This is a genomic window from Cupriavidus sp. SZY C1 (assembly GCF_032190535.1).
GTDB lineage: Bacteria > Pseudomonadota > Gammaproteobacteria > Burkholderiales > Burkholderiaceae > Cupriavidus > Cupriavidus pauculus_C.
Genome location: NZ_JAUANU010000017.1, coordinates 1 through 57,671, shown reverse-complemented (window position 1 = coordinate 57,671; position 57,671 = coordinate 1). Strand labels below are relative to the sequence as shown.

General features: G+C 64.7%; 47 protein-coding genes and 2 tRNA genes (1 of these 49 running past the window's edge). 28 read left to right on the top strand and 21 right to left on the bottom strand.

The window, feature by feature from the left end; genetic code table 11:
* From QTN24_RS22225 to QTN24_RS22215, 3 genes are all read left to right on the top strand, one after another.
* Nucleotides 1-142: the end of a glutathione S-transferase family protein gene (locus QTN24_RS22225; RefSeq protein ID WP_313839873.1), read on the top strand. Its footprint begins 626 nt before the window's first position; 142 of the gene's 768 nt are visible here — the last part of the coding sequence; its start codon lies off the left edge, out of view; it ends in the stop codon at nt 140-142.
* A gap of 46 nt (nt 143-188) precedes the next feature.
* The gene (aroC, locus tag QTN24_RS22220) at nt 189-1,292 is read left to right on the top strand and encodes a chorismate synthase (RefSeq protein WP_124684545.1); all 1,104 of its coding nucleotides are present in this window, start codon (nt 189-191) and stop codon (nt 1,290-1,292) included.
* A gap of 89 nt (nt 1,293-1,381) precedes the next feature.
* The gene (locus QTN24_RS22215; protein WP_313839870.1) at nt 1,382-2,482 is read left to right on the top strand and encodes an MFS transporter; all 1,101 of its coding nucleotides are present in this window, start codon (nt 1,382-1,384) and stop codon (nt 2,480-2,482) included.
* 49 nt (nt 2,483-2,531) lie between these two features.
* Here the strand turns inward: QTN24_RS22215 and QTN24_RS22210 are convergent, their stop codons facing one another.
* Together QTN24_RS22210 and QTN24_RS22205 are read right to left on the bottom strand one after the other, a co-directional pair.
* The gene (locus tag QTN24_RS22210; RefSeq protein ID WP_313839868.1) at nt 2,532-3,638 is read right to left on the bottom strand and encodes an NAD(P)/FAD-dependent oxidoreductase; all 1,107 of its coding nucleotides are present in this window, start codon (nt 3,636-3,638) and stop codon (nt 2,532-2,534) included.
* 53 nt (nt 3,639-3,691) lie between these two features.
* Nucleotides 3,692-4,393 carry a FadR/GntR family transcriptional regulator gene (locus QTN24_RS22205; RefSeq protein WP_313839866.1) on the bottom strand — a complete coding sequence of 234 codons (702 nt, stop codon included), beginning with the start codon at nt 4,391-4,393 and terminating at the stop codon, nt 3,692-3,694.
* A gap of 271 nt (nt 4,394-4,664) precedes the next feature.
* Here QTN24_RS22205 and QTN24_RS22200 point away from each other — a divergent pair, with 271 nt between their 5' ends.
* On the top strand, nt 4,665-5,606 hold the full coding sequence (locus QTN24_RS22200; protein ID WP_313839864.1) for a flagellar brake protein: 942 nt from the start codon (nt 4,665-4,667) through the stop codon (nt 5,604-5,606).
* 126 nt (nt 5,607-5,732) lie between these two features.
* Here QTN24_RS22200 and QTN24_RS22195 read toward each other — a convergent pair whose 3' ends face one another.
* Nucleotides 5,733-7,412 (bottom strand): electron transfer flavoprotein-ubiquinone oxidoreductase, encoded by a 1,680-nt coding sequence (locus QTN24_RS22195; protein WP_124684540.1) that lies wholly within the window; start codon nt 7,410-7,412, stop codon nt 5,733-5,735.
* A 437-nt stretch (nt 7,413-7,849) separates the two neighbouring features.
* Here QTN24_RS22195 and QTN24_RS22190 point away from each other — a divergent pair, with 437 nt between their 5' ends.
* The 5 genes from QTN24_RS22190 (at nt 7,850) to QTN24_RS22170 (ending at nt 12,118) form a co-directional block, all read left to right on the top strand.
* A complete protein-coding gene (locus tag QTN24_RS22190) occupies nt 7,850-8,635 on the top strand; it encodes an SDR family oxidoreductase (RefSeq protein WP_124684539.1) in 786 nt (261 codons plus the stop codon).
* Nucleotides 8,636-8,745: 110 nt separating this feature from the next.
* On the top strand, nt 8,746-9,345 hold the full coding sequence (locus tag QTN24_RS22185) for a TRAP transporter small permease (RefSeq protein WP_313839861.1): 600 nt from the start codon (nt 8,746-8,748) through the stop codon (nt 9,343-9,345).
* Complete coding sequence (locus QTN24_RS22180) at nt 9,342-10,646, top strand: TRAP transporter large permease (RefSeq protein ID WP_172966065.1); 1,305 nt, start codon at nt 9,342-9,344, stop codon at nt 10,644-10,646. Before QTN24_RS22185 ends, QTN24_RS22180 begins: the two co-directional genes overlap by 4 nt.
* Nucleotides 10,647-10,680: 34 nt before the next feature.
* Nucleotides 10,681-11,709 (top strand): DctP family TRAP transporter solute-binding subunit, encoded by a 1,029-nt coding sequence (locus QTN24_RS22175; protein ID WP_313839858.1) that lies wholly within the window; start codon nt 10,681-10,683, stop codon nt 11,707-11,709.
* Nucleotides 11,710-11,716: 7 nt separating this feature from the next.
* Nucleotides 11,717-12,118 (top strand): acyl-CoA thioesterase, encoded by a 402-nt coding sequence (locus QTN24_RS22170; RefSeq protein WP_313839856.1) that lies wholly within the window; start codon nt 11,717-11,719, stop codon nt 12,116-12,118.
* A gap of 14 nt (nt 12,119-12,132) precedes the next feature.
* On the opposite strand, the gene QTN24_RS22165 is transcribed toward QTN24_RS22170, so the two are convergent.
* From QTN24_RS22165 to QTN24_RS22135, 7 genes are all read right to left on the bottom strand, one after another.
* The gene (locus QTN24_RS22165; protein WP_313839854.1) at nt 12,133-15,615 is read right to left on the bottom strand and encodes an ImcF-related family protein; all 3,483 of its coding nucleotides are present in this window, start codon (nt 15,613-15,615) and stop codon (nt 12,133-12,135) included.
* An 8-nt stretch (nt 15,616-15,623) separates the two neighbouring features.
* Nucleotides 15,624-16,817 (bottom strand): hypothetical protein, encoded by a 1,194-nt coding sequence (locus QTN24_RS22160; protein WP_313839852.1) that lies wholly within the window; start codon nt 16,815-16,817, stop codon nt 15,624-15,626.
* 82 nt (nt 16,818-16,899) lie between these two features.
* On the bottom strand, nt 16,900-17,073 hold the full coding sequence (locus tag QTN24_RS22155) for a hypothetical protein (RefSeq protein ID WP_313839851.1): 174 nt from the start codon (nt 17,071-17,073) through the stop codon (nt 16,900-16,902).
* 194 nt (nt 17,074-17,267) lie between these two features.
* A complete protein-coding gene (locus QTN24_RS22150) occupies nt 17,268-18,167 on the bottom strand; it encodes a T6SS immunity protein Tli4 family protein (protein ID WP_313839850.1) in 900 nt (299 codons plus the stop codon).
* A complete protein-coding gene (locus QTN24_RS22145; protein ID WP_313839849.1) occupies nt 18,164-19,951 on the bottom strand; it encodes a hypothetical protein in 1,788 nt (595 codons plus the stop codon). The genes QTN24_RS22150 and QTN24_RS22145 overlap by 4 nt, the downstream gene beginning before the upstream one ends.
* Nucleotides 19,952-19,980: 29 nt before the next feature.
* Nucleotides 19,981-22,458, bottom strand: coding sequence for a type VI secretion system tip protein VgrG (locus tag QTN24_RS22140; RefSeq protein WP_313839848.1), 2,478 nt, complete (start codon nt 22,456-22,458; stop codon nt 19,981-19,983).
* Nucleotides 22,459-22,707: 249 nt separating this feature from the next.
* Nucleotides 22,708-23,253, bottom strand: a complete 546-nt coding sequence (locus tag QTN24_RS22135) for a PAS and helix-turn-helix domain-containing protein (protein WP_124684533.1) — start codon at nt 23,251-23,253, stop codon at nt 22,708-22,710.
* A 157-nt stretch (nt 23,254-23,410) separates the two neighbouring features.
* Here QTN24_RS22135 and QTN24_RS22130 point away from each other — a divergent pair, with 157 nt between their 5' ends.
* Nucleotides 23,411-24,109: a CoA transferase subunit A gene (locus QTN24_RS22130; protein ID WP_124684532.1), complete on the top strand. Its 699-nt coding sequence runs from the start codon at nt 23,411-23,413 to the stop codon at nt 24,107-24,109.
* An 11-nt stretch (nt 24,110-24,120) separates the two neighbouring features.
* Nucleotides 24,121-24,759, top strand: coding sequence for a CoA transferase subunit B (locus tag QTN24_RS22125; RefSeq protein ID WP_313839842.1), 639 nt, complete (start codon nt 24,121-24,123; stop codon nt 24,757-24,759).
* 124 nt (nt 24,760-24,883) lie between these two features.
* Here QTN24_RS22125 and QTN24_RS22120 read toward each other — a convergent pair whose 3' ends face one another.
* Nucleotides 24,884-25,381: a DUF411 domain-containing protein gene (locus QTN24_RS22120; RefSeq protein WP_313839840.1), complete on the bottom strand. Its 498-nt coding sequence runs from the start codon at nt 25,379-25,381 to the stop codon at nt 24,884-24,886.
* A gap of 12 nt (nt 25,382-25,393) precedes the next feature.
* Nucleotides 25,394-26,170, bottom strand: a complete 777-nt coding sequence (locus QTN24_RS22115) for a 3-hydroxybutyrate dehydrogenase (RefSeq protein ID WP_313839838.1) — start codon at nt 26,168-26,170, stop codon at nt 25,394-25,396.
* Between the two features lie 188 nt (nt 26,171-26,358).
* Between QTN24_RS22115 and QTN24_RS22110 the strand changes: the two genes are divergently transcribed.
* The 13 genes from QTN24_RS22110 (at nt 26,359) to QTN24_RS22050 (ending at nt 38,563) form a co-directional block, all read left to right on the top strand.
* The gene (locus tag QTN24_RS22110) at nt 26,359-27,240 is read left to right on the top strand and encodes an alpha/beta hydrolase (protein ID WP_313839836.1); all 882 of its coding nucleotides are present in this window, start codon (nt 26,359-26,361) and stop codon (nt 27,238-27,240) included.
* Between the two features lie 29 nt (nt 27,241-27,269).
* Nucleotides 27,270-27,632 (top strand): RidA family protein, encoded by a 363-nt coding sequence (locus QTN24_RS22105; RefSeq protein ID WP_313839834.1) that lies wholly within the window; start codon nt 27,270-27,272, stop codon nt 27,630-27,632.
* 16 nt (nt 27,633-27,648) lie between these two features.
* Nucleotides 27,649-29,880, top strand: a complete 2,232-nt coding sequence (locus tag QTN24_RS22100; protein ID WP_124684526.1) for a RelA/SpoT family protein — start codon at nt 27,649-27,651, stop codon at nt 29,878-29,880.
* A 21-nt stretch (nt 29,881-29,901) separates the two neighbouring features.
* Nucleotides 29,902-29,978, top strand: a tRNA-Val gene (locus QTN24_RS22095).
* A gap of 350 nt (nt 29,979-30,328) precedes the next feature.
* Nucleotides 30,329-32,236 carry a threonine--tRNA ligase gene (gene thrS, locus QTN24_RS22090; RefSeq protein ID WP_124685136.1) on the top strand — a complete coding sequence of 636 codons (1,908 nt, stop codon included), beginning with the start codon at nt 30,329-30,331 and terminating at the stop codon, nt 32,234-32,236.
* A 47-nt stretch (nt 32,237-32,283) separates the two neighbouring features.
* Complete coding sequence (gene infC, locus QTN24_RS22085) at nt 32,284-32,805, top strand: translation initiation factor IF-3 (RefSeq protein ID WP_124684525.1); 522 nt, start codon at nt 32,284-32,286, stop codon at nt 32,803-32,805.
* Between the two features lie 170 nt (nt 32,806-32,975).
* Complete coding sequence (rpmI, locus tag QTN24_RS22080; protein ID WP_006575466.1) at nt 32,976-33,173, top strand: 50S ribosomal protein L35; 198 nt, start codon at nt 32,976-32,978, stop codon at nt 33,171-33,173.
* A gap of 28 nt (nt 33,174-33,201) precedes the next feature.
* The gene (gene rplT / locus QTN24_RS22075) at nt 33,202-33,558 is read left to right on the top strand and encodes a 50S ribosomal protein L20 (protein ID WP_008650487.1); all 357 of its coding nucleotides are present in this window, start codon (nt 33,202-33,204) and stop codon (nt 33,556-33,558) included.
* Nucleotides 33,559-33,743: 185 nt separating this feature from the next.
* Nucleotides 33,744-34,769 (top strand): phenylalanine--tRNA ligase subunit alpha, encoded by a 1,026-nt coding sequence (pheS, locus tag QTN24_RS22070; protein WP_313839940.1) that lies wholly within the window; start codon nt 33,744-33,746, stop codon nt 34,767-34,769.
* A gap of 72 nt (nt 34,770-34,841) precedes the next feature.
* On the top strand, nt 34,842-37,289 hold the full coding sequence (pheT, locus tag QTN24_RS22065; protein ID WP_313839831.1) for a phenylalanine--tRNA ligase subunit beta: 2,448 nt from the start codon (nt 34,842-34,844) through the stop codon (nt 37,287-37,289).
* Between the two features lie 74 nt (nt 37,290-37,363).
* The gene (locus tag QTN24_RS22060) at nt 37,364-37,780 is read left to right on the top strand and encodes an integration host factor subunit alpha (protein WP_124684522.1); all 417 of its coding nucleotides are present in this window, start codon (nt 37,364-37,366) and stop codon (nt 37,778-37,780) included.
* A gap of 215 nt (nt 37,781-37,995) precedes the next feature.
* Nucleotides 37,996-38,430 carry a MerR family transcriptional regulator gene (locus tag QTN24_RS22055; RefSeq protein WP_313839830.1) on the top strand — a complete coding sequence of 145 codons (435 nt, stop codon included), beginning with the start codon at nt 37,996-37,998 and terminating at the stop codon, nt 38,428-38,430.
* A 56-nt stretch (nt 38,431-38,486) separates the two neighbouring features.
* Nucleotides 38,487-38,563 (top strand) — tRNA-Pro (locus QTN24_RS22050).
* A gap of 73 nt (nt 38,564-38,636) precedes the next feature.
* Here QTN24_RS22050 and QTN24_RS22045 read toward each other — a convergent pair.
* Entirely contained in the window at nt 38,637-38,951 is a 315-nt protein-coding gene (locus QTN24_RS22045; RefSeq protein WP_313839828.1) for a tyrosine-type recombinase/integrase, read from the bottom strand.
* A gap of 385 nt (nt 38,952-39,336) precedes the next feature.
* Here QTN24_RS22045 and QTN24_RS22040 point away from each other — a divergent pair, with 385 nt between their 5' ends.
* The 3 genes from QTN24_RS22040 to QTN24_RS22030 all read left to right on the top strand — a co-directional run bounded on the left by QTN24_RS22040 (nt 39,337) and on the right by QTN24_RS22030 (nt 44,737).
* The gene (locus QTN24_RS22040) at nt 39,337-41,673 is read left to right on the top strand and encodes a type VI secretion system tip protein VgrG (RefSeq protein ID WP_313839826.1); all 2,337 of its coding nucleotides are present in this window, start codon (nt 39,337-39,339) and stop codon (nt 41,671-41,673) included.
* Nucleotides 41,674-41,676: 3 nt separating this feature from the next.
* Nucleotides 41,677-43,701: a hypothetical protein gene (locus QTN24_RS22035; protein ID WP_313839824.1), complete on the top strand. Its 2,025-nt coding sequence runs from the start codon at nt 41,677-41,679 to the stop codon at nt 43,699-43,701.
* A gap of 334 nt (nt 43,702-44,035) precedes the next feature.
* Nucleotides 44,036-44,737: a hypothetical protein gene (locus tag QTN24_RS22030; protein WP_313839823.1), complete on the top strand. Its 702-nt coding sequence runs from the start codon at nt 44,036-44,038 to the stop codon at nt 44,735-44,737.
* 563 nt (nt 44,738-45,300) lie between these two features.
* Here the strand turns inward: QTN24_RS22030 and tssE are convergent.
* From tssE to tssB, 8 genes are all read right to left on the bottom strand, one after another.
* Nucleotides 45,301-45,729, bottom strand: coding sequence for a type VI secretion system baseplate subunit TssE (gene tssE / locus QTN24_RS22025; RefSeq protein ID WP_172966063.1), 429 nt, complete (start codon nt 45,727-45,729; stop codon nt 45,301-45,303).
* A complete protein-coding gene (tssH, locus tag QTN24_RS22020) occupies nt 45,729-48,458 on the bottom strand; it encodes a type VI secretion system ATPase TssH (protein WP_313839820.1) in 2,730 nt (909 codons plus the stop codon). Before tssH ends, tssE begins: the two co-directional genes overlap by 1 nt.
* A gap of 102 nt (nt 48,459-48,560) precedes the next feature.
* Nucleotides 48,561-49,046 carry an Hcp family type VI secretion system effector gene (locus QTN24_RS22015; RefSeq protein ID WP_124684516.1) on the bottom strand — a complete coding sequence of 162 codons (486 nt, stop codon included), beginning with the start codon at nt 49,044-49,046 and terminating at the stop codon, nt 48,561-48,563.
* A 13-nt stretch (nt 49,047-49,059) separates the two neighbouring features.
* A complete protein-coding gene (locus QTN24_RS22010) occupies nt 49,060-50,775 on the bottom strand; it encodes an OmpA family protein (protein WP_313839818.1) in 1,716 nt (571 codons plus the stop codon).
* Nucleotides 50,776-50,782: 7 nt separating this feature from the next.
* Nucleotides 50,783-51,433: a DotU/TssL family secretion system protein gene (locus QTN24_RS22005; RefSeq protein WP_313839816.1), complete on the bottom strand. Its 651-nt coding sequence runs from the start codon at nt 51,431-51,433 to the stop codon at nt 50,783-50,785.
* Nucleotides 51,430-52,776: a type VI secretion system baseplate subunit TssK gene (gene tssK, locus QTN24_RS22000; protein ID WP_313839938.1), complete on the bottom strand. Its 1,347-nt coding sequence runs from the start codon at nt 52,774-52,776 to the stop codon at nt 51,430-51,432. Before tssK ends, QTN24_RS22005 begins: the two co-directional genes overlap by 4 nt.
* 104 nt (nt 52,777-52,880) lie before the next feature.
* Nucleotides 52,881-54,440, bottom strand: a complete 1,560-nt coding sequence (tssC, locus tag QTN24_RS21995; RefSeq protein WP_124684513.1) for a type VI secretion system contractile sheath large subunit — start codon at nt 54,438-54,440, stop codon at nt 52,881-52,883.
* 24 nt (nt 54,441-54,464) lie between these two features.
* Nucleotides 54,465-54,971 carry a type VI secretion system contractile sheath small subunit gene (tssB, locus tag QTN24_RS21990; RefSeq protein WP_313839813.1) on the bottom strand — a complete coding sequence of 169 codons (507 nt, stop codon included), beginning with the start codon at nt 54,969-54,971 and terminating at the stop codon, nt 54,465-54,467.
* Nucleotides 54,972-55,255: 284 nt separating this feature from the next.
* On the opposite strand from tssB, the gene QTN24_RS21985 reads away from it, so the two are divergent.
* Complete coding sequence (locus QTN24_RS21985; RefSeq protein ID WP_313839812.1) at nt 55,256-57,589, top strand: type VI secretion system tip protein VgrG; 2,334 nt, start codon at nt 55,256-55,258, stop codon at nt 57,587-57,589.
* The last annotated feature ends 82 nt before the right edge of the window (nt 57,590-57,671 follow it).

The following is a 57,671-nucleotide window of genomic DNA, read 5'->3' as shown; positions in this document are numbered from 1 at the left end:
GGCGGCGGCCGAGTCCCATGCCAACCTGCAGGCCTATCTGGCGCGGATGCGGCGGCAGTTCTATGCCGATTTTGTCGGGCAGGGGGTGTTTGCGGCGGAATCGGGCGCGCCGGGCCCGGTGGAGGCGGCCGCCGGGGCCTAATGGCCGTACAATGTAGGCCGTCCCCAATTCCTGTGCGGTTTCGATCATGTCCGGCAATACCCTCGGCCTGCTTTTCACTGTCACCACATTCGGCGAATCGCACGGACCGGCCATCGGCGCGGTCGTGGATGGCTGCCCGCCGGGCATGTCGCTGACCGAGGCCGACATCCAGATCGACCTTGACCGCCGCAAGCCCGGCACGTCGCGCCACGTGACGCAGCGGCAGGAGCCGGACCAGGTGGAAATCCTGTCCGGGGTGTTCGAGGGCAAGACCACGGGCACGCCGATCTGTCTGCTGATCCGCAACACGGACCAGCGCAGCAAGGACTACGGCAACATCGTCGAAACCTTCCGGCCGGGGCACGCCGACTACACCTACTGGCACAAGTACGGCATCCGCGACTACCGCGGCGGCGGCCGCTCGTCGGCGCGCCTGACCGCCCCCGTGGTGGCGGCGGCGGCCATTGCGAAGAAATGGCTGCGCGAGCAGTACGGCACCGAGATACGCGGCTACATGTCGCAGCTCGGCGAAATCGCGGTGCCGTTCACGGACTGGAAGCACGTACCCGAGAACCCGTTCTTCGCGGCCAACGCCGACATCGTGCCCGAGCTCGAAACGTATATGGACGCGCTGCGCAAGGATGGCGATTCCGTGGGCGCGCGGATCGAGGTGGTGGCCAGCGGCGTGCCGGTGGGCCTGGGCGAGCCGCTGTTCGACAAGCTCGACGCCGACATCGCCCACGCCATGATGGGTATCAACGCGGTCAAGGGCGTGGAAATTGGCGCCGGCTTCGACAGCGTGGCCCAGCGCGGCACGGTCCATGGCGACGAACTGACGCCCGAGGGCTTCCGGACCAATCACTCGGGCGGCGTGCTCGGTGGTATTTCGACCGGCCAGGACGTCACGGTGTCGCTGGCGATCAAGCCGACGTCGAGCATCCGCACGGCGCGCGAGTCGATCGACAAGGCCGGGCAGCCGGCCAGCGTCGAGACGTTCGGCCGCCACGACCCGTGCGTGGGCATCCGCGCCACGCCGATTGCCGAGGCAATGCTGGCGCTGGTGCTGATGGACCACGCGCTGCGCCACCGCGCCCAGTGCGGCGACGTGCAGGTCGACACCCCGCGCATCCCGGCGCAGGTCAAATCCTGAGCACCACCGCTTACCGGCCCGGGTCGATCGACCCGGCCACCTATCTCCGTTTCGGACTCTTCTATCTCGGCTACTACGGCTACGTCGGCGTGATCTCGCCTTACGTCAGCCTGTTCTTCGCCGACCGGGGCTTCTCGCCGGTGCAGATCGGCGTGCTGATGGCCTGCTTCCAGCTCAGCCGCATTGTCGGGCCTTACCTGTGGGGCTGGCTGTCTGACGTCATGCACACGCGGGTCCGGCTGCTGCGGCTGGCGGCGGTCACGTCGCTGCTGGCGTTCCTGGCCGTGCCGGGCGTGCATGGCTACGGCGCGATGATGGCGATGATGATCGGGCTTAATCTGATTACCAGCGCCATGTCGCCGCTGGGCGATGCGCTGACAATCTCCACGCTGCGGCGGCATGGCGCCTTCGACCATCGCTACGGCCGCGTGCGCATGTTCGGCTCGGTGGGCTTCATCGGCGCCGTGCTGCTGGGCGGGGCGCTGTTCGAGCACTTCGGGATGCAGGCGTTTCCGTGGCTGGCCAGCGCCATGCTGGCGCTGTTCGCGCTGGTGGTCTTCGGCCTGCGCGACGCGGAAGAGGACACTTCGCACGTCAAGCCGCCGCCAGCCCTGCCTCTGCTGCGACGGCCCGACGTGGCGTGGTTCCTGGCGTCGGCGTTCCTGATGATGTTCGCGCACGCGGCGCTGTACGTGTTCTATTCGCTGTACCTGGCGCAGCTTGGCTATAGCAAGATCGCCATCGGCGCGATGTGGACCATCGGCGTGGTTGCGGAGATCGTGTTCTTCTTCTACCAGGGCCGGCTGTTCGGCGCGCTGGCGCTGCGGACGATCCTGGCCGGCACGTTCGTGCTGGCCGCGCTGCGCTTTGGCGTGACCGGCTACCTGGCCGAGTATGTCTGGCTCATGGCCGTGGTCCAGACGCTGCACGCGGCCACCTTCGGCGCGCACCACAGCGCCAGCCTGAAGCGGCTGCAGCGCTGGTTCGCCGGGCCGCTGCAGGGCCGGGGGCAGGCGCTGTACACGGGAATTTCCTACGGGCTCGGCGGCACGCTGGGCGGGCTGGCGATGGGCTGGACGTGGAAGACGCTGGCGCCGATGCACACGTTCGGGCTCGCGGCGGCCGCCGCGCTGGTCGGGGCGGTATGTGCGGCGATGAGTTTCCGGGGCGAGGGCGCGCGGACGGATTGATGTGGTTTGCGCCCGTCTGCCGCATGGCGGGGGAGGGGCGCCAGAACAGTCAGTCCTTCAACAATCCCGCTACCCGTTCCGCGATGGCTAGCGATGACGTCAGGCCGGGCGATTCGATGCCGAACAGGTTTGCCAGCCCCGGCACGCCATGGGTCTGCGGGCCGTCGATGCGGAAGTCGGCGGCTGTCTCGCCCGGGCCGCTGATCTTGGGGCGGATGCCCGCGTAGCCCGGTTGCAGGGCGCCGTCGGCCAGGCCGGGCCAGTAGCGGCGCACTTCGGCGTAGAAGCTGTCGGCATCGTGGGGCGGGACGCTGTACTCGATCTCGTCGATCCAGCGCACGTTGGGGCCGAAACGCGCCTGGCCGCCCAGATCGAGCGTCAGGTGGACGCCCAGCCCGGCCGCTTCCGGCACCGGGTAGATCAGCCGCGAGAACGGCGCCCGGCCGGCCAGCGTGAAATAGCAGCCCTTGGCGTAGAACTGCGGCGGGATGTGGGCGGGCGGGATACCGTCGATCCGGCGCGCCAGATCGGGCGCGGTCAGGCCGGCCGAATTGATTACCGTGCGCGCCAGCAGCGTGGTCGGGCCCTCGGCGCCGCCGATGTCGAGCCGGATGCCATCGGGCGTGACCGCGCCGGACAGCACCGGCGACTGCACGGCCAGCATCGCGCCAGCCTGTTCGGCATCGCCCAGCAGCGCGGTCATCAGGCCGTGGCTGTCGATGATGCCGGTTGATGGCGACAGCAGCGCCGCGTGGCATTCGAGCTGCGGTTCCAGCGCGCGCGCTTCGTCCCGGGTGAGCAGGCGCAGGTCGTGCACGCCGTTGGCCTCGGCCTTGGCGCGGATACCGGCCAGCGTGGCCACCTGGGCCTCGCTGGTGGCGACGATCAGCTTGCCGCAGCGCTGGTGGGTCACGTGGTGGCTGGCGCAGTAGTCGTAGAGCATGGTCTTGCCGCGCACGCACAGCTCGGCTTTCAGCGAACCGGCCGGATAGTAGATGCCGGCGTGGATGACTTCGCTGTTGCGGGCGCTAGTGATCGTGCCGAAGGCGTTTTCGGCTTCGAGGATGATGACTTCGCGGCCCTGCTGCGCCATGGCGCGCGCCACGGCCAGCCCGACCACCCCGGCGCCGATCACGACGCAATCTACCTGTTCCATCTCTGTCTGCTCCTGATTGTCTTGTGGGTGTCTTGTGGATGTCCGGTCGGCTGTCAGGCCAGTCCCATGCGCGCCGCCGCCGCTTCCAGGTGCGCGGTGGCTGCCGCGCGGGCCGCCACGGGGTCGCCCCGGACGATGGCATCGACCAGCGCCGCGTGCTCGGCGTCGGCCGCGCGCGGGGTGGCACCGTCGGCCCGCAGGCGGGCGGTGTTTTCCCAGGCGTGCTGGCGGGCAACCAGCAATTGCTGGCTGACGAAATCGGTCAGGCCGGTGAAGCACGGGTTGTGGCCGGCCTGGGCAATGGCATGATGGAACGCGATGTCGGCCGCCGCCGCGCTCGGGAAGTCATCGGCATGGCGCTGCATCGCGGCCAGGGCGTCGCGCATGACGGCCACGTCGGCGTCGGTGCGGCGCAGCGCGGCCATTTCGGCGCAGGCGGTTTCCACCACGCGGCGCAGTTCGAACAACTGGGCCAGCGTGGGGCCGCCGTCCGGGGCGCTGGCCAGCCGCCAGACCTGGCCGCCCGGCGTCTCGGACACATAGGCGCCAGACCCCTTGCGCGTGACCAGCACGCCGTCGGCCTTGAGCAGCGCGATGGCTTCGCGGACGATGGGGCGGCTTACGTCGAAAGTGTCGGCCAGCGCGGCCTCGGCGGGCAGCCGCTCGCCCGTGGCGAATAGGCCGGCGGCGATGTCGTCGCGCAGGGCCTGGGCGATACGGCTGGCGAGGGTGGCGGGGCGGGACAAGCGGTCCATGCGGATCGATGGGGTTGTCAGGCTGTCTGACAGATTTCAGGGTTTGGCGATTCTGCGTTGTCATCTGACCGAGGTCAAGCGGATTTGCCGCGTCATGGCGCATAACGCACACAGTCAGCGTACGGCGGCGCCGATGCCCCCTCGGTAGGGGTCAAGGTTGACGCAGAACTGTCGATAGCTGACCCATCCGGTTGCGCACCCTGTCGATCCTGTGCAGCCCCGTTCACTATTACCGTCGCGCCGGGCGGCGCTTCATGGAGACCCATCCGCCATGATCCCTTTGACTCCGCAGGACCTGCCCGTGGGTCAGCCGTTGCCCTGGTCGTTGCTCGACGGGCAGGGCAACCTGATGCTGGGCAGCGGCAGCATCATCCCCGATGCGCGCGACCTGGCGCTGATGTTCCGCCACGGCACCGTCTGCCGGCCCGATGACATGCCGGAGGCGGGCAACGAGCCCGACGCCCATGGGGCGTCGCGGCTTGCGGCCGGCCCGCTGGGCCTGCAGGTCGGCACGCTGCTGCACGTCAAGACGCCCGGCGACACCACGCGCGCCGCGGCCAGCCGGCTGATCGGCTTCATCGAACATGGCCTGTTCGTGACGTGGCCCACGCTGGGCGGCCGCGAGCTGGCGATCAATGCAGGCGAGGACCTGCTGCTGCGCGGCTTCTCGGGGCACGCCATCCACAGTTTCACGTCGACGGTCACGGCCGTCTGCCGCAGCCCGTTCCGCTACCTGGTGCTGTCGGCGCCGGCGCAGACCGCCCAGATGCCGGTGCGGCGCGCGGCGCGGGTGCCCACGCGGCTGGCCGCCTATCTGGTCGAGAACCTGGAGGGCGCGGACGCCGACGAAGCGGTGGCGCAGGACCTGGCGCTGGACGCCGCGGCCTGCCCCGATGCGCGGATGAGCGAAGGGCTGGCGCGGCTGGGGCTGCTGTCGGACCTGAGCACGGGCGGCGCGCTGGTGCAGACATCGTCGCCGGCGCCCGCGGTGGGCCAGCGTGTGCGGCTGCGCTTCCAGTTGCGGACGGGATCGCTCGACACCGAGATCACGGTCGACGGCGCCGTGCGTAGCGCGCCCGCGCAGGACGACGACGAGTTTCCCGCCTTCGGCGTGGCATTCGACGCGCTGGGCGAGCGCGAGCTGACGCTGCTGCAGTGCTTCATCTACGAGCAACTGCTGGCGTCGACCTGCATGCCGGTCTCGGGCAACTAGCCCGGCCGGCCTGGCCCGCGCGCCAGATCGCGGGATCGCTGGATCGTTGGATCACCAAAGAAAAACGCCGGCGCAAGGGCCGGCGTCTTGTCGTCGGGCGGCACCCTTGGCGGGGCGCCGCGCGGCTTACATGCCTACGTAGTTCGGGCCGCCACCGCCTTCCGGCGTGACCCAGACGATGTTCTGGGTGGGGTCCTTGATGTCGCAAGTCTTGCAGTGCACGCAGTTCTGCGCGTTGATCTGCAGGCGTTCCTTGCCTTCGTCGTTCTGCACGAACTCGTAGACGCCCGCCGGGCAGTAGCGCGACTCGGGGCCGGCGTACTTTTCCCAGTTGATGTCGACCGGCACGCTGGCGTCCTTGAGCGTCAGGTGGGCCGGCTGGTTTTCCTCGTGGTTCGTGTTGCTGATGAACACCGACGACAGCCGGTCGAACGTCAGCTTGCCGTCCGGCTTCGGATACTCGATCTTCTGGCACTCGGCAGCCGGCTTCAGGTAGACGTGGTCCGGCTTCTCGCGGTGGATGGTCCAGGGCGGGTTGCGGATGCCCAGCTTCGGCAGCAGCCACTGCTCGATGCCGGTCATCAGCGTGGCCGTGGTGCGGCCCTTCTTGAACCATTGCTTGAAGTTCTTGGCCTGCAGCAGTTCCTTGTGCAGCCAGCTCTGCTCGAAGGCGGCCGGGTAGGCCGTCAGCTCGTCGTGCTGGCGGCCGGCCTGCAGCGCGTCGAAGGCCGCCTCGGCGGCCAGCATGCCGGTCTTGATCGCGGCGTGGCTGCCCTTGATGCGCGATGCGTTCAGGTAGCCCGCGTCGCAGCCGACCAGCGCGCCGCCCGGGAACACCGTCTTCGGCAGCGACAGCAGGCCGCCGGCCGTGATGGCGCGCGCGCCGTAGCCGATGCGCTTGCCGCCTTCGAAATACTGGCGGATTTCCGGATGGGTCTTGAAACGCTGGAATTCCTCGAACGGCGACAGCCACGGGTTGGTGTAGTCCAGGCCCACCACAAAGCCGACGGCCACCTTGTTGTCCTCCATGTGGTAGAGGAACGAGCCGCCGTAGGTGGCCGGGTCCAGCGGCCAGCCGGCCGTGTGGACCACCAGGCCGGGCTGGTGCTTGGCCGGGTCGATTTCCCACAGTTCCTTCAGGCCGATGCCGTAGCTCTGCGGGTCCTTGCCGGCGTCGAGCTTGTAGCGGGCGATCAATTGCTTGCCCAGGTGGCCGCGCGCGCCTTCGGCAAAGATCGTGTACTTGGCATGCAGCTCCATGCCGAGCTGGAAGTTCTCGGTGGGCTCGCCTTCCTTGTTGATGCCCATGTTGCCGGTGGCCACGCCCTTGACCGAGCCGTCGTCGTTGTAGAGCACCTCGGCGGCCGGGAAGCCCGGGAAGATCTCCACGCCCAGCGACTCGGCCTGCTGGCCCAGCCAGCGCACGAAGTTCGACAGGCTGACGATGTAGTTGCCTTCGTTGTGGAAGCACTCGGGCAGCAGCGGGGCGCCCTTGGAGCCGTTGGCGTCGAGGAACAGGAACTTGTCCTCGGTGACCGGCTGGTTCAGCGGCGCGCCCAGTTCCTTCCAGTTCGGGATCAGCTCGTTCAGCGCGATCGGGTCCATGATGGCGCCCGACAGGATGTGCGCGCCGGGCTCGGAGCCTTTTTCGAGCACGCAGACATTGACGTCGCCGCCTTTCTCCGAAGCCAGCTGCTTTAGGCGGATGGCCGTGGCCAGGCCGGCGGGGCCGCCACCGACGATGACGACGTCGTACTCCATGGCTTCGCGCGGGCCGAACTGCTCGACGAGCTGTTGCTGATCCATTGTCTCTAACCCTCAGTTTCTTCTGGGCGGCAATACTGCCGCATGGTGTGCAGCCCGTGTGCCGGACCTGCGGTTCGTGGGATGCGGTGATCGTTGGCTCTGCGGAACCGGGGCCGGGCAGAGGGGGACGAGGCGGCCGGGAGGAGCGGCATGGGCGCGCCCGGTTGCGGGCATGGCGGCATGCGCGGTGATCGGACATCCGGATGGGTGACCGGGCCGATCTAGGCGTTTTTCCTCTTTCCCTTTGGGGACCAAGTTCTTAGAATCTTCGGCATTGTCCGGGACTCGACACCCTCAGGCAAGACATTTTTTTGAACGACCGTTCTTTTTTTTGCCAGGCTGCGGCCGCGACGCCGCAGGCGCCTGACAGGGCGCCCGCGATGCGGAACAGCAGGCCGCGCCAGGCGGCGCGGTGGCGACTCCACACCGAGGTAACTATGGGTTTGTCGATCAATCTGGAAGGCAAGGTCGCGCTGGTGACCGGGGCATCGAGCGGGCTGGGCACGCGCTTTGCCAATGTGCTGGCATCGGCCGGGGCCAAGGTCATCCTGGCGTCGCGGCGCGTGGAGCGGCTGAAGGAACTGCGTGCGTCGATCGAGGCCGATGGCGGCAGCGCCCACGTGGTGCGGCTGGACGTGACCGATCCGGACAGTATCCGCGCCGCCGTGGCGCATGCCGAGACCGAGGCCGGCGCCATCGATATCCTGGTCAACAACTCCGGCGTGTCCACCACGCAGCGGCTGACCGACGTCACGGCCGACGACTTCGACTTCGTGTTCGATACCAACACGCGCGGCGCGTTCTTCGTGGCCCAGGAAGTGGCCAAGCGCATGATCGCGCGGGCCAAGGGCGCCGAGAAACTGGGCAACCCGCTGCCACAGGCGCGCATCGTCAATATTGCGTCGGTGGCCGGTCTCAAGGTACTGTCGCAGATTGGTGTCTATTGCATGAGCAAGGCCGCGGTCGTCCACATGACCAAGGCCATGGCGCTGGAATGGGCGCGTCACGGCATCAACGTGAACGCGATCTGCCCGGGCTACATCGACACCGATATCAACCACCACCACTGGGATTCCGACGCGGGGCAGAAGCTGATCCAGATGCTGCCGCGCAAGCGCCTGGGCCAACCCGAAGACCTCGATGGCCTCTTGCTGCTGCTGGCGTCCGACGCATCGCGCTTTATCAACGGCGCGGTGGTCACGGCCGACGATGGCATGGTCTGACCGCTGACCCTTCGGGGGCGCGGATGGGCCGACAAGAACAAGCAACAGGAGAAACGCCCCTGCAGCGCCGGCTTGGCGCGGGGCGGCCCGGAACCGGAGGCCGGGTTTAGATGGCTCAAGAAGAACAGGCACGGCGCGACGCCGGGCCGCAGCACGTCGTGGACTCGGTGGTCATCCCCGAGGCCGCCGACGAGGCGCGCGACAGCGAATTCCGCATTTCCCCACGTATCGAGGACTGGATCGGCGTGATCGTGATGGTGCTGCTGGTCGGCATCACGTTTGCCAACGTCGTGGTCCGCTACTTCACCGACGAATCGTTCGCCTGGACCGAGGAATTCTCGGTTTTCCTGATGATCGTGCTGGCGCTGGTGGCCGGCAGCGCCGCCGTGGCGCGCGACCGCAACATCCGCATCGAGTACTTCTTCGAACGCGGCAGCGCGGCGCGGCAGAAGCGGCTGGCCGTGCTGTCGGCGGTGGCCGTGGCGGTCATGTTCCTGGCGCTGGCCGTGCTGGGCGCGCGGATTACCTGGGACGAATACACCTTTGGCGAGACCTCGCCCGGCATCGGCGTGCCGAGCTGGTGGTACTCGGTCTGGCTGCCGGTGCTGTCCGTGGCGATCGCGCTGCGCGCGCTGGCGCTGGCCTGGCGCAACGTCCGGGCGCTCAAGGCGCTCCACGCGCTGAAGCAAAGCGGGGAGGGCGCGCAATGACGCTGGTCGCCATCATCCTGTTCGTCGTCTTCATCGGCCTGATGCTGCTGGGCGTGCCGATCGGCGTGTCGCTGGGGCTGGGCGGGCTGGTCGCCATCGGCCTGTCGAACCTCGACACCCAGATGTTCGGCCTGCTGGCCGTGCCGCAGAACTTTTACGCCGGGCTGGCCAAGTACCCGCTGCTGGCAATTCCGATGTTCGTGCTGGTCGGGTCGATCTTCGACCGCTCCGGCGTGGCCGCGCGGCTGGTGACGTTTGCCATCGCCGTGGTGGGGCGCGGGCCGGGCATGCTGCCGCTGGTGGCCATCCTGGTGGCGATGTTCCTCGGCGGCATCTCGGGCTCCGGGCCGGCCAACGCGGCGGCCGTGGGGGGCGTGATGATCGCGGCGATGTCGCGCGCCGGCTATCCGGGGTCGTACAGCGCGGCCGTGGTGGGCGCCGCGGCGGCCACCGACATCCTGATCCCGCCCTCGGTGGCGTTCATCATCTACAGCGTGCTGGTGCCCGGCGCGTCGGTGCCGGCGCTGTTCGCGGCCGGCATGATCCCGGGCGTGCTGGCCGGCGTGGCGCTGATCGTGCCGGCCGTCTGGCTGGCGCGCAAGCACAACATGGGGCAGGTGGAGGCCGCGCTGCCGCGCCCGCCGTTCTGGAAGAGCCTGCGCGAGGCGGCCTGGGGGCTGGTGGCGCCGTTCCTGATCCTGGGCGGCATGCGCGCCGGCTGGTTCACGCCAACCGAGGCCGCCGTGGTTGCCGTGGTCTACGGGCTGTTCGTCGGCATGGTGATCTACCGCAGCATCGGCCTGCGCGACCTGTTCACGATCTTCCAGGAGGCGGCCGAGACCTCGGCGGTGATCCTGCTGGTCGTGGCGCTGGCCGGCATCTTCGCCTACGCGCTGTCCACGCTTGGCGTGATCGACCCGCTCGCGCATGCCATCGCCAATTCGGGGCTGGGCGAGTACGGCGTGCTGGCGCTGATCGTGCTGCTGCTGATGACCGTCGGCATGTTCCTGGACGGCATCTCGATCTTCCTGATCTTCGTGCCGCTGCTGCTGCCCATTGCCAACGCGTTCCACTGGAACCCGGTATGGTTCGGCGTGGTGCTGACGCTGAAGGTGGCGCTGGGCCAGTTCACGCCGCCGCTGGCCGTGAACCTGATGGTCTCGTGCCGCATCGCCCGCGTGCGCATGGAGGAAACCGTGCCCTGGGTGATATGGATGCTGCTGGCGATGTTCATCGCCATGCTGATGGTGCTGGCCTATCCGCCGCTGGCCACGTGGCTGCCCGACTACCTGGGCTACTGATTTGAACGACAAGATGAAACGAGGAGATTCCCGCATGAAACGCCGTGCCCTGATGCTGTCCGTTGCCGCCTCGATCGCCGCCGCCGCGCTGTTGCCGGGGGGTGCATCGGCCCAGACCTACAAGTCCGAATACAAGATGTCGCTGGTGCTCGGCCCCGCGTTCCCGTGGGGCAAGGGCGGCGAGATCTGGGCCGACCTGGTGCGCCAGCGGACCAATGGCCGCATCAACATCAAGCTCTACCCCGGCACGTCGCTGGTGGCGGGCGACCAGACGCGCGAGTTCTCGGCCATCCGCCAGGGCGTGATCGACATGGCCGTGGGCTCGACCATCAACTGGTCGCCGCAGGTCAAGGAACTGAACCTGTTCTCGCTGCCGTTCCTGATGCCCGACTACAAGGCGCTGGACGCGCTCACGCAGGGCGAGGTCGGCAAGTCGATCTTCGCCACACTGGAAAAGGCCGGCGTGGTGCCGCTGGCCTGGGGCGAGAACGGCTTCCGCGAGGTGTCGAATTCCAAGCACGAGATCCGCAAGCCCGAGGACCTGAAGGGCCTGAAGCTGCGCGTGGTGGGATCGCCGCTCTATATCGAGACGTTCAACGCGCTGGGCGCCAACCCGACGCAGATGAGCTGGGCCGACGCCCAGCCCGCCATGGCGTCGGGCGCCGTGGACGGCCAGGAGAACCCGCAGAGCGTGTTCGCGGCCGCCAAGCTGTACACGGTGGGCCAGAAGTACGTGACCACCTGGGGCTACGTGGCCGATCCGCTGATCTTCGTCGTCAACAAGCAGATCTGGGAAAGCTGGACGCCGGCTGACCGCGAGATCGTGAAGCAGGCCGCCATCGACGCCGGCAAGCAGGAAATCGCGCTGGCCCGCAAGGGTCTGGTCGATCCGGGCGCGCCGGCCTGGAAGGATATGGAGCAGCATGGCGTGAAGGTTACGTCGCTGTCGCCGGCCGAGCACGACGCGTTCAAGAAGGCCACGGCCAAGGTCTACGACAAGTGGAAGAAGCAGATTGGCGCGGACCTGGTGACCAAGGCCGAAGCATCCATCGCCAAGCGCTGAACGGCCGATGAAACACGTCTTCACCTGCGTCATGCCGATCCGGTGGGGTGACATGGACGCCATGGGCCATGTCAACAACACCGTGTACTTCCGCTACCTGGAGCAGGCGCGGATCGAATGGTTCGAGTCCATCGGCCGCAACGGCCGCGACGACAACGGCCACGGCCCCGTGCTGATCAACGCCCACATGACGTTCCTCAAGCAACTGCGCTACCCCGGCGACATCGAGTGCCGGGTGTATGCGGGGCAACTGGGACGGTCGAGCTTCGAGACGAAGATCGAGATCCGCCGCACCGATCTGCCCGACGTGGTCTGGGCAGAGGGCGGCGCAAAGGTGGTGTGGTGCGACTACGCGGTGGAGAAGAGCGTGCCGGTGCCGGAGACGATCCGGCATCTGATCGAGGGGTAGGGCGGGAGGTTGCCCTACATGGGTTTGGGACGGGCGGCCGGGGATTGCGCTGGCACCGCCGCCCGATCCACAAAGATCCGCTCCGGCAGGCGCAGGTCGCGCAGTTCCAGCGCCTCCAGCGGGCCCCGGCCGACGGCCGTGCGCATTTGGTAGTGGATCGGATGGACGAGCGTGGCCGGCGCGGCGACGCGCTCGGCGCGCGGGAGCAGGCTGGCGGCGCTGTCGGGGGGCTCCGGGCTGGGCTTTGCCATGCCCGGGCTGGAGTCGCCGGTGTCGGGTCGCGCGTGGAAGGTCAACTGCACCGTGGCGCTGTCAATCGGCGTCACGCGTGCGTGTTCCAGCATCCGCACCCAGGCCCAGACGCCCTCGATCTCCAGCGTCTTGTTCGTGCCAGCCCGCTCGGTCTGCCATTGCAGCAGCGTGCGCGGTTCCTGCAGGTTGGCCACCGGCCACGACATCGCCTGCCAGGTCTCGCGCTGGTTGTAGTAGTGCAGCGTCTGGCGGTCCAGGGTCAGCCGGGTGTCGGTCAGGCCCGGCGTCGGGATCGGCCGCAGTTCGAACTGGTACCTCGGTTCGCCCTGCACCAGCAGATGGGCGCCGATGCGCTGCAGCGTGTTGATCGACTTCAGGAACGCCGGGTCGAACGTCAGCCCCGTGCCGCTGCCCACCGGCACCCACTGGTCGCCCTGCAACGCCAGCACACCGGCCAGTTCGGCCAGCAGGAACGTGTTGATCAGGCCGCTTTGCGGCCGGATGTAGCGGGCCAGCTCGGGCAGCGAGGCGTCGTTGGCGGTCGCCGCGAACGGATAGCGGCCGGCAAACGCGCGTTGCCACGGCAGCGCGATCGAGCGGCGCCACGCCTCGTTCAGACTCGCCTGCGCGGGCTGCAGCACCGACTGCTCGGCCTGCACGACCGGCCGCACGAACAGCGTCTCGCCCATGCCGGCCCATTCGGCGCCGAGACTGGCCGCCATGAGCCGCGCGTACGCCTGCGTGTCGGCCAGATCGGACCCCTTGCCCTGGAACAGCGACTGCGCCATCTGGCGCGCCAAGGCGTTGGCGTCGGCGCTCTGGGTCATCTGCTGCAGGCGCAAGCGCACCGCCGTGACACGGTCCAGATAGCGCTGCAGGCTCAATTCGCTGCCGGCGGTGTTGCCGGCAGACGGCTGCCCGGCGAGCCGCAGCACCGGCCCGAAGGCCGCGCCGAGCGGGCCCGCGGGGTCAGGCCGGACGGCTTCCGGCGCCTCGTCCTTGCGGCCCAGGATGCCCTGAGCCTTGGCGACCAGCGTGTCCGATAGCGAATCCTTGCGGGCCCCGGCGCCGCCCTGGTACGCGAGCGACTTCATCAGCGCGATCACCGGCGACTGGCGCGCGTCGGCCAGCAGCTTGAGCTGGTCGACCACGCCCGGCAGCGTGGTGGCCGGCTCCCACTGCAACCCGTTCATGAACTGCTGCCAATGCTCGGCATAGTCGGCGAAGTAGCGCTGCGCGAGGGCGTCGCGCAAGGCATCGGCCGAAGTTGACGGTTGGGGCGACGATGGCGCGGCCTCCGCCTGACCGTCGGTCAGCACCCAGTCGTGGGCGACGTCCTGGCTGCGGGTGGCTTTCTCGATCGCCGCCTCGACGTAGCCCTCGTAGCCCTGCCGCGTGAAGACGCCCGGCACGGCGGCGGTGGCACGCACGAGGCCCCGGGTATCGGTGCCCGCGGCGAGCGCGGCCAGGGTCAGGTCGGGATACTTGCGCCCGGCGCCTTCGAGAATCGTCTGATAGATCGTATCCACCGCGTTGCGCTCGCCGATTACCGCCAGCAGCGTTTGGCGCGCCCCAGCCACCAGTTCCGCGCGGGGCGTGACCCGCCAGTCGGGATGGGCCCGCAGGTGATCGGCATAGAACCGGGCCAAGCGCTCGGCCAGATCCTGCTTCCGGCCCGGCGTGATCCGGGCGTCGGTGGACCAGTGCCGGGCAAGCTGCTGGGCGAGGAAGTCGGGCTCGACCCGCTCGGGATGGGCCAGCATCAGGTAGGCCTTCAGGGTATCCCGGCCATCGAGCGCCCAGCGGCTGGTTTCATCGGTCAGCCCCTGGACCTGCAACTGCGACAAGTCGACCAGCGTCGCCTCCATGTCCTGCACCAAGGGCGTGACCAGCACGGCATGGCTGGCGGCCGCGTAGGGTTTCCAGAGCGCGGTCAGCGCCTCGGCGTCGCGGTTCATGCCGAAACGGGTGAACAGAGGGGCCGAGTTCTGCAGGCGGTGTTCGTAGCGCTGGATTTGTTGCTGGAGGGTGTCGAGGGCCTGGAGGCGGGTGTCAGGGTTGGTTCTCGCGGCGTGGAGGGCTTGCACTGCCTGGCGGGCGGTGCGGAGGTCGTGGTGGTTCTGGACGGCGGAGAGGAGCATGGCGGTGGTCCAGAGCACGACGGCTGCCGTGGTCACGCCGGCGGCAATCGTCAGCGGATGCCAGACCGTCCGGCGGCCGGGGTGGCGGCGTGCTGCATCGGTGAGGTATTGCCAGAGCCCGCCATTGTGGACCGAGTCGCCAGCGTCGCCGGTCGCGGGCACAAAGGCCACACCGAGCAACGATGATCGCATCCCGTTGCCGCCCGCCAGCTTGGCGAGCCATTCCGACAAAGCACTGATGCGCCCATCGAGCCGTTGGGACAGCTTCCCCGAGTACTGTCCCAGTCCATCCTGAGGCAGTTGTGCCACGCTTTGGTCAGACAATCGGTCCCGCAGGATTTCGAGCGTCGCCGAGATTTCACCGGGCAGCGCGTGGCGCGGCAGGGCGCAAGCCACCGTCGGGCATGCCACCATGGCGGCACTGGGTGTGTCCACTTCCAACACCAAGGTCGGGGCCGACCAGCGCAGTACCTCCCTGATACGGGCCAAATCGGCACGGTGGGAACGGGTGGCTTCGTTGATGGGGGCATGACCATCTGTCACCACCACTATCGCGTCCACCGGGCGCCTGCGTCGCATCCGATAGAGTTGCTTGAGCCAGGCGGTATCAGGACGGCCCGGCTCACTGCCACTGGACCAGAGCAAGACGCCGTCGGCCGAGGCTATCCACCCGCGCTCTGGCAGTTCTGGGACCAGTGCGCCGATCGCCGCCGCATCGCCTGTTAACAGGACCCACGGCTGTCGCCAGCGCCACCGCCGGCCGTGCATCGCGCGCAGCTCGGCGCGGAGCGACGCGAGTGCGGTGGGGCTTTTCCTGGGCTGGTCTTCCACCACCGAAACCATGGCCTGGGTCGTGCCACGCATGTCGGGGCGACGCTGACGCAACCATTTGGTCAGCGTGTGGACGGCATACCACCAGCGGCCAATGCGATCGAGCGAAGCCACCAACGCGAGCACAAGAGCACAGACCGCGATGACCGACAGCCAGTAACCTTGTTCCTCTGGCGTCTCAATGCCAATTCGACCGCCCCACATCCAGATGCCGCCTGCGACAATCAGCGCCAGGACGAGAATGGAGGCAAGGTCGAACTGCAGCTTTCTCATCGGGCGGCTCAGGAAGTTACGCCGTGCGGCGTGCGCCGGACGACTGCGATATCGACGTTTTCGCCACTGCCAGCCAGAACCAACTGGTTCTGGTCCTTGCCGACCAGTGCGTTTGCGGCGAGGGCAATCGCCAGCCATGGCGCCGCCGAGCCGGCATGGCCGACCGTCGTGTCCAGATCGGCGGGGAGCAGGGGGAGATCGAGTTGGCTAGCGGCTACCCGAAACACACCGGTTTGCGCCGCGTTCATTCCCGTCTGCCACGCTTGCGAGACGTCGGCGGGCGCGACGCCTCCCCATCTCAGGGCGTGCGACAGGTTGTCTTTTGCAGCAGCGGGCAGGCTTCGGACAGGACGGTGGACGGTAGCGTTGTATCGCAACTGATGATTCTGGGCCAACTCGACGGGCATGAGCAGGACCGCGGCGCCAGCTTCCGCAGACCCAGCCGGCGGCGATTCGCTCAACAGAAGATGCAGGCGCGTAGCGACAATCAACCTGGCTTCTCGTGCGTTGCCACCTGCAATCTGATCTAGCCACCCGTCGAGCGTCGCCAGATCACAGCTTGCGTCCTCCGCTGCACAGTGCATCGCACGGAGCCGGCGCTGCTGCCAGCATGTTGTCCATAGGTCGGCGCACGCCTGGTGACCAAGTTCGCCCGCCGCGCAAAGATGGACCACAAGATCGACTTTCGCAGGGATAAGGCGGATACGCTCGGTCATCTCGTCGATAAGCGCCTCGTATAGCCACCGCGTCACCGCCTGCTGACGGCCGCAATCCGCGGTTTGATCGCCCGGCACGGACTCGACATCGGGCAGGCTAAGCCAACGTGCCTTGACGGGGTCCCCGGCGCTGGCAACCGGCTGCCGCGTGACTAGCCTGATACGCCCCGTCCGAAGGCTTTCGACAGCATTCTCTTCAGGATCCGACGAGAACCGGTATGCGGCGCCAAGCAGGGCCAGGGGACGAGCCGCCACGCCATTGACACGCTCCCTGTACTGGCGGACGAGGTCGTTGTGCACCTCGGTGTCGAGTCTCCGGCCAGCATGGAGACTCTGCCAACGCATGACCAGCACGGCCGGAATGCCGATAGGAAACAGCGCCAGGCTGACCCAGAACTTCCAGGTCTGCGTCGACTGTTGCGCGGGCCACAGCACCAGCAGGGCTGTCGCGCCCGCAAGCACCATCACGAGGAAGACGACGATCACGCTCCGCCGAGAGGGCGCGCGATTGTAGGCAGGAGTTTCCTCAGGGAGAAGCGTGAAGTCGACCGCCACACCGCGCCCCTTGCTACAGCGGCGTGGCGATCTGGTGAGGAGAGGGAAAGACCTCGTCGCAGAGATAGCGCATGACCGCGCCAACCGAAGGAGGGCGCGGCTTCGCGAAGGACAGGCCGGAAGTCAGCAAGGCCACCGGCACAAAGCCGAAAGCCTGGAGAATGCATCGACGCGACATAGTATTCATGGTGCCTCCGGAGAGCAGAATGGGATGCGAGGGCGACGACTACCGTCTGCGGTAGCGGCGCCGATGAGGCAATACCCTACGTGGTGGGAGGCAGTACTGTTTTGTCTATGCGCAATCTGACGACAAAAAATTCCCCCTGACGCAAGGGGGCGTAGGGATGCCTCTTCGGGGACGAGGACGGAGCCGGAGGTCCGTCACGCGGCGCCAGGGCGAAGGCGAATGGATTCGACTACGGCGTCCCAGATTGCCAACGCTTCGTCGTCATCGGCAAAGGACTCGTTGTTGGTGGGATAGGCGCTTTGCCCGACCCGCATGGAGACGTTGAGGTTCGGCTCGGCTAGTGATGCAGCCTTTCCCGGCGCCTCCCATTTGAATCCATAGGTCCGTTTGCCGTCCTGCGTACCGGCAATGAGAATCTCATCGGCTTCGATGGGGCCGACGGGGCGTCTGCGGTTCCGCAGTTGGCTGACACCGGTGGCCGCGCCTAGCAAACCGGCGAGAATGCCGCCAGCGCGGTCGCGCAAGCTATCTTCGACTCTGTACTGGGCGTACGACGTCAGGCGAAATGAAACGTCAGGCTTGCCAGCCAAATGAATCTGCATATCCCAGCTTTCGAGATTCATTGTCTTGTCGACGAACATGCAATCACCCGCTACGAAACCAATCCCGGAAGGGATCTCAGGGGATTGGACATCTCGCCATTTTCCAGACATGTCCTCGCACACGCCAAGAGACGAATCGACAAGATCTGGCGATACATCTCCCGCGTAGGCGATGGCTCCTGACCCGATACGGAAATACGTTTCCATGTGGTACATCGCTTCCGAGTAAGGCTTTGCCCAGGAAACGAGTGAAACGGCTCCGTTCTTGTGAGTGGCGCGTCGGACAAACATGGCCCCTCGCTTTTCATGGACGGACTCTCGCAGGTAGCGCTCCCGCTTCGCGACCATTTGCTGAAAATGCTCAAGCGTTTGAACGTCTGGCCGAAGTTCGATCGGCACCTCGTTGAAACTGTAAGTTTCCAGCGTCTCGGCGCCCGGCGGCAGATCGACAAGATGGCGGCCAATGGCGCGAGTTACCCGTGGACTTGTCATGCTGATTCCTTTTTGTGCCAGTTTGCGAGTCTGGCGATTCTGATGATTGCATACATGGTCGCGTAAAGGGATCGGACATCCCCATAGCTTGCTTGATGGTCATAGCCGAACGCCGTGTTCTGTCCCCCGGGGTTCCCCTGACCGTGTGCGAAGATCATGGCTATATCCGCGGTGCCGGGCGCTGCGCCGGAATACATTGGTACCGTTCCGTCGCCCGGGCAGTCCGGTTTTCCGATAGTCAGGCGAAATCCGTTGGATGTGCGAAGTGTGCCGTTGCGGTCATCGCTGACGATGACGAACTTGTGTGGGCTAATTGATGCAAGGTCGTTGCCTTCCCATGCAATTTCGCCCCAACTGTTACGATGTTGGTCAGCCGCTAAGCCCGTGCCGAAGAGGCCATCAGATGGGCCATGGCGGTCACGCATCCCTTGGGCTCCGTAGTGGACGTAGGTGGGATCCCAGTACCGTCCCTCGATTGCGCGGTGGAAGACACGGACGCCGTCGATTGCGATATTCACTACGGAGCGTGTCGACTTGCGCTTGGACGTGCTGACGCTATTGGAGGCCGCGTCTGAGCTTTCGCCGGCCGGATTTAGCAGCTGCAGATTGCTATCCGGCACCAACCCGTACCATTCTGGCGAATTATAGATCTCACTATACGGATCGCCACCGGCGGGAAGGGGCGGCATGACGTCGGCACCAGTTCTTTTGTCTCGCACGCGGAGCCAGGGTTTTCCATCGTTGTAGTCGGCCGTTGGCAGCAACTCGAGACCGCCCGGCGCTTGGGATAGGATGGCTACCACATCAGCCGCGTGGCGTCCTAGGAACAGTTGTTCCACACTTTCGAAGCCCGAACGCATGCGCTTGTATGTTGCAGGTGCTCCGGTCGCAGGTTGCACGCCATGAGATACGCCGAGTATCTTGTCGCACTTGTGGATCTCCGTTAGAGCACGACTGACCAAGCCGCCCATTGAGTGGGTGACGACGATGACCTTCTCCGCCATCGGGCGGTAGGGCTTACGTCGATTGATGCTGCATTGCGGATTCCCTTCTCCGTCTGGCGTGTCGCTGACAGTAACCGTTTTGCCGGTGTTGTAATAAGGGAGGATCGTGTTTTCGATCAGGTTCTTGATGGCCGCGCCGGAGTCGTTGTTGCTCTCTAGCCAGTTGTAGCCCCCAGCCCATACGTCAAACTGATAATTGGCAGCATGCAGAATCTCTTCTCGGGTCAGCGCCTCACCACTTCCAGCGCCCCATTCAGTCGGCGGCTCCATCCCGTGTTTCTCCGCCCAGCCCTTCAGCATGGCCTCCTCACGTTCAAAGTCGTACTCTGCGAGAGTGTTCAGCAGGTGCTGCAGTTGTCCCATGAACGACTGGTAGCAGGAACGCATTAGCGCACCCCAACCACGCGCGGCGAGTACTTTCCGTGGTAGGCCGCTCCGCCCAACGTCTATCGGTCCGCTAGGATCGACTTCTACCGTGGTCGTCTTAAGATCGGCAGCACGCTCTTTCGTGTTTTTGAACACGAAGACGAAAATTTGCCAAATGAGATCGGGAGCGCCGCGCAGATCTAGATTGGGTGGGCGCCATACGCTCTCCTTGCCTTTCTTCTTCCGCAGGTTTGTACCCATGATCCCTGGCAGGAAGACAATTGGAATGACATACGGCTTGGCAAGAACGACTTTCTCTCGGTCATCCTCGGTGGGTGTCAGTGTGGTAGGAATATATTGATCACCGTCGGCATCGACGACGCTTCTGCAGAGGACAACACTATGGCTCGGCATGGTTCGTGACGGAAAAGAGTGGTTAGGCGTTAGTCGAGTATCCGGATTTGAAATCCTTCAACAAACAAGCTTTGCTGAAGAGGCAGCTTTCCCCGGGAATCCGTGGTCATACTCAGGCGGGTGCCATCGCCTCTTACCACCTCGACGCGAGCGTCCGGAAGCGGCTGTCCGGTCGAAGGGTTGCGTACGACATAGGCGTCATTGAAGGTCGTGTGCTTCCGCCTATTCATCTCCTGCGCCAGGGAACTCGGCCCTTCGAAGTCGTGCGACGCCGCCTTAAAGTTTCTGTCCCCGCGGGTCCCGTCCTCGATGCCGGTCGATGACATGCGGAGATACGATCCGCCGCACTTCAGCAGTAGCTCTTCCTTGGCCTCAATAACGACGCGCCCCTTCGCACTGCTGACGGTGACGTTCTGGTCGGCCAGCACGCGGATTGCATCGCTCTGGGCCTGGATATCGACCGCTCCCCGCGCGGCAAACAGTCTGATTCCGAGCTTCTGGGCGAACACGGACACCAGTTCGCCTGCGGCAACGGTGAATCGCTTGAGGGCGCTGAAATCGGTATGGCCTTGTGACGTGGCGATCAGGTTATCGGCTGCGCTCAATTGGAGATCGGAGCCCGAGGCCAGCGCCATCCCGGCCGGCGCGCTCAACAGCATGCCGGCTCGCTTGAGCTGGAGCAGCGTGTCGTTGAGCAATGACTGCTGCCGGGCGTAATCGGCGGCAACCGCCTCGGCGGACTTGGCGGCAGACGCCAATGCCTCGACTTGCTGCAAGGCGAGCTCCAGCAGGCCGCGCGCCGCCTGCATGTCGAGCTGCTGCCCCCCAGCCCCAGGCTGGTCATCGGCAGAAATAAACACCCCCCTCCCACCGCGGATCGCCCCCCACCCCGACGTCCGCAGCTCGAACCCTTCCCCGCGCTTCTTCCTCTGTCCGTCGACCAGATAGCCCAAATTCAACTGGCTCTTGCCGCCGTAATCGGTCGACAGCTTGACGCCTTCCTCGCCCTCCCAGTCCTCGAATCGCAGCTTGTTGTTGCTCTGCGTCCGGATGACGTTGCGCGACAGCCAGCGGTCCTGGTTCGTGATCAGGTCCTCGTGCTCGCTGTGGTGGTGGGCGTGCGCGATATACGGCTTGTTCGGATCGCCGTCCCGGAACGCCACCGCGACCTCGGTGCCGTCGATCAGCGGGAAGTGGAAGCCGGTCTGCCGCGCGCCCGCGAAGGGCTTGGCCAGCCGCAGCGGCACGCTTTCGCTGCCTTTGGGCCAGTCGTCGAAGTCCAGGTCCAGGCGCACCACGTACAGGCCCTGCTGCGTCAGGTAGGCGTATTGGTAGTCCCCCGGGGAAGTCACGCGGCCGCTCAGCGTGCCGGCGATCCGCGGCCATTGGCTTTCGTCGATCGGCAGGCGGAAGCGCCGGTCCGACGGAATCGCCTGGAAGGTATTGCGATAGGCCTCGTCGCGCGCCCCGGAATGGACGACCTCGGTGATGACCTGCCCGTTCGGCGCGTCGTCGAGCGCCATGTCCAGCCGCAGGATCCGTGCCGGACACAGTCCGATGACATTGCTCTGCCCCGTGTAGACGATCTGCCCGGCCAGCGCCGCCTCGTGCCGGAGTTGCGCCTCCCAAGTGGCGCTAGCCGCATCCAGGTGGTGGGTGCCGTAGAGGTAGGACTGGCCGTAGTTGGCCTTCTCCTTGCGGGCGACATTGGCCTCGGCAGCAAGGCGTTCGTAGGCGCTTTCCGGGTTGTAGTCGGCCACCCGGATCGATTCGGGCACAGTCCGCACGTGCGTCTGGATATCGAAGACGGTCTCGATCCCCGCCTCAAGGCCGGCCGTTTCCCGGTACGGCACGCGCAGGGCGGGCTGGTAGAGGTAGTGGTCGATGTCGTCGCAAACCTGGAACACGTCGCCGAAGTGGGATCCGAACTTGCCGGGCACGAAGTAGCTGTACAGCCCCTCCTGCTCCATCAGCAGCCGGATGTAGTCCCAGTCGGACATCTGATACTGAAGTCGGAATTTGTGCTCGGGATAGGCGCGCCGGGTGCGGAACGCGAACTGGCTGCCTTCGAGCCCGTGCCGGCGCAGGATCGACTCGATGATCTGCGGTGCGGTCTGGTGCTGGTAGACGCGGCTTGCCTTGGTCAGCGTCAGCAGCGCCACCTTCGGGCGGACTTCCAGCTCGTAGGCGTGGAAGTCGCGGGTCTGGCGGGTTCTGGAGAAGCGGAAGATGCAGCCGGAAAACTGGCGCGGCGGCGAGCCATCGCCGGGATCGATCGAGAAGGTGGCGTCCTTGCGCAGGTACTCGTGGCGATCCAGCGGCAGGGGGTGGGTGACGCGGACCGTCACCGTGTAGGGCTCGCCCAGCCGCTCGACCGCGTCGAAGGAGACCACCGACAGCGCCACGGCGCTCGGTGCGCCGAGCACTTCAAGAAAGTACGACTGATGGGCAGTCGCCCGCCGCAGCCCTTCGCCCAACGCCTTCAGTCCATCGACCACACCAGCCATCGTCCTTGCTCCGTTTCCCGTGGGATCGACATCGCTGTGCGATCCGTCACTGAAGATGCATCAATCGCTCGGAGCGGGACGTTACGCGGTTTTGAATCGCTTCGTGGGCCAGAATAAACGCCGCTTGACTTCAATCATTGGGCAGGCGGCGGTGGGGTTGCGGCAGGAAAACAGCGCACAGGAAGAGGGCACAGCGGCTGCCCGACGCCCCCGACAGCGCCACGTAATCCGTGGTGCACTTGGGCACCCTCAGTGGTTCACCAGCCGCTGCACGAGGTCCACGGATGTATGCGCGCCGTATTTCTTCATCAGCCGTGCCCGATAGATATCCACGGTGCGCGGGCTGATCGACAGCAGTTTGCCGATCTGCTTGCTGGTCTTGCCTTCCACGAGCTGGGCGGCGATGTCGCGCTCGCGGGCGGTCAGTTCGGCGGTGACCGGGCGTTTCTGCGACAGGTCTTCGAAGGTCCAGATGCCGGCGCCGAGCGGGTCCTTGCGGTCCAGGGCGCGGCCGGTGACGTGGCACCAGAACAGCTCGCCGCCGGCGCGTTTCATGATCCGCTCGTCTGAATAGAGCCCTTTGGTGTTCATCACCGGCACGATCCGGGCGCCGGTGCGCTCGAACTCGTCGGCGGTGGGGTAGAGCACCTGGAACGACTGCCCGACCAGCGCCTCGCGCGTGGTGCCGAAGATCCGGCAGACTTCGTCGTTGCAGTCCTCGATCACGCGGGCGCGTGACAGCACCAGGCCGACCGGGGCGAGTTGGAAGGCGGTCTGGTAGTCGATGGCCGGCATTATCCCTTATGTACTTTTACGTAATGGCGTTGGCGGTATCCGTTGACGTATCCTTTGGGGCGTCAACGGCGGCGCCTGACCGCCGATTGTACCGTTACAATTTCCGCGTGTGGCCAACCGGCCGCAGTCGAGCGGGACTACCGAGGAAGGAGCGAACATGAACAAGGTCTACGCCAGCGCCGCGGAGGCGCTTGCGGGCGTCGTCCGCGACGGCCAGACGATCGCCGTGGGCGGTTTCGGCCTGTGCGGCATCCCCGAAGCGCTGATCGCCGCCCTGCGCGACAGCGGCGTCAAGCAGCTTACCTGCATCTCCAACAACGCCGGCGTCGACGGCTTCGGCCTGGGCCAGCTTCTGGCCACGCGCCAGATCCGCAAGATGATTTCGTCGTACGTGGGCGAGAACAAGGAGTTCGAGCGCCAGTACCTGGCCGGCGAACTGGAGCTGGAATTCACGCCGCAGGGCACGCTGGCCGAGAAGCTGCGTGCCGGCGGGTCGGGCATCCCGGCGTTCTACACCAAGACCGGGGTCGGCACGATCGTCGCCGAAGGCAAGGAAACGCACGAATTCGACGGCGAGACCTATGTGATGGAGCGCTCGCTGGTGTCCGACGTGGCCATCGTCAAGGCCCAGAAGGCCGACAAGGCCGGCAACCTGGTGTTCCGTCGCACCGCGCGCAACTTCAACCCGGTCTGCGCGATGTCCGGCAAGATCACGGTGGCCGAGGTGGAAGAGATTGTCGAGACCGGCGAGATCGACCCGGACGACGTGCACCTGCCCGGCATCTTCGTGCACCGCATCGTGCTGAACAAGAGCCCCGAAAAACGCATCGAACAGCGCACCGTGCGTGCCAAGTAAGGAGACAGATCATGGCATGGACACGTGACGAAATGGCCGCCCGCGCGGCCGCCGAGCTGCAGGACGGCTTCTATGTGAACCTGGGCATCGGCCTGCCGACGCTCGTCGCCAACCACGTGCCGCAGGGCATGGAGGTCTGGCTGCAGTCGGAAAACGGCCTGCTCGGCATCGGCCCGTTCCCGACCGAGGAAGAAGTGGACGCCGACATGATCAATGCCGGCAAGCAGACGGTGACGACGCTGCCGGGCTCGTCGATCTTCTCGTCGGCGGACTCGTTTGCGATGATCCGCGGCGGCAAGATCAACCTGGCCATCCTGGGCGCCATGCAGGTGAACCAGCGCGGCGACCTGGCCAACTGGATGATCCCGGGCAAGATGGTCAAGGGCATGGGCGGCGCGATGGACCTGGTGGCAGGCGTGGGCCGCGTGGTGGTGCTGATGGAACACACCGCCAAGAAGAAGGACGGCACCGAGGACCTGAAGATCCTGAAGGAATGCAATCTGCCGCTGACCGGCGTGGGCGTGGTGAACCGCATCATCACCGACCTTGCCGTGATCGACATCACGCCGCAGGGGCTCAAGCTGGTGGAAACGGCGCCGGGCGTGACGCGCGAGGAAGTCCAGGCGAAGACCGAGGCCGAGCTGATCTAGGCGGTGCCTGCCTGCATCCCTCCGGTATGCCGCTCCCGCCCGGGAGAGGGCCGGAGGGTAGGGCAACAAGGCTCACCGGCCGGTCATGTCCATGGCCGGCCGGAACGTTGAAGCCCTGACGGCCTCAGCTTTTCACTTTGTTGTAGCTCGCAAATACCGACGCGCCGCCGTCGGTCTTCACCAGCAGCACGTCGAACGGGTCCTTGCGGGGCCCGTACTCCATGCCCGGCGACCCTGCCGGCATGCCCGGCACCGCCAGCCCCGCCGCCTTGGGCCGGGCGGCCACCAGCTTGCGGATATCGCCAGCCGGCACGTGGCCTTCGATCCCGTATCCCTCGATGACGCCGGTATGGCAGGAGCCGAAGCGCTCCGGAATGCCGTATTTCGTGCGATAGATACCGGTGTCTTCCACGTCGTGCGTGGCGACCGTGAAGCCGTTGTCGCGCAGATGCTTGACCCAGTCCTCGCAGCAGCCGCAGGTCGGGGTCTTGTAGACGTCGATCTTCAGCGGCTTGGGGCTGCCGGGGGCCTTGGCCGACTGTGCCAGGGCCGCCAGCGGCGACAGCAGCAGGGCGCCGGCGCCGATGCCGCGCAGCACGTCGCGCCGTGAGCGTGGTTGCATGATCATCCCTCCTTACTGCGCCACCCAGCCGCCGTCCATGTTCCAGATGGCGCCCCGCACCTGGCGGGCTGCTTCGCTGGACAGGAAAACGGCCAGCGCCCCAAGTTCCTCGGGCGTGACGAACTGGCCGGACGGCTGCTTTTCCAGCACCAGGTCGCGCTTGGCCTGTTCCACGGGAATGCCCTGCTGCTGCGCGCGGGCTTCCACCTGCTTCTGCACCAGCGGCGTCAGCACCCAGCCCGGGCAGATGGCGTTGGCGGTCACGCCGGTCTGGGCGGTTTCCAGCGCGGTCACCTTGGTGAAACCGACGATGCCATGCTTGGCTGCCACGTAGGCGGACTTGTTGGCGGACGCCACCAGCCCGTGGGTCGACGCCACGTTGATGATGCGGCCCCAGTTCTTGGCCTTCATCGACGGCAGGGCGAGACGGGTGGTGTGGAAAGCGGATGTGAGGTTGATGGCGATGATGGCGTCCCAGCGGTCGGTCGGGAATTCGTCGATCGGCGCCACGAACTGGATGCCGGCGTTGTTGACCAGGATGTCGACGCCGCCGAAGTCCTTTTCGGCGTAGCGCATCATGTCCTCGATCTCGGCCGCCTTGCTCATGTCGGCGCCGTGGTAGCCCACCTGGATGCCGCTGCCGGCGCGGGCGATTTCCGCCTTTGCGCCGTCGGCATCACCGAAGCCGTTGGCGATGATGTTGGCGCCCTGCGCGGCCAGTGCCTGCGCGATGCCGAGTCCGATACCGCTGGTCGAGCCCGTGACCAGTGCCGTCTTGCCTTTGAGCATGTAAGCCTCCGTCGGGAGAGTCAGGATGTGCTGTGGCATTGTACTCGCAGGGCGTACAATCCGGCTTTGGCCCGGCGCCCGATTCCGCTGGTTTTTGCGCGGTCCGGCGCCAATGCGTCATCGGCAGGCATTTCCTAAACACCCGCACGCCGCAGGGGATGCGGCGGCACCCAGCAGGGGAGTTCCAGATGTCATCCAGTCCGCGCCTCGGATTTGTCCAGTGCATCAGCCCGGGCGGCCTGCATCGCATGGCCTATCACGAGTGGGGCGACCCCGCGAACCCGCGCGTGCTGATGTGCGTGCACGGCCTGACCCGCACCGGCCGTGATTTCGACGCGCTGGCGCAGGCGATGGCTGGCGAGTACCGCGTGGTGTGTCCCGATGTGGTGGGCCGCGGGCGGTCGGAATGGCTGGCCGATCCGCGTCAGTACGTGGTGCCGCAGTACGTGGCCGACATGGTGACGCTGATCGCACGGCTGGGCGTGGAACAGGTGGACTGGTTCGGCACGTCGATGGGCGGGCTGATCGGCATGGGGCTGGGCGGGCTGCCCAAGTCGCCGGTGCGCAAGCTGCTGCTCAACGACGTCGGGCCGCGCATCACGGCGCAGGCGATCGAGCGGATCGGCGCCTACCTGGGCTTGCCGGTGCGCTTCAAGACGTTCGAGGAAGGGCTGGCCTACCTGCAGACCATCAGCGCGTCGTTCGGCCGGCACACGCCCGAGCAGTGGCGCGAGCTGAATGGCGCCATCCTCAAGCCCGTGCAGGGCGCCGAGGGGCTGGAGTGGGGACTGCACTACGATCCGGCGCTGGCCGTGCCGTTCCGCGAGACGTCGCCCGAGGCCGTGCAGGCCGGCGAGCCCGGGCTGTGGCAGATGTTCCAGGCCGTGCCGGGGCCGACACTGGTGGTGCGCGGCGCCCAGTCCGACCTGCTGCTGCGCGAGACGGTGGCCGAGATGGTCGCGCGCGGCAGGCAGGTGTCGAGCGTGGAGATTGCCGACGTCGGCCACGCGCCCACGTTCATCGATCCGGCCCAGATTGCCATCGCCCGGGACTTCTTCCTGGGCACCTGAACCGTTTTTTTGTTGAGAACTATCCGAACATGAGCACCGATACCCTGAAGCGCGCCCACGTGGGCAAGCGCCTGTCCGAATACGCGGTCCACAACGGCGTGGTCTACCTGGCGGGGCAGGTACCCGAGGTCGATCCCAAGGCGGACCTGCGCGGCCAGACCCGCGAGGTGCTCGGCCATATCGACCGCCTGCTGACAGAGGCCGGCAGCGACAAGACGCGCATCCTGATGTGCCAGATCTTCCTGACCGATGTCAGCCGCATCGGCGAGATGAACGAGGTCTGGGATGCCTGGGTGCCCCAGGGCAACACGCCGCCGCGCGCGACGGTGGAAGCAAAGCTGGCCAATCCCGACTACCTGATCGAAGTAGTGGTGACGGCCGCCCTCAACTGACGCCGGACGATGTGACATGGTGACGTCGACGGAGCTGACGGGCCAGACCGCGGGCATCCCCGATGCCGGGCTCGTCGAGCGCGCACTGGCATTCGTGCGCGAGGTGGCGGACGGCGAGACGCCGGTGCTGCTGCCGACCGGTGAAAGCGTGCTGTCGCATGCCGAGGGCATGCTGCGCATCCTGGACGGCCTGCGCGTGGACGACGCCGCGCGCGCCGCGGCCTGCCTGTTCGCGGCCGCCGCCTTCGTGCCCGAGGCCGAGGCGCGGATCGAGGAAATCTTCGGCGAGGAGGTGGTGCGGCTGGTCAAGGGCGTGCGCCAGCTACTGCGGATCGGCGCCATCGCGGTGACGCAGGCCGATGTGTCGGAATCGTCGAAGTCGCAGGTGGCGGCCCGGCACGAGCAGGTGGAGGCGCTGCGCAAGATGCTGCTGGCCTTCGCGCAGGATATCCGCGTGGTGCTGGTGCGGCTGGCGTCGCGGCTGCAAACGCTGCGCTGGCTGGCGCAGACCAAGAACCCGCCGCTGCCCGGCGTGGCGCGCGAGACGCTGGACATCTACGCGCCGCTGGCCAACCGGCTGGGGATCTGGCAGATGAAGTGGGAGCTGGAAGACCTGGCGTTCCGCTTCGAGCAGCCCGATACCTACAAGCGCATCGCCAAGCTGCTGGACGAGAAGCGCATCGAGCGCGAGGGCTACATCGCCAGCGCCATCGCGCGGCTGCAGTCTGAGCTGGCGTCGGCCGGCATCCGCGCCGAGGTGAGCGGCCGGCCCAAGCATATCTACAGCATCTGGAAGAAGATGCGCGGCAAGGAGCTGGACTTTGCCGACCTGTACGACGTGCGCGCCTTCCGCGTGATTGTGGACGACATCAAGGACTGCTACACGGTGCTGGGCATCGTCCACCATATCTGGCAGCCGATCCCGCGCGAGTTCGACGACTATATTTCGCGGCCGAAGGCCAACGGCTACAAGTCGCTCCACACGGTGGTGATTGGCGACGACGGCCGCGCGTTCGAGGTGCAGATCCGGACGCAGGAGATGCATCACTTTGCCGAGTACGGCGTGGCGGCCCACTGGCGCTACAAGGAGGCCGGCGGCAAGGGCTACGCGGGCCAGTTCGCCGCCGACAACACCTACGACGAAAAGATCGCCTGGTTGCGGCAACTGCTGGCCTGGAAGGACGAGGCCGACCACACCGTCGCGCACGAGGACTCGCCGTGGGAGCAGCTCAAGCACGCGGCCATCGACGACCATATCTACGTGCTGACCCCGCAGGCGCGCGTGGTGGCGCTGCCGCAGGGCGCCACGCCGGTCGATTTCGCGTACTACCTGCACAGCGACCTGGGCCACCGGTGCCGCGGCGCGCGCGTGGACGGCGCCATGGTGCCGCTGAACACGCCGCTCAAGAACGGGCAGACCGTGGAGATCGTGGCGGTCAAGCAGGGCGGGCCGTCGCGCGACTGGCTTAACGCGGAGCTTGGCTACCTGGCGAGCAACCGGGCCCGGTCCAAGGTCCGGGCGTGGTTCAACGCGCTCGATTCGCAGGAAACGCTTGCGCAGGGCCGCGCGCTGATCGAAAAGACACTGCAGCGCGAGGGCAAGACAGCGGTCAACCTCGACGACCTGGCCACGCGGCTCAATTTCAAGTCGACCGACGATCTGTACGCGGCCGTTGCCAAGGAAGAATTCAGCCTGCGGCATGTGGAGCATGCGCTGCGCCATCCCGAGGGCGAGCCGCAGCCGGCGTTCAACGAGGAAGAGGCCGTCACCAAGAAGAGCCGGGCCACCAGCGTGGCGCGCGGCGCCAAGAGCGGCGTGCTGGTGGTGGGTGTGGACTCGCTGATGACGCAGATGTCCCGCTGCTGCAAGCCGGCGCCGCCCGACGAGATCGTCGGCTTCGTCACACGCGGGCGCGGGGTGTCGATCCATCGGCGCAACTGCAACACGTTCCTGCAACTGTCGGCCCGCGCGCCCGAGCGCGTGATCCAGACGGAATGGGGCAAGCGCAGCGACGCCGTGTACCCGGTCGACATCCAGGTGGAGGCGGTGGACCGGCAGGGGCTGCTGCGGGACATTTCCGAAGTGCTGTCGCGCGAGAAGATCAACGTGACCGGCGTGAAAACGCTGTCGAACAAGGGGGTGGCGCGCATGCAGTTCACCGCCGAAGTGTCGGAGGCCACGCAGCTCCAGCGGGCGCTGGCGCTGATCGAGGATGTGCAGGGGGTGTTGCACGCGCGGCGCAAATAAGGTTATACTTCGCGCTTCGCTAGGCTCGTAGCTCAGCTGGTTAGAGCACCACCTTGACATGGTGGGGGTCGTTGGTTCGAGTCCAATCGAGCCTACCAACGAACATGCAGTACAACGCCGGAAGCGCATCATGAACATGACAACTCGAACTACTACCGCTGGTTAGCGACAGTAGTCGAGGTGCGCCTTCGACCCGCAGCGGATGCGGGGAAACACGGAAAAACGCGGCCTTGGCCGCGTTTTTTTTCGTCTGCCGCCAGCCAGCATCCTGCTAAGCTGCCGCGTCGCCCAGTTCGGGCGGGTGCGGGACAGCCCCGCATCCATCGTTGCTGGTGCCATCCGATGCGTGTTTCGTCGCATCTGACGGGCCGGCGCCACAAAAGTTGCTATGCTCCGCTCGCCATGGCGCCCAGAAGCCGGCGCGGCGGAATCCACAAGAGGTGCAATGATGATCGCAATCACGCTGCCGGACGGTTCCCGTCGCGAGTACCCCGGCCCCGTCACGGTGGCAGAAGTGGCGCAGAGTATCGGCTCGGGCCTGGCCAAGGCCGCACTGGCCGGCAAGGTCGATGGCCGGCTGGTCGATACGAGCTACACGATCGGCAGCGACGCGTCGCTGGCCATCGTCACGGACAAGGACGCCGATGGCGTCGACGTGATCCGCCATTCCACGGCCCACCTGCTGGCCTATGCCGTCAAGGAGCTGTTTCCGGACGCGCAGGTCACGATCGGCCCGGTCATCGACAACGGCTTCTACTACGATTTTTCCTACAAGCGGCCTTTCACGCCCGAGGACCTAGCCGCCATCGAGAAGAAGATGACGGAACTGGCCCGCAAGGACGAGAAGGTCACGCGCGAAGTGTGGAATCGCGACGAGGCCGTGGCGCTGTTCGAATCGATGGGCGAGAAGTACAAGGCCGAGATCATCGCGTCGATCCCGGCCGACCAGGAAATCGGCCTCTATCGCGAAGGCAACTTCGTCGACCTGTGCCGCGGCCCGCACGTGCCGTCCACGGGCAAGCTCAAGGTCTTCAAGCTGATGAAGGTGGCCGGCGCCTACTGGCGCGGCGACTCGAACAACGAGATGCTCCAGCGCATCTACGGCACCGCGTGGGCGAAGAAGGAAGACCAGGACGCCTACCTGACGATGCTGGAAGAGGCCGAGAAGCGCGACCATCGCCGCCTCGGCAAGACGCTGGACCTGTTCCACCTGCAGGAAGAAGCGCCCGGCATGGTGTTCTGGCACCCGAAGGGCTGGAGCGTCTGGCAGGCGGTGGAGCAGTACATGCGCGGCCGGCTGACGGAGGCGGGCTACCAGGAAGTCCGCACGCCGCAGGTGATGGATCGTTCTCTTTGGGAAAAGTCCGGCCATTGGGAGAACTACAAGGAAAACATGTTCGTCACGGAGTCGGAAAAGCGCGACTACGCGATCAAGCCGATGAACTGCCCGGGCCATGTCCAGATCTTCAACCACGGCCTGCGCTCGTACCGCGACCTGCCGCTGCGCTTTGCCGAGTTTGGCTCCTGCCATCGCAACGAGCCGTCGGGCGCGCTGCACGGCCTGATGCGTGTGCGCGGATTTGTGCAGGATGATGCACACATCTTCTGCACGGAGGAGCAGATCGTCGAGGAAGCGAAGGCGTTCAACGAACTGGCGTTCTCGGTCTACGACGACTTCGGCTTCAAGGACGTGAAGGTCAAGCTGTCGCTGCGTCCCGAAAAGCGCGCCGGCTCCGATGCCATCTGGGATCACGCCGAGGACGGCCTGCGGCTGGCGCTGCGTGCCTGCGGCGTGGAGTGGGAAGAGCTGCCAGGCGAGGGCGCTTTCTACGGCCCGAAGGTCGAGTACCACATCAAGGATGCGATCGGCCGGTCGTGGCAATGCGGCACGCTGCAGCTTGACCTGGTGCTGCCGGAGCGGCTGGGTGCCGAGTACGTGGCGGACGACAACGGCCGCAAGCGTCCGGTGATGCTGCATCGGGCCATCCTGGGCTCGTTCGAGCGTTTCCTGGGCATCCTGCTGGAAAACCACGCGGGTGCGCTACCCGCCTGGCTGGCGCCGGAGCAAGTCGTGGTCATGAACATTGCCGAATCGCAGTCGGAATATGCCGAAAGCGTCGTGCAACTCTTGCAAAAACAAGGGTTTAGGGCCAAGGCGGATTTGCGTAACGAGAAAATTACGTATAAAATCCGCGAGCACTCGCTCCAGAAGATCCCTTACCTGCTAGTGGTAGGCGACAAGGAGCGGGACGCCAATCAAGTGGCCGTGCGTGCCCGTGGCAATGTGGATCTGGGTGTCATGCCCGTTTCCGCGTTTGTGGAACGTCTTCAGAACGACGTCTCCAGCAAAGCCTGAGGGTGTGAAGCACGGCTTGTTTTTTTGTCTTCTTGAGGTAACGGAACATCGCTACAGACAAAGGTCACCGTATCAACCGGGAGATCAGCGCGCCCGAACTGCGCCTGGTAGGGGTTGATAACGAGCAGCTCGGCATCGTCAAGTTCATGGACGCACTGCGCATGGCCGAGGACAAGGACTTGGATCTCGTGGAGATCGCGCCCAACGCGACTCCGCCCGTGGCCCGCATCATGGACTACGGCAAGTTCAAGTACGAGGAAGCCAAGCGCGCCCACGAGGCCAAGCTCAAGCAAAAGATCATCCAGGTCAAGGAAGTCAAATTCCGTCCTGGCACGGATGATGGCGACTACAACGTCAAGCTGCGCAACCTGAGGCGCTTTCTGGAAGATGGGGACAAGACCAAGATCACGCTGCGGTTCCGCGGCCGTGAGATGGCCCACCAGGAAATCGGCGCGCGCATGCTGGAGCGTCTGAAGTCGGATCTGGAGGAGTTGGGCCAGGTCGAGCAGATGCCCAAGATGGAAGGCCGCCAGATGGTGATGGTCCTGGCCCCCAAGAAGAAGAAGTAATTCCTGTGCGGGCGACGGCCGGGATGCCATGCGTATCCCGGCGCCGTCCTGCGCGGAAGCCGTGCGGGGCGCTCTTCGGGGCGCCGCGTACAAAAACAAGTGGATGCGGGTCTTGCAAGCGATGGCGTGAGCCATCCACCTGCATGCATGTCATAGAGCTGGAGTTTTTCATGCCTAAGATGAAGACCAAGAAAAGCGCCTCGAAGCGCTTTACGGCGCGCCCGAACGGTTCGTTCAAGCGCGGCCAGGCCTTCAAGCGTCACATCCTGACCAAGAAGACCACCAAGAACAAGCGTCAACTGCGCGGCACCCAGGACGTCCATGAGACGAACCTGAAGTCGGTTCGCGCAATGATGCCCTACGCATAACCCCAAACGATAACGAAAGGAGTTTTACATGCCTCGAGTCAAGCGTGGGGTCACTGCACGGGCCCGTCACAAGAAGGTTATCGACGCTGCCAAGGGTTACCGCGGCCGTCGCAATAATGTCTACCGTATCGCCAAGCAGGCGGTCATGCGTGCTGGCCAGTACGCGTACCGCGATCGTCGCAACAAGAAGCGCGTGTTCCGCGCCCTCTGGATTGCACGTATCAACGCCGCGACGCGTGAGCATGGCATGACCTACAGCGTGTTCATGAACGGCCTGAAGAAGGCTTCGATCGAACTGGACCGCAAGGTGCTGTCGGACATGGCCATCCATGACAAGCCTGCCTTTGCCGCCATCGTCAACCAGGTGAAAGCCACCGTTGCCTGATGCCGGCTGCGGGAGCGCGTGAGCGCTTCCGGGCAAGCACCGACCGCAAGGTCTGCTGAAACGGGGCTCCTTACCGAGCCCCGTTTTCATTTCGAATGCCGTGTCGACGCGCCACGTCCGAAATGGCATCCGAAATGTCCGCACCTGGTGCGACTTCCTTCCACGTACCATCCACCGTCATGTCCCTGGATCTGGATCAAATCGTCGCCGACGCACAGGCCGCCTTCGCTGCCGCCAACGACAACGCCACGCTGGAAAACGAAAAGGCCCGCTTCCTGGGCAAGACCGGCGCGTTGACCGAGCTGCTCAAGGGGCTCGGCAAGCTGGACCCCGAGGCGCGCAAGTCCGAAGGTGCCCGCATCAACCAGGTGAAGCAGCAGGTGGAAGCCGCGCTGCAGGCGCGCCGCCAGGCGCTGGCCGATGCGCTGATGAACGCCCGGCTGGCCGCGGAGGCCATCGACGTGACGCTGCCGGGCCGAGCCGTGTCGCGCGGCAGCGTGCATCCGGTGATGCGCACGTGGGAGCGCGTGGAGCAGATCTTCGGCTCGATCGGCTTCGACGTGGCCGACGGCCCCGAGATCGAGACCGACTGGATGAACTTCACCGCGCTGAACAACCCGGACAACCATCCGGCACGTTCGATGCAGGACACGTTCTACATCGACGGGCGCGACAGCGACGACAAGCTCCTGCTGCTGCGCACGCATACCAGCCCGATGCAGGTGCGCTACGCACGCATGCACGTGCAGAAGTACGCCGGCAAGGCCATGCCCCCGATCAAGGTGATCTGCCCGGGCCGCACGTACCGCGTGGACAGCGACGCCACCCATTCGCCGATGTTCAACCAGGTGGAAGGGCTGTGGATTGGCGAGGACGTGAGCTTTGCCGACCTGAAGGGCGTCTACACCGATTTCCTGCGCAAGTTCTTCGAGCGCGACGACATCCAGGTGCGCTTCCGCCCGTCGTACTTCCCGTTCACCGAGCCGTCGGCCGAGATCGACATGGCGTTCGGCAACGGCAAGTGGCTGGAGATCTCCGGCTCGGGCCAGGTACACCCCAACGTGCTGCGCAACATGGGTCTGGACCCCGAGCGCTATATCGGCTTCGCGTTCGGCTCCGGCCTGGAGCGCCTGACGATGCTGCGCTACGGCATCAATGACCTGCGGCTGTTCTTCGAAGGCGACGTGCGCTTCCTGCGCCAGTTCGCCTGATCGCCCGACACGCCCGCACACCGCACCGCATCGTCACAGACAACACCGCATACCTACCGGATCAGAAGCGCCATGCAATTCTCGGAATCCTGGCTTCGTACTTTCGCCAATCCTGAAAAGTTTTCCACCGATGCGCTGTCGCACGCGCTGACCATGGCCGGCCTTGAAGTGGAAGAGGTGGGCCCGGTCGCCCCGCCGTTCAACAAGATCGTGGTGGCAAGCGTGCTGGCTACCGAGCGCCATCCCAACGCCGACCGCCTGAACGTCTGCCAGGTGGACGCCGGCACTGGCGAGACCCTGCAGATCGTCTGCGGCGCGCCGAACGTGAAGCCCGGCATCAAGGTACCGTGCGCGCTGGTGGGCGCCGTGCTGCCGCCGGGCGAAGACGGCGGCAAGCCGTTCGAGATCAAGGTGGGCAAGCTGCGTGGCGTGGATAGCTTCGGCATGCTGTGCTCGGCGCGCGAACTAAAGCTGTCGGAAGATCACGGCGGCCTGCTGGTACTGCCCGACGACGCGCCGGTGGGCCAGGACATCCGCCAGTACCTGGACCTGGACGACCAGGTCTTCACGATCAAGCTGACGCCGAACAAGGCCGACTGCCTGTCGATCCACGGCGTGGCCCGCGAGGTGTCGGCGCTGACCGGCGCCGCGCTGACGCTGCCCGACATGGCGCCCGTCGCGGTCACCATCGACGACAAGCTCCCGGTCAAAATCTCGGCGCCCGACCTGTGCGGCCGGTTCTCGGGCCGCGTCATCCGCGGCGTGAACGCCCGCGCCGTCACGCCGGCGTGGATGGTGCAACGCCTGGAGCGCTCGGGCCAGCGCAGCATCTCGGCACTGGTCGACATCTCGAACTTCGTGATGCTGGAGCTGGGCCGCCCGTCGCACGTCTTTGACCTCGACAAGATCCATGGCGGCCTGGACGTGCGCTGGGGCCGCAAGGGCGAGCAACTGAAGCTGCTGAACGGCAACACCGTCGATGTGGACGAGCAGGTCGGCGTGATCGCCGACGACAAGGAAATCGAAAGCCTGGCCGGCATCATGGGCGGCGACAGCACGGCCGTGACGCTGGACACGACGAACATCTATCTGGAGGCCGCGTTCTGGTGGCCGAACGCCATCCAGGGTCGCGCGCGCCGTTACAACTTCTCGACCGATGCCGCACATCGCTTCGAGCGTGGCGTGGACTACGCGACGACCGTCGAGCATATCGAACGCATTACCTCGCTGATTCTCCAGATTTGCGGCGGCCAGGCCGGCCCGGTTGACGACCAGATCGTCAACTTGCCGCAGCGCGCGCCGGTAAAGCTGCGGGTGGCGCGTGCCGAGCGCGTGCTGGGTATCGAACTGTCGTCGACCGAGATTGCCGATGTGTTCCAGCGCCTGAACCTGCCTTTCACGCGGTCGGCCGGCGCCGACGGCGAGGTGTTCGAGGTGACGCCGCCGAGCTATCGCTTCGATATCGAGATCGAGGAAGACCTGATCGAGGAAGTGGCGCGCATTTATGGCTTCGAGCGCATCGTGGCCCGCCCGCCGATCGCCGAGAGCGAGATGCGCCCGACCAACGAGGGCCGCCGCTCGCAGCACGTGGTGCGCCACGCGCTGGCCGCGCGCGACTTCAACGAAGTGATCAATTTCGCGTTCGTCGAGGCGCAGTGGGAGCGCGACTTTGCCGCCAATGACAACCCGATCCGCCTGCTGAACCCGATTGCCAGCCAACTCGCCGTAATGCGGTCGACGCTGATTGGCGGCCTGGTCGACAAGGTGCGCTACAACCTCAACCGCAAAGCCGCACGCGTGCGCCTGTTCGAGGTGGGCCGCGTGTTCCACCGTGACCCCGGCGTGACCGACGGCGGGTTGACCGTGGCGGGTTACCGGCAGCCGATGATGGCGGCCGGCATCGCCTACGGCCCGGCGTTCGAGGAGCAATGGGGCGTGGCGACGCGCCAGGTCGACTTCTTCGACATCAAGGGCGACGTCGAGGCGCTGTTCCATCCGCGTACGCCGCGCTTCGAGCCGGTGTCGCACCCGGCGCTGCACCCGGGCCGCGCCGCGCGGGTGATCGTCGATGGCAAGCCGGTTGGCGTGGTGGGCGAGATCCATCCGCGCTGGCTGCAGGAATACGAGCTGACCAACGCGCCGGTGGTGTTCGAGCTGGAACTGGATGCGCTGCGCGACGTGGGCCTGCCGGTGTACACCGAGATATCGAAGTTCCCGGCGGCCGTGCGGGACCTGGCCGTCGTGGTCAAGCAGCAGGTGCGCGTGCAGGACATGATCGATGCCATGCGCGCGGCGCTGGACCAGGCCGGCTCGGGCCACTTCGTGCAGAGCCTGGTGCTGTTCGACGAGTTCCGCCCGAAGGCAGCATCGGCGTCCATCGGGGCGGATGAGAAAAGTCTTGCCTTCCGGATTACGTTGCAAGATACTGGGTCGACCCTTCAGGACGAGACAGTCGACAGTGCGGTACGTTGCATGATCGACGCGCTGACGGCGGGCTTCGCGGCCCGCCTGCGCGGTTGAGCAACCCCGCGGTAGGAGCGCCCGGGCACAGCTCCCGGGCCGATCGCCAGACGGATTGAAGAGAGCGATCAAGGATGAACGATCGAGACGCGATTTCCATGAATGCTGCAGACCTGGGCGAGGCAAGCGACCGGCATGCTGCCTCCTTCGACGATGCATCGCCGGAAGCCCGCGCGACGGAGGTGCCCACCCTGACAAAGGCAGAACTGGCAGAAATGCTGTTCGACCAGGTCGGGCTGAACAAGCGTGAATCGAAGGATATGGTCGAAGCCTTCTTCGACGTGATTCGCGAAGCCCTGGAGAAGGGCGATAGCGTGAAGCTCTCGGGCTTCGGCAACTTCCAGCTTCGCGACAAGGCGCAGCGCCCCGGTCGCAATCCCAAGACCGGTGAGATCATTCCCATTACCGCCCGCCGCGTGGTGACCTTCCACGCCAGCCAGAAGCTCAAGAGCCTGGTCGAGGAACGGGCCGACCTGGCCGTCCCGACCTGACCCCGGGTTCGTGGGGGCTGCGCCGGTCCGCCGACCGCCAGCCCGGCTGATTGGGCGCTGACCGCCCACCATCGTCGCAGCCAGTACACACCTGCAACGGTTTGCGCCATCCGTCGGATTGCCCGACGCGATGGCAATCTGTATCCTGCAATGCCGCGCGTGCGTCGCGCCAACCGCGTCTTGCCCTGCCGGGCTGACAACTGCTCCTCCTCTGCATGACGGAAAAATCCAGCGAGCGCGTCGCGCTGCCGCCGATTCCCGCGAAACGCTACTTCACAATCGGTGAGGTCAGCGAGCTTTGCGCCGTCAAGCCGCACGTGCTGCGCTACTGGGAGCAAGAATTCACCCAGCTCAAGCCCGTCAAGCGCCGCGGCAACCGCCGCTACTACCAGCATCACGAAGTCCTGCTGATCCGCCGCATCCGCGAACTGCTCTACGAGCAGGGCTTCACCATCAACGGCGCCCGCAACCGCCTCGACGAGGGCCGCCACCACGGCGCCAACCCGGCTGCGGAAACCGCCGACACAGCGTCCACGCTCAGAACGCCCCCGACCCCCGTGCTGTCCGTCGACCTCAACGCGCTCCGCACCGAACTGGTCGAAGTCCAGCATCTGCTGGCCCAACTCAAGCAAGTGGCGGAACGCGAATAAATTCCGCTCAAACCACTAGCCATTGCCGATGGCTCTGATATAATTTCGTTCTTCTTCGGGGCGTAGCGCAGCCTGGTAGCGTACCTGCATGGGGTGCAGGTGGTCGGAGGTTCAAATCCTCTCGCCCCGACCAGAATAAAGCCCGCTAGATCAACGTCTAGCGGGCTTTTCATTTTGTGCCGCACGGTAGCGCGCATCCTGGCTTATCAGACGATCCCTAATATCAAGCGGCCGGCAACTTTGGATGCATCGCCGCAACCGGCACTTCGCGCCTGCTTGACGTGCTCCACGGTGGTACAGCGATCGGCATGCGCTCCGGCTACCTGCACGGCCTCGATGTCGTAGCCCACGCGCTTCGCATCCGTCAGCGCCTTCTCCCGAACGTCTTTCACCACGTAGTCCTTGTCACCCAGCTTTGCGCGCTCCAGTGCGTCGCGCCAAGCCTCTCGGCAGGCGGCCGCCGTCTTCGGCTGGCCTTGGCGGTTCACCACCACATAGTCGTCGGCCGTCAGGGTGTGCACCTTGGACCCACTAGACCGTCAGGGCGTCACGGACGGCCACGAAGTGCGCGTGCGGGATGTAGACGTCCCCGCCTTCGGAAAGCTTTCCGACAAATTCCGATGACTTTTTCTATCAGAATCAAACGCCACTTATATCGAAATTTCTTGTCCATTTGAAACAGCAGGCACGAAGATCCTCGCGGATTTTTATCAGTGAAAAAATCGCCGCGTATATAGGATTTATCCGATTCTTAGCTTTGTTTTATTTGCGTTGTTTGCGCGACGCTTGGACTGTTCTCAGTCGAACGAAAACAGCGTATCGTGCGGCGCGCAGGGATGTGGCCTCGTGTCGTAAGCGATGGCCTATGCGGAGAATTCGGTCACGCTGACAACGGAGCGACGAGCAATGGCTGGTGTGGTAGATGAACTGAAGGCATTGGGAGGCGGTTTGCTTAAGGCCGTAACTGGGCGTCAGGCCTATCGCCTCGAGGTGCTCGGCGCGCCCAGCGCTGCTGGATTGTCCGTGGTGTCATTCGAGGCCACGGAGCGCATGGGCGAACCCTACAGCGTCAAGGTACGGCTTACCCATCCGATGGCCCTGGACCGGATGGATTACCTGCGCCGTGACGCCACGTTTTCGATCGCCCCGGGAGATGGCTCGGAGCCGCGACAGTTCTCGGGCTGCATCGTGCGCTTCTCGAAAACCCGGCAGACCCGTGATTTCTGCGCCTACGAGATGGAGGTGAGGCCCAAGGTCGCGCTGCTGATGCTGACCAAAGCGAGCCGCGTCTATCAGAAGAAGACAGCGCCGCAGATCATTGAGGCCATCTTGCGCCGCCACGGCCTGGAGGGCCATCAGTTCGCCTTCAAGACCCGCCGCCAGTATCCGGAGCACCCGTTCCGGCTTCAGTACCAGATGTCGGACTGGGACTATGTCCGGCTGCTGATGGAACAGGAAGGGCTGTATAGCTATTTCCTGCCAGGCCGCCACGGCACCGTTTTCGGCGACGTTTTTCAGGTCTCCGACGACGTCGACCACTATATTTACCAGCCAGAATTGCGGGTTCCTTATCGGGAAACTGCCGGCCTGGAGTCAGGTGTCGAGACGGTGTTCGACATCCAGACGCACGTACATACCGTGCCCGAATCGTTCCGGACGGCCGACTACAACCCGGGAGATTCTTACGAGCGCAAGCCGGGCGAAGCCAACGTGGCGCGCAAGGAAAAAGGCAACTACGGCCAGTCGTATGTCTATGGCACGCATCATCTGGATACGGCCGGAGCGAAGTGGGAAGCGCAACTGCGGCACGAAGCGGCGCTCGCGGGACAGCTCGTCTACGAAGGCCAGAGCAACATCCTAAGCCTGTGCCCACCGCGTATCCTGCGCATGGATTTCGATCTGCCCGATGCGCCCAACGGTCAGGTGGTGACCGAGGTCATCCACACGGGCGGGCGCGAGCAAGCCTACCGCAACCGCTACAAGGCGATTCCCTCGGACCGGCGCTTCCGTCTGCCGATCGACGAGAGCAAGTGGCCGCGCATCGCCGGGACGCTGAGCGGGCGAATCACCTCGCCGGGGAACTACAAGTACGCTTACCTGACGCAGCAAGGCTTCTACGTGGTGCGCCTGGACCTGGACTTCGAGGACTGGCCCAAAGGGGGCGAGAGTGTTCCCATGCGCTTGGCTAAACCCTTTGCAGGGGCTAAGCAGACCGGTTTTCACCTGCCATTGATCGACGGCACTGAGGTGGCGGTCTCATTTCACGATGGGAACCCCAACCGGCCATACATCAGCGCAGCCTTGCATCACAGCCAGCAGGAGGACCTGATCACGAGCCAGGACCGGTGGCTCTCGCGCAACGTGATCCGCACGCAAGCGAACAACAAGCTTCGCTTCGAGGACTGGGAGGGGCAGGAAGGCGTCAAGCTGTCCACTGACTACGGTGGCAAGACGCAGCTCAACTTGGGCTATCTGGTCGATAGCAAGAAAAAGAAGCGCGGCGACGGCTTTGAGCTGCGCACATCCGGGTGGGGTGCCCTGCGAACCGGCAAGGGCATGTACATCACTGCCTACGATCAGCAAGGGGCAGCCGGGCAGCAGCTCGACATGCAGGAAACGATTGCGGAGTTGGAGCGCGCGCTGAGTCTCGCCAAGTCGTTGGCGGCTTCCACTCGCCAGGCCAAGGCCGAACCTGCAGATATCGACGCGCAGCAGCAGGCGAACAGAGATCTGAACAAATTGTCTGCACCCGGCCTATTGGCCAGCGCACCCGCATCAATCGGCGTGGCGTCCGAGCGCAACATTCAGCTGGCCGCCGGGAGGAACATCTCGGCTGTGGCGGGCGAGAGCGCCGATGTCAGCGCCCTCCGGCGCATCACCATGGCAGCGGGCGATCTGATTTCGCTATGTGCCCACAAGCTTGGCATCAAGATGTTCGCGGCCAAGGGCAAGGTTGAGATCCAGGCGCAGAACGACGGCCTGGACTTGTATGCGGACCAACGACTGCATATCGCCAGCGCCAACGCTGACGTAGTCATCAACGCCAAGTTGAAGGCCGTCTTGGCGGCCGCAGGCGCCACCATCACAGTGGAAAACGGCGGAATCGTGTTGAAGTGTGCAGGCGATTACAGGGTCGAGGCCGCGTCATTCACGTTCGTGGGGCCGAACGGCGAATCGCTCTCCCTGCCCGCGCTGCCGAAAAGCAGTCTGAACATCGATAGCCAATACCCATCCTCGCGCTGAGCCATGATTATTAGCCCTCCCTTCCTGCCGAAATCCGCTCTGACATCAAGCGATAGTGCCAAAACGGACCCGATGATGGACGCCGTGGACAAGCTCGAACTGGAGCGTCATGGTGTCTACCCCATTGCCTTTGACCGCCGCTGGCACTGTGGCACGCACCTCGCGCCAACTGAGCAAACGGAAGCGGTGCGAGCCATTGCCGATGGCGAGGTCGTGGCCTACCGGGTAAGCCAGACAGCCATCTCCGACGGGAAAACCAAGAGCGATGGCAGCCCCGAGTTGAACTCCAATAACGGTTTCGTACTACTCAATCATACGACCGATACCGGTGCGGGGCGGACGATCACGTACTATTCCCTCTATATGCATCTGCTGGACATAAACGTCCAGCAGCTCATCGCTCCGCAGCCAATCCAACCACCGACGACTGGTTCGGCGAACACGCTGCCAGCGTGGCTACTGCATCCAGCCGATGGCGTGCAGGCTGGCGGCAATAAAAAGGTGTTTCGCAAGGACATGCTGGGGTACTGGGGTAATTGCCACGGTCAGCCACACTTACACTTCGAGATCTTCATGACCGAAGAAGATTTCAGTTCGTACTTTGCGCAAACGCAACTTGGCAATGCTGCACCGACCACGCCGACCAGCAAGGATTATTGGGGCCACAGCTACTATGTGATTCCAGGTGGTCAGGTTTTCGTGAGTCAGCCGCCTGCGCTCACGGGCTCTCCATACTTTCCCGCCCTGAAGGCAGGGGCACTCGATGCTCAAAGCAAGCTGTATGTCGAGGCGTACTTTCACAGAGGACAACGCTACACGCGTTCGTGGATAGAAGTCGCGGGCAAAGTCGCGTTGCTGACGCCTCAGCCAGTGGCGGACGCCTGCCATGACTATGAGTACAACCTCTTCCAGCGCGCCACCGACCTCTATCCCTCGTGCCCGAGCGCCGGTTATGAGTTGTTGCGTTTTGGACGCATTCTGTGCGAGGAGCTGCCGCCACTCGCCGTTGCAGAGAATCATGCCTGGGTCGCCGTTACGTTTGACGATAGTGGCGCACAAGGCTATGTCGATATCAGTCAGGCCGCCATACAGAAGCTCTCCGACGCGGACTTCCCCTTCTTCACCGGTTGGCAAAAGATCGACGAAGGAAATACGCCGTTCAGCCAGGACGGGGTGTGCGACTACGACGAGCTTCGCAGGATTGTGAATGTCGTGGAGGCATCGGAGACGCCCGTGCAGCGCAATGATCCCGCCTATAAGCAAGAGGATCTGCTCACGGCGCACGTCTATGGCAATGATACGTTGCGAAGCAAGCTTAGAGGTTTCGTGTGCCATGCGCCGAGCGAGTGGGACAAGAGTGGTAACGAAGCCCGCTATGGGCGGCTGAACCAGCCGGACGGCTTCTTCGGAAAGCGCAAGGACTTCGACCCGGAGGGGTACACAAATTTCATCAAGTTCGTGGAGAAACTTCAGTTTCTCGATCAAGTGCCATCGCTCGGTGGCGGAAAGAAATTTTGGTTCTTCCACCCACTTGCTTTCATTCGGCACTTCAGGAAGTGTGGGTGGCTAACTAACCCGGAACTGAAAAGAATGTTTCCGCCAACAGCTTTGCGTAAAGTCTCTGCCTCTCAATGGGTTTCAGAGCCGATACGTCCGCACACGGTCGTTGTGGAAAGATTTGGCATCACATTGAACACGGCGATGCGCAAGTTTGGAATCGTAACGGCTTTGAGGCAGGCAGCGTTTCTAGGCAACTCGATGCAGGAGACGCAATGGTTTCGACTTCTGGCAGAAGGCGCACCGGAACAACAGCGATATTTTCCTTGGTTTGGTCGTGGTTTCCTGCAACTGACCTGGCCCGATAACTATGTAAAGTACTGGCGTTTTCGGGGGCGGCAGGTGGACCAGTCACTGGCTGACCGCTTGCACGATGCCGCAAGCACGTCGAATCGGGCGCGCAACAATATGGCCCTTGCCGCGACAGAAGTGCATGTGCCCGTCGAGATGAAGAATGGCGCGACAATGTAGCGACGGAAGAGTTCGATGCGACCGATAGTGCAGGTGCGTATTGGGCATGGTCAAGTGCGGCTAAATTTGCTGATCAACCGCCGGTTCTGCGGCGTGAGACGAAGCAAGTGGGTAACACGTCCAGACCGTTCTACAACAGTGAACAGTTTGGAAAAGTTGCCGCCACGGTAAATGTGGGGCAACCATCAAGTAACTTCGCCGCAATAAATGGGCTTCAGGCACGTTATCAGGCATACACCGCTGCCCTTGTGACGCTAACCGAAAGGATTCAGTTTCCGGACGTGAACGGCACGCTGAAGGAGCTTCCCGATTGGTAATGTGGAGAAATTTCGAGATGAGAAGAATCATCTTCGGTTGTCTTGTTACTTGCACGGTTGCCACGCAATCACTAAGCGCCATTGAAGAACAGAGCGTCGATCATAATCCCGCTGAACAAAAAGTGACGACGAGGGCCCATGTCGTTGGTTCGTGTCATTTCAGGATCGAAGATATGTTTGGAGGGGAGTTTAGAGTCTCACATTCCGATAAATCATTTCCACAAAGCGGATCATATTACCTTCCAATAACGGGGCCAAACGCGTTCTTGGCCGGCGGCTTTGGCATCTCCTGCATTGATTCAAGTGAAGAGAAAATAACCTCAGCCTTGGGTGCAAAATACGAGGATGGTCACTGGATGAGGTACGGGCCGGTTAATGGCCCTGAGTTTGTTCCGTACGAAAAGCAGGCAAGTGCTCGAACGATTTCGTTGAAGGGAAAGAACTGGACCGGAAGAGCCTACACCGAAGATGACACGACTGGTGACGAGCGGCGGCGGGCTCGCGTATTTCATTTCTGTTTGATCCACAATGACCATGCATTGTGCGGGTACACGGTGGTCGAATGGCTGTCGGATCGAAAGAAGCGGAACGATCTCGATCGAATTAAGGCGATTCTTGAATCTGTCGAGTTTGTTGAAACTTCGGCGCCGGATGGTGTCAGCGCTGCAGCGTTGCATGGTATAACCGCCCGTCCGGCCAATTTCAAGCCTGCTGAGTAATGCAATTCTTAAGGCGTGTAGTCCTGAGCCTTATACTTCTAGCTACATCAGCCGTTTGCGCGGCAGCAAGCAAGAACGTCGAGCCGGCGAGTCGATCGGTGCCTCGACTAGATTCGCGCATCAAGAAGCAGTGTGGCGTAACGTTCAGTGTACCAAGGGGAGTCACCGTCTTTCTTGTAGAGAAGACTTCAACTACCCCATCTGAGCGGTGTACCTTGGCTTTGCTACGAACAGATAGGCCCCATACTCCAGTTACCCGTGGGATTACGGAAGGGTGCTACGAAGACGCAGACCTTGTACTGGTCGTCAAGGCGGCACCTGCGACTGACAGCTTTGTCGAGTTCAATTTCGCTCCTGTTGGCGAACCCGGCGATCCTATCCGGTATGTTGGGCAACCGCTCACCGAAGCCGCAAAACGGATGGGGTATATGCCCGAGAAAGTAAGCGGCTTTAGCGTTACCAGCATAGACGACGCGGTTCAAATCCTCTTGCCCCGACCAGAATAAAGCCCGCTAGATCAACGTCTAGCGGGCTTTTCATTTTGGGCGACGTCCGTCGCCCGCCTACGGTTCCTGACCCGCCCGTAACAGCGTCAGCCTTGTCTTGCCATCCGGGGTGAAATGCGTGCCGAATCGTACGAGGCCGGCGCGGTGGAGGTGGCAGCTCATCGTGAAGCTGAGCAGCATGCCGGGCTCGGTGTCATCGATTGCGATGTCGATTGCTTTCAGGCGCGGTTCGTAGCGCAGTAGCGTGGTTTCGATCTCGCGTTGCAGCGTGTGCGCCGACGCGGGCAGGTGGCGGTAGATGCGCGACAGGTCGCCGAGTCCGTAGTCTGGCAGGTGGGCGAGGCTGCCGCGGCGGCTGTTGAGGATGCGCTGGATGTTGTCCTGCACGGACAGGAACGTCTGCGTGGCGGGGTCGAACGCGTCGACTGGCACGCCGTTCGCGAAGAAGCCCGTGACGGCTTCGAAGAGACCGGGTCCGCCGCGCATCAGTCTGCCTCCCGGGTGTCGTTGCAGCGGTCTTCGAACTGCACGCCGATGCCGTCTGCTTCCGCATACGACAGCGAGATCGAAGCCGGAAGCTGGCCGCTGCCCACGCGCGACAGCAGCTCGCGCGACAGCACCGGCAGCAGGCGTTGGTCCAGCAGGCTGTCGATATTGCGCGCGCCGGAGTCTGGTTGCAGGCAAGCCTGCACGAGCGCGTCGACCAGTGGATCGTCGAACTGGAGCGGCACGCCGAAGCGCTGCTGGATTCGTGTCGCGAGCTTTCCAAGCTTCATGCGCATGATGGTGGCCATCGCCGCTGCCGAAAGCGGACGGTAGACGATGGTCTGGAACCGTGCCAGCAACGCCGGCTGGAAGTGGGCGGCCAGTTTCGGGCGGATGGTGTCCAGCAGCAAGGTGAGGGCGGTTTCGTCGCAGGCGTCGGCGAGGGCATCGCTGGCGGCCATGATGGCGTCGCTGGCCAGATTCGACGTCATGAAGATGACCGTGTTACGGAAATCGATGACCCGGCCTTCGCCATCGCGCATGAAGCCGCGGTCGAACACCTGGTAGAACAGGTTGAGCACGTCGCGGTGGGCCTTCTCGACCTCGTCGAGCAGGACGACGCTGTACGGTCGCTGCCGCACCGCTTCCGTCAGAATCCCGCCCTGTCCGTATCCGACGTAGCCCGGCGGGGACCCCTTGAGCTGCGATACGGTATGCGCCTCCTGGTACTCGGACAGGTTGATCGTGATCAGGGACCGTTCTCCGCCGAACATCAGGTCGGCCACCGCGCGCGCCGTCTCGGTCTTGCCGACGCCCGACGGTCCGACCAGCAGGAACACGCCCAGCGGCGCCTCGGCTGGCTTCAGTCCCGCCTTGGCGGCGCGCAGGCTGTGGCCCAGCGTCGCCAGCGCGCCGTCCTGGCCGACCACGACATCGGCAAGGCGCGCTTCCAGTTCCAGCAACGTTGCGATCTCGTTCGACAGCAGGCTGTCCACCGGCACGCCGGTCCAGTCGGCGATGACCTGCGCGATCGCCATCTCGTCGACCTCGGCATGGATCAGTCCCGGCTGACCAGGCACCGACAACGTGGCGCGCGTGGCGGCGATGGCGGGTTCCAGGTCGCGCCGGATGGAATCGTCGTTGGCCGCCTGCCAGCGTTTGCGCAAGGTCAACAGGGTTTCGGTGGCATCCTTCTGGTCGGCGTAAGCCTGTTCGAGTCGCTGGTGTTCGGCGGCAAGGGCGGCAAGCCGATCCTCGATGCTGGCGAGCCGTTCCTTGTCATGGACGCCAATGGCTCCCTGGTCCTGCTGCAGGGCATGGCGTTCGACTTCCAGCGCCGCCCGTTCGGCCTCGCACATCTCGAAGGCGAGGGGCCTGGCCTCCTGGCTCATGCGAACACGGGCTGCCGCCGTGTCGAGCAGGTCGACAGCCTTGTCGGGCAACTGACGGCCGGTCAGGTATCGCCGAGACAACCGGACCGCCGCCGCGACCCCGGCATCGGTAATGTGGACGTTGTGATGCTGTGCGTAGCGATCCTTGATCCCGCGCAGCATCAGGCAGGCGTTCGCGTCGTCGGGCTCGTCGACCTTTACCATCTGGAAGCGCCGTTCCAGCGCTGCGTCGCGCTCGAAGTACTGCTTGTACTCGGACCATGTCGTGGCTGCAATCGTTCGTAGTTCGCCGCGTGCGAGGGCCGGCTTGAGCAGGTTGGCGGCATCGGCACCGCCGGCCTGGTTGCCCGCGCCGATCAGCGTGTGGGCCTCGTCGATGAACAGCAGGATGGGCTTGGGCGATTGCTGGACCGCCTCGATCACATGCTTCAGACGCTGCTCGAACTCGCCCTTGACGCCGGCGCCGGCCTGCAGCAGCCCGAGGTCCAGCGTCAGCACGCTGACGTCGCGGATCACGGCCGGGACGTCACCGTTGGCGATCTTCAGCGCCAGGCCCTCGACCAGCGCGGTCTTGCCCACGCCCGGTTCGCCGACCAGGATCGGATTGTTCTTGCGGCGGCGCGCCAGGATATCGATCATCTGCCGGATCTCGACATCGCGGCCGAGAACCGGGTCGATCTGGCCGTCGCGAGCCTTTTGGGTGATGTCGGTCGTAAACCTTTCGAGGGCGGCATTGTCGCCAGCGACCGGAGCCTCTGGCGAAGCTGACGCACGGGCGATGGCGTTCATGGCGTCGCTGGCGGCAGCGCCGGCGGTGTTTCGCCGACTCCGGGATGCGCGCCGGGTCGCGACCGGCGAGTCGTTTGTTTCGGATGAAGTCTTGTCCAGTTCCGGCAGCAGCCGCTCGATCTGCGCCGCCGAGATACTGAGCAGTGGCCAGGCGTCGGGGGCGCGGAGCAGGGCGGGTGTATCGGCCAGCGCCGCCAGCAGATGGGCGGAGCGGATCACGTCGCCGCCATCGCTCAACGACGCCTTGACCCATGCGGCCTCCAGCCATTGGCCAAGCCGGGCCGACAGCCCGGGCTTGCCCCGCAGCGCGTGCGGCAGCCGGTCGATGCTGCCCAGCAGCGCGTTCCAGATGCCATCGACGTCAAGCTCATAGCGTCGCAGGATGGCCAGGATGTCGCCGTCCCCGAGTTCCAGCAGCTTGATCAGCCAGTGTTCGACTTCGATATCCCGGTGCGCGCGTGTCTCGCATAGCCCGGCCGCGTCAGTCAGCGCGCGGGCGCAATGGTTGTTCAGGCGTCGCAGGTACGGCGAATAGTCTCGGGCGGTCATGGCGATTTGAGTTGGAGCAACCAGGCGTATCAGAAGCGCGCGGCCGGGGTGTCCCGGCCGCGGCGAGTGGAGGGCCGGCGCAGGGCGGCGGCCAGGCAAGGGTTACGAGCGCTCGTTCCAGCTATCGGCGTGGATGATGTTGCCGTCCTTGTACGACCACGTGATCTTCTCGTAGCGCAGCTCGACTTCTTCCAGGTGGTTGTGCTTCTCGTACGCCGGATTCTTGATGTCCAGCATCTTCGGCGTGACGCCGACCACCTTCACGTTGTCCAGCTTGGTGTTGAAGTACTCCTTCTCCTTGCCGGCGTCGTCGATCTTGTACCACTTGATCTCGATCGATTTCAGCGTCTGGCCGCTGGTGACCGCCTTGTACAGATAGGGCGTCGAGGCATCGGTCTCCTTGGTAAAGGTGATCGGCTTGTGCACCCGGGTGCCGGTCAGCTTGCCGGTGTTCGAGTCTGTCGGAATATTGACGGCATGGTCGAACGCCACGACCTCGACGCTGCCTTCGCGGCCCGAAACGGTGACCGAACCCTTGATGTCGGCACCGCCATCGTCCTTGATCCACATGTATGCGGGAATTGCCATGGACTAACTCCTTTCACTGGAATGAACAGGCCGGATGGCCCGAGGTTGCCTGAGCACCGCGACCTGTGTCGCGGCAATCTGGGACAAGCGTGATCTCGACGCGGCGATTGACGGCGCGCCCGGCGTCGGTAGTGTTCGAAGCTTTCGGGCGGGTGTCGCCATAGCCCTGGATCGCGAAGTGCGTGACGGGCAGTCCGGCCGCATCGGCCAGCCAGTTGCGTACCGACGTGGCGCGCGCCTCGGAGAGCTTCAGGTTGGTGGCGGCGTGTCCCGTCGAGTCGGTGTGTCCGGCCACCAGCACGCGCTTGTCCGGGTGGGCCTTGATCATGTCGAGAGCGGCGATCAGCACGCGGTTGGACCCTGGTTCAAGCACCGCACTGCCACTGCGGAACAGCGACAGGCTGTCCAGTTCGACTGTGGGTGGCGGCGGCGCGGGCGGCTGGTAGGAGGCAATCAGGCCATCCACCGGCTCGCGCAGCGCCTTGCCCCGGTAGAAACCCAGCCCGAGCCTTGGCGGCACTCCGTTGCGTTGATAGCGCTCCAGCTCGTCCCGGTCGCGCTTGAGGGCCAGCAGGGCATCGCGGCGGGCCGCATCGTTGGCGGGGTCCAGCGCTTGGAAACGCGCCATGTCGCCGGTCACACGCGCCACCAACTCCTGGTTGTGCCACGCGGAAGCTGCGGCGGCGGCGCAGAACGCCAGGGTCAGCCAGACGAAACCGTGGGCCAGCGCGTGGGGCAACACGCGCTGCACCGGTTGCAGGGCGAGGCCCCGGAGCAGCGGGTCGGGCAGGGGATAGGGCGGCCGCCGGCTTTCACGGGTAGCCGGTGTCAGGCCGGTGATGCTGGCGATGTACCGCGCATAGTCCGCGTCAGGCGCCGGAGCGCCTGCGATTGCCGTCACGCCGAACGCCGCAAGCGGCAGCGGTCGGCTGGCGTTCGCTCGGTGCGGATCGTCATGCCGCAACGTCGGCATCAGGACCGTATCGGCCCAACGCACCAGTGCATCAAGCCGCGCCGCGCGGTGCATGCGTCGCGGCCGATCGGCGGGCACGCTGATGCCAGCGTACTGGGATAGCCGGATCGCCAGCGTCTCGGCGATACCGCCGTCGACAGGTACATCGCCCGAGAAGCCGAACCAGGGGGAATCGTCCGGCGGGCCGTTAGCTTCCTCGGCGTAGACGGCTACGCACACGGGCAGGGAGTACCCAAGCGCGCGGCTGGCGGCGCCGACCGACGCCCGCCAGTTACGCAGCGACACCGTCAGCGTGGAGGCATCGCGTGCCGCGTCGGCTGCGACCAGGCAGGCCACGGCATCGGGCCCCTGCCCATTGCGCCAGCGCTTCAAGGCATCGGCGATGTGCGGCAGCCGACTCGGATCGTCCACGCGCACCCAGATCGCCGCGTCGGTGATCTTCACGAGTGCGTTGCCGAAGACAGACGACTGGACATCGCGCGTCATGCCGGCGGTGAGCACAAGCGGCGTGTTGCGGCGGATGTCGCCAGGCAGCGTCTCCAGCGAGGCGTCGATCGCGGTCAGCACGGCCTGCGCGGCACGACGGCGCGCGCGCTGGCGCCGGGTCGCGAGGGCGATGGCTGCGATGGCGAGCGTCACCGTCACGCCAGCGATCACCAAGTTCCAGGCGGTGCTCCATGGCGAACTCAGCGCCAGCCAGGCCAGCGCGAGCGTCGCTATCCAGCCAAACTGCGTGCGGTAGGGGTAGCCGGTCACGAATGCCTCAGCCGGCCAGTTGCGCGATCGAAGCTGTCAGCCATCGATCCAGCAGGAAATAGACGGCCCCCGCGCCGGCCAAGGCCAGGCCCACCCAAGCGATGGGGGGCATGTGGCGAACGCCGCGTGTCTTGCCGGCGGTGACGATAATGGGCCCTTCGTCCCAGCGAACGCCCGCCCGCACCAGACGTTCGTCGATGGCGCGCATCAGCGCCTCGCGGGCGCCGGCGCCTTCGAGCGCGAACTTGCCCTGGAAGCCAAGTCCCAGGACGGTGTGGAAGACCATCAGCAGCGGCACGACCGATTCAGGCTCGGCGAGCCGTCGCTCCATGCGCGCGATCAACTCCTCGCCGGCGTTATGGCTCTGGAACTCCTTGACCTGCAGCGGCTCGCGTTCCCACGCGCTACGGTGGGGCTCGTCCAGGTTGCGTAGCGCCACTTCGTCGAACAGCGCGCATTGTGCGTAGATTGCGTCCTGGACGACTGGCGGTGGGTGGCCGGCTGCGGTCAACTCCTCGCGCAGCCGGTTGACGTGCGTCAGGCAGGTCGCGCGAAACGATTCGAAGGTGTCATCCGGTCTGGCGGCATCGTTCAATTCGGTGACGGTCAGCGCGGTATCGCGTAGCGCCAGCGGGCAGGTCGGGACAAGGGTGGTCATGCGGGCAACACGGCGAAGAGTTCAAGCGAGACGTCCGGGATCGATGCCGGCACATAGAACTGGCAGGCCCGCGCGTCGAGCATCCGTCGGAAGGCAGGATGGGAGCCGTCCAGCGCGAAGTACTGGTTCTCCAGGCGAACCGGGATGGCGGCAGGCAAGCGGGACAAGGTGCGCAGCGGGATGCCCGGCAGCGCCGAATTGACAATCTGTTCCACCTCGTCCGGTGCACCGGCCTTGCACAGCCGTGGCAATTGCTCCAGCAACGCGTGCGCGGGCAAGCCGGACTGGACGGAGAGGTAATACTCGGCGCCTTCGACAAGCCGTTCGTCCTGGATCGTGCCGACCCAGATGGTCGGCCGCGCCTGCTCCAGCGCAACAGGCACGACGCGGGACGGGATCACCGTGTCGAGCAGTGTCCGGACCAGCGACTCAAGTTCGGCAAAGACGGGTTCCGGAGTGTGGTGATCGTAGGCCGGGATGGCTTGCAGCGTTTCTGTCGTAGAAAACGTAAGCAGCGCACCGGCCAGGCGGGCCAGCACGTGATAAAGGCGCTCCGGAGGCTGCTGGGGCGCTGCGCACAGCCGCGCCAGTTCGGGCCAGTGGCTGTTGACGCTGTGCAGGAGCCAGAACAGGGCGACGTCGGCCACTGCGAAGTCTGCGATCTGATCAGACCGTTCGCGCCGGCGTACCGCCAGGCTGCGGCTTTTCGCGGATAGGATTTCGGCCAGGCGCTGCATGCGCTCGGTAAGGCGGTCGCTGGCTGACAGGAAGAGACAGGGCGGCACGAACGTCGCGTCGAGCTCAAAGCGATGCTGCGGTGTGCGGACCAGTCGAAGAATCGGGCAGGTAACATAATCGCTGTGTGCCTCGAAATCAAAAAGCAGCGAGAGCGCATGGCGCTCGACGCTGATTTCCTCGTTGCCCTCGCCATGCAGATCAGCCACGGCAAGGTACTCGCGTACGAATCGGCGGGGCCGCGCGGGGCGTTCGCCGGCCTCGATGCAATTGCCGCCCTGCGCGTCCATCAGCGGCAGGCCGATCAGCACCGTCACGCTGTCCAGGTGGGCCGGCACATCGCCAAGATCGCGCGCCGCCGGCGTCCAGTCGGCCGTTTCCGTATCGACCAGGGTGCCGTCGGGCAGCCGCGCCGTCACTGCGGCAAGGACGAGACGATGGATCGACAGCGCCTGCGTATCGGGCACTACACGCACCACGCCCCAGGGATCGGGGCAAGCAATGCGGGCGCCAAGCTCGTCGGCGTGGCGTTCCCAAAGGGCCTGCTGCTGGAAGTGCTGCGGGGTCATGAAAATGCCCTGTGCCCACAGCGGTCTCGATACCTTCATGGTGATCCAAAGCCGCGCCGAAACGCGCGAAGTCATGGCGAACGCAAGGAGGGGGCACCGCGCGGGGCATTCTCACCCGCGCGGTGCCGATGAACCGGCGCCGCCTAGTTCTTGGCCTTGGGCATTTGGGATACCAGCGACAGGTTGATGTCCATCCCTTCGATCTGGAAGTGCGGCACGATGAAGAGCTTGACGCGGAAGAAGCCCGGGTTGTCGTCGATGTCCTCGACGATCACCTTCGCCTCGCGCAGCGGGTGCGAAGCCTGGAGTTCGTCGCCAGGATCGGTCATCTCGGTCACCAGCGTCTTGATCCAGGTGTTCAGCTCCAGCTCCAGCACGCGGCGGTCCTTCGTCGTACCGATGTTCTCGCGCTGGATCAACTTCAGGTAATGCGCGATGCGCGACAGCAGGAAGATGTACGGCAGGCGCGCATTCACGCGGCTGTTGGCCGTGGCTTCGCTGGTGTCGTATAGCGCCGGCTTCTGGGCCGAGTGAGCCGAGAAGAAGCACGCAAAATCGTGATTCTTGTAGTACGACAGCGGGATGAAGCCGAGATTGGCGAACTCGAACTCGCGCGTTTCCGGTATCAGCACCTCGGTCGGAATCTTGGCCTGGTTGCCCGTTCCCAGGTCGTAGAGGTGAATCGGCAGGTCTTCGACCAGGCCGCCGGCTTGCGGGCCGCGAATCTGGACGCACCAGCCGTTCTTGATGAAACTGCGCACCATGTTCGCGGCAAAGGCGAACGATGCGTTGGCCCACAGATAGCGCGTGTGGTCCGGCCCCTTCACCGCCTCGGTGTAGTTGAACGCTCGCACCGGCACGGTCTCGGGGCCGTACGGCAGCCGCGCCAGGAAGCGGGGCAGCGTCAGTCCGATATAGCGGGCATCGTCCGAGTCGCGGAAGCTCTTCCACTTCAGGTATTCGGCCCGGTCGAAGTAGTTGCCGATATCCCGGATGCTGGCCACTTCCTCCATCGAATCCTTGCCGAAGAATTTCGGCGATACGGAGCCGACGAACGGCATGTGGGCGGCGGCCGAGACCTTCGAGATATTGCGCAGCAGGGCGATGTCCTGCGGGCTGCGGTCGAACGCGTAGTTCGAGATGATGGAGCCGATCGGCTCCCCGCCGGGGGTGTCGTACTCCTGGATATAGGTGTGGAGGTACAGCCCGCTCTGAATGACCTCGGGCGTGTCGTCGAAGTCCTGGCGCAGGGCTTCCTTCGAAACATCGAGCACCTCGATCTTCACGTTCTTGCGGAAGTCCGTGCGGTCCACCAGGAACTTCAGGCCGCGCCACGCCGACTCGATTTCCTGGAACGTCTCATGGTGCATGATCGCATCGAGCTGGCGGCTGATCTGGTCGTCCAGGTGCGCGATGTGGAAGTCCAGCAGGCTCTTGTCGAGGCGGTCCACCTGTTGCGACGAATCCTGGATCATTTTCAGGAACACGCTCATCGCCTGGGTTACGCGCTCGTCGAGCGACGATTCCGCCAGGGCATCGGCACTCTGGAAGGACTCGACCGGCCGGGTGCTGGTGACCGGCGTCAGGTTGATCTTGGCGCAGAGCGACTCATAGACGCTCTGGGCCGGCGCATCCAGCACCACGGCGTCGGCTTGACCCTGGGCGGCACTCTGGGAGGACGAAGACATTTCGCGATTGGCCATTGCAGTTCACTCTTCCTGGACGAATTACTGGACGGACGGGGCGGATTCACCAATCTGTTGCAGATCGGCGCGCAGGCGCTCGGACAGCGCGGGATCCTTGAGGATCTTTTCCAGCTCCCGGCGGAACATGGCGTTATCAAGAAGATTCGATTTGAGGTCGCGCAGCAGATTGCGCGCGGCCATCAGCGCGCGGAGTTCCGGCACGCGGCTGGCCACCATTTCGGGCTTGAAGTCGTTCATCGACTTGAAGTCGAGGTCGACGGCGAGTTCCGTGCCATCGCCGGCCAGGGTGTTCTCGACGGCGATGCGCGCCTTCGGGTTGTAGTCGGAAAGCACAGCATTGAAGTTGTTCTTGTTCACGGAAACCTTCTCGCGTTCAGCCAGCGCCCGCGTGTCCTGCCCGTTGCTGTAGTCGCCCATGACCAGAAGCTTGAGCGGCAGCTCCACCTTCTTCTGCGCGCCGCCCGTATGCAGATCCAGCTTGATGTTGACGCGCGCCTTGGGCACTTCGTTCTGAAAGCTTTCCGACATATGCCTATTCCCATTTAAATAGTAATTCGACGATATTCACGTCGGATCTTGTCTCTGCAAGACGTCGACGCGGCGAAGCGTTTGGCTATTTATCAGCTTCTGTCGGCGGCCGTACATAGCCTTCGTCAGAATCTTTGCGTTCTTTTGATTTAAGTCGTTTATCCGAAATCTCAAAGTTTCCAGATGGGCGAAATCCGCGTAACGTGCGGCGCGCAGGCAATTGAGCGCAACGCGTGCGATGGGTGTCGCGGTGGCTGTCGCCCACTGGAAACGGAGCAAGGACGATGGCTGGTGTGGTCGATGGACTGAAGGCGTTGGGCGAAGGGCTGCGGCGGGCGACTGCCCATCAGTCGTACTTTCTTGAAGTGCTCGGCGCACCGAGCGCCGTGGCGCTGTCGGTGGTCTCTTTCGACGCGGTCGAGCGGCTCGGCGAGCCCTACACGGTGACGGTCCGCGTCACCCACCCGCTGCCGCTGGACCGCCACGAGTACCTGCGCAAGGACGCCACCTTCTCGATCGATCCCGGCGATGGCTCGCCGCCGCGCCAGTTTTCCGGCTGCATCTTCCGCTTCTCCAGAACCCGCCAGACCCGCGACTTCCACGCCTATGAGCTGGAAGTCCGCCCGAAGGTGGCGCTGCTGACGCTGACAAAGGCAAGCCGCGTCTACCAGCACCAGACCGCACCGCAGATCATCGAGTCGATCCTGCGCCGGCACGGGCTCGAAGGCAGCCAGTTCGCGTTCCGCACCCGGCGCGCCTATCCCGAGCACAAATTCCGACTCCAGTATCAGATGTCCGACTGGGACTACATCCGGCTGCTGATGGAGCAGGAGGGGCTGTACAGCTACTTCGTGCCCGGCAAGTTCGGGTCCCACTTCGGCGACGTGTTCCAGGTCTGCGACGACATTGACCACTACCTCTACCAGCCCGCCCTGCGCGTGCCGTACCGGGAAACGGCCGGCCTTGAGGCCGGGGTCGAGACCGTCTTCGATATCCAGACGCACGTGCGGACCGTGCCCGAATCGATCCGGGTGGCCGACTACAACCCGGAAAGCGCCTACGAACGCCTTGCTGCCGAGGCCAATGTCGCCCGCAAGGAGAAGGCCAACTACGGCCAGTCCTACCTCTATGGCACCCACCACCTGGATGCGGCCAGCGCCACCTGGGAGGCGCAGCTTCGGCACGAGGCGGCGCTGGCCGGGCAGATCGTCTACACGGGGCAGAGCAATGTCATCGAACTGTGTCCGGCACGGATCCTGCGGCTGGACATGGCGCTCGACGACGCGCCGAACGGGCAGGTCATCACCGAGGTCGTCCATTCCGGGGCGCGCGACGAGGCCTATCGCAATACCTTCAAGGCGATCCCGTCGGACCGGCGCTTCCGCCTGCCGATCGACGAAAGCCGGTGGCCGAGGATCGCCGGCACGCTGAGCGGCCGGGTGACTTCCCCGGGCGACTACCAGTACGCCTACCTGACGCAGCAGGGCCTGTACGTGGTGCGCCTGGACCTGGACTTCGACGACTGGCCCAAGGGCAGCGAAAGCGTGCCGCTGCGGCTGGCCAAGCCATTCGCGGGCGCGCGGCAGACCGGCTTCCACTTCCCGCTGATCGACGGCACCGAGGTCGCGGTGGCCTTCCGGGACGGCGATCCGAACAAGCCCTACATCGCTCACGCCCACCACCACAGCGAGCACGAGGACCTGATCACGAACCAGGACCGCTGGCTGTCGCGCAACGTCATCCGGACGCAGAGCAACAACAAGCTGCGATTCGAGGACTGGGAGGGTGAGGAAGGCGTCAAGCTGTCGACCGATTACGGCGGGAAAAGCCAGTTGAACCTGGGGTACCTGGTCGACGGACAGAGGAAGAAGCGCGGGGAAGGGTTCGAACTGCGGACGTCGGGGTGGGGGGCGATTCGGACAGGAAAAGGCCTGTACCTCACAGCCCACGACCAGAAAGGCGCTTCCGGACTGCAACTCGATATGCAGGAAACGATTGCCGAATTGGAGCGCGCGCTGAGTCTTGCGAAGTCCTTGGCCGCTGCTACCCGTGACGCCAACGGGGAGCCTGCAGATGTAGACGCCCAGCAGGGTGCTCATCGCGAACTTGAGCAGATGGCTGCGCCGGGGCTATTGGCCAGTGCACCGGCATCCGTTGGTGTCGTGTCCGGGCGCAATATTCAGTTGGCTGCCGGAGGCGGCTTCACCACCGTGGCCGGTGATAGCACCGACATCAATGCTCGGCGGTCCATCACCATGGCGGCGGGTCACCTGATTTCGCTCTGCGCGCACAAGCTGGGAATCAAGTTGTTTGCGGCGAAGGGCAAGGTCGAGATCCAGGCGCAGAGCGCCGGCATGGACCTTTACGCGGACAGGCGATTGGATATCGCAAGCGTGAAGGAAGAGGTTTGCATTACCGGGAAAACGAAAACTGTAGTGGCGAGCGGGGGAGCCTGCATAACGATCGAGAACGGGAGCGTCGAAATAACTTGTCCAGGTGACTTCCGGGTCAAGGCTGCGTCGTTCGCCTTCGAAGGCCCAGCTAACGTCGCCACACCCCTGCCGATTCTTCCCGAGTCCGACCTCCAGGAAGTCGGACACTATCCCCTGACTCGCTGAACCAATGATAATCAGCCCGCCGTTCCTACCCAGCGAAGGCAGGAGTTCTGCCAAGCCTTCCGAAGTTGACCCGATGATGGCT

Bases quoted from the DNA above. Each gene is read 5' to 3' on its own strand.
- aroC (WP_124684545.1), top strand. From the start codon at position 189: ATGTCCGGCAATACCCTCGGCCTGCTTTTCACTGTCACCACATTCGGC.
- QTN24_RS22210 (WP_313839868.1), bottom strand. From the start codon at position 3,638: ATGGAACAGGTAGATTGCGTCGTGATCGGCGCCGGGGTGGTCGGGCTG.
- QTN24_RS22205 (WP_313839866.1), bottom strand. From the start codon at position 4,393: ATGGACCGCTTGTCCCGCCCCGCCACCCTCGCCAGCCGTATCGCCCAG.
- QTN24_RS22200 (WP_313839864.1), top strand. From the start codon at position 4,665: ATGATCCCTTTGACTCCGCAGGACCTGCCCGTGGGTCAGCCGTTGCCC.
- QTN24_RS22195 (WP_124684540.1), bottom strand. From the start codon at position 7,412: ATGGATCAGCAACAGCTCGTCGAGCAGTTCGGCCCGCGCGAAGCCATG.
- QTN24_RS22190 (WP_124684539.1), top strand. From the start codon at position 7,850: ATGGGTTTGTCGATCAATCTGGAAGGCAAGGTCGCGCTGGTGACCGGG.
- QTN24_RS22185 (WP_313839861.1), top strand. From the start codon at position 8,746: ATGGCTCAAGAAGAACAGGCACGGCGCGACGCCGGGCCGCAGCACGTC.
- QTN24_RS22180 (WP_172966065.1), top strand. From the start codon at position 9,342: ATGACGCTGGTCGCCATCATCCTGTTCGTCGTCTTCATCGGCCTGATG.
- QTN24_RS22175 (WP_313839858.1), top strand. From the start codon at position 10,681: ATGAAACGCCGTGCCCTGATGCTGTCCGTTGCCGCCTCGATCGCCGCC.
- QTN24_RS22170 (WP_313839856.1), top strand. From the start codon at position 11,717: ATGAAACACGTCTTCACCTGCGTCATGCCGATCCGGTGGGGTGACATG.
- QTN24_RS22165 (WP_313839854.1), bottom strand. From the start codon at position 15,615: ATGAGAAAGCTGCAGTTCGACCTTGCCTCCATTCTCGTCCTGGCGCTG.
- QTN24_RS22155 (WP_313839851.1), bottom strand. From the start codon at position 17,073: ATGAATACTATGTCGCGTCGATGCATTCTCCAGGCTTTCGGCTTTGTG.
- QTN24_RS22150 (WP_313839850.1), bottom strand. From the start codon at position 18,167: ATGACAAGTCCACGGGTAACTCGCGCCATTGGCCGCCATCTTGTCGAT.
- QTN24_RS22145 (WP_313839849.1), bottom strand. From the start codon at position 19,951: ATGCCGAGCCATAGTGTTGTCCTCTGCAGAAGCGTCGTCGATGCCGAC.
- QTN24_RS22140 (WP_313839848.1), bottom strand. From the start codon at position 22,458: ATGGCTGGTGTGGTCGATGGACTGAAGGCGTTGGGCGAAGGGCTGCGG.
- QTN24_RS22135 (WP_124684533.1), bottom strand. From the start codon at position 23,253: ATGCCGGCCATCGACTACCAGACCGCCTTCCAACTCGCCCCGGTCGGC.
- QTN24_RS22130 (WP_124684532.1), top strand. From the start codon at position 23,411: ATGAACAAGGTCTACGCCAGCGCCGCGGAGGCGCTTGCGGGCGTCGTC.
- QTN24_RS22125 (WP_313839842.1), top strand. From the start codon at position 24,121: ATGGCATGGACACGTGACGAAATGGCCGCCCGCGCGGCCGCCGAGCTG.
- QTN24_RS22120 (WP_313839840.1), bottom strand. From the start codon at position 25,381: ATGCAACCACGCTCACGGCGCGACGTGCTGCGCGGCATCGGCGCCGGC.
- QTN24_RS22115 (WP_313839838.1), bottom strand. From the start codon at position 26,170: ATGCTCAAAGGCAAGACGGCACTGGTCACGGGCTCGACCAGCGGTATC.
- QTN24_RS22110 (WP_313839836.1), top strand. From the start codon at position 26,359: ATGTCATCCAGTCCGCGCCTCGGATTTGTCCAGTGCATCAGCCCGGGC.
- QTN24_RS22105 (WP_313839834.1), top strand. From the start codon at position 27,270: ATGAGCACCGATACCCTGAAGCGCGCCCACGTGGGCAAGCGCCTGTCC.
- QTN24_RS22100 (WP_124684526.1), top strand. From the start codon at position 27,649: ATGGTGACGTCGACGGAGCTGACGGGCCAGACCGCGGGCATCCCCGAT.
- thrS (WP_124685136.1), top strand. From the start codon at position 30,329: ATGATCGCAATCACGCTGCCGGACGGTTCCCGTCGCGAGTACCCCGGC.
- rpmI (WP_006575466.1), top strand. From the start codon at position 32,976: ATGCCTAAGATGAAGACCAAGAAAAGCGCCTCGAAGCGCTTTACGGCG.
- rplT (WP_008650487.1), top strand. From the start codon at position 33,202: ATGCCTCGAGTCAAGCGTGGGGTCACTGCACGGGCCCGTCACAAGAAG.
- pheT (WP_313839831.1), top strand. From the start codon at position 34,842: ATGCAATTCTCGGAATCCTGGCTTCGTACTTTCGCCAATCCTGAAAAG.
- QTN24_RS22060 (WP_124684522.1), top strand. From the start codon at position 37,364: ATGAACGATCGAGACGCGATTTCCATGAATGCTGCAGACCTGGGCGAG.
- QTN24_RS22055 (WP_313839830.1), top strand. From the start codon at position 37,996: ATGACGGAAAAATCCAGCGAGCGCGTCGCGCTGCCGCCGATTCCCGCG.
- QTN24_RS22040 (WP_313839826.1), top strand. From the start codon at position 39,337: ATGGCTGGTGTGGTAGATGAACTGAAGGCATTGGGAGGCGGTTTGCTT.
- QTN24_RS22035 (WP_313839824.1), top strand. From the start codon at position 41,677: ATGATTATTAGCCCTCCCTTCCTGCCGAAATCCGCTCTGACATCAAGC.
- QTN24_RS22030 (WP_313839823.1), top strand. From the start codon at position 44,036: ATGAGAAGAATCATCTTCGGTTGTCTTGTTACTTGCACGGTTGCCACG.
- tssE (WP_172966063.1), bottom strand. From the start codon at position 45,729: ATGCGCGGCGGACCCGGTCTCTTCGAAGCCGTCACGGGCTTCTTCGCG.
- tssH (WP_313839820.1), bottom strand. From the start codon at position 48,458: ATGACCGCCCGAGACTATTCGCCGTACCTGCGACGCCTGAACAACCAT.
- QTN24_RS22015 (WP_124684516.1), bottom strand. From the start codon at position 49,046: ATGGCAATTCCCGCATACATGTGGATCAAGGACGATGGCGGTGCCGAC.
- QTN24_RS22005 (WP_313839816.1), bottom strand. From the start codon at position 51,433: ATGACCACCCTTGTCCCGACCTGCCCGCTGGCGCTACGCGATACCGCG.
- tssK (WP_313839938.1), bottom strand. From the start codon at position 52,776: ATGAAGGTATCGAGACCGCTGTGGGCACAGGGCATTTTCATGACCCCG.
- tssC (WP_124684513.1), bottom strand. From the start codon at position 54,440: ATGGCCAATCGCGAAATGTCTTCGTCCTCCCAGAGTGCCGCCCAGGGT.
- tssB (WP_313839813.1), bottom strand. From the start codon at position 54,971: ATGTCGGAAAGCTTTCAGAACGAAGTGCCCAAGGCGCGCGTCAACATC.
- QTN24_RS21985 (WP_313839812.1), top strand. From the start codon at position 55,256: ATGGCTGGTGTGGTCGATGGACTGAAGGCGTTGGGCGAAGGGCTGCGG.